General features: G+C 71.9%; 52 protein-coding genes (1 of these 52 running past the window's edge). 40 read left to right on the top strand and 12 right to left on the bottom strand.

Features of this window, described 5'->3' with window-relative positions; translation table 11 throughout:
- The 3 genes from NQO67_RS40075 to NQO67_RS40065 all read left to right on the top strand — a co-directional run.
- Nucleotides 1-595, top strand: the 3' portion of a protein-coding gene (locus NQO67_RS40075; RefSeq protein ID WP_255955481.1) for a lysophospholipid acyltransferase family protein. It extends 299 nt beyond the left edge of the window; only the last 595 of its 894 coding nucleotides appear in the window; its start codon lies off the left edge, out of view; its stop codon occupies nt 593-595.
- A gap of 26 nt (nt 596-621) precedes the next feature.
- Nucleotides 622-1653 carry an NAD(P)H-dependent glycerol-3-phosphate dehydrogenase gene (locus NQO67_RS40070; protein ID WP_255955480.1) on the top strand — a complete coding sequence of 344 codons (1032 nt, stop codon included), beginning with the start codon at nt 622-624 and terminating at the stop codon, nt 1651-1653.
- A 365-nt stretch (nt 1654-2018) separates the two neighbouring features.
- Nucleotides 2019-3170, top strand: coding sequence for a D-alanine--D-alanine ligase family protein (locus NQO67_RS40065; protein WP_255955479.1), 1152 nt, complete (start codon nt 2019-2021; stop codon nt 3168-3170).
- A gap of 65 nt (nt 3171-3235) precedes the next feature.
- Here NQO67_RS40065 and NQO67_RS40060 read toward each other — a convergent pair whose 3' ends face one another.
- Entirely contained in the window at nt 3236-3739 is a 504-nt protein-coding gene (locus NQO67_RS40060; RefSeq protein ID WP_374119283.1) for a DUF3515 domain-containing protein, read from the bottom strand.
- A gap of 20 nt (nt 3740-3759) precedes the next feature.
- A complete protein-coding gene (locus tag NQO67_RS40055) occupies nt 3760-3993 on the bottom strand; it encodes an Lrp/AsnC family transcriptional regulator (protein WP_255955478.1) in 234 nt (77 codons plus the stop codon).
- Nucleotides 3994-4289: 296 nt separating this feature from the next.
- Here NQO67_RS40055 and NQO67_RS40050 point away from each other — a divergent pair, with 296 nt between their 5' ends.
- Together NQO67_RS40050 and thiD are read left to right on the top strand one after the other, a co-directional pair.
- Nucleotides 4290-5252, top strand: coding sequence for a thiamine-phosphate kinase (locus NQO67_RS40050; protein WP_255955477.1), 963 nt, complete (start codon nt 4290-4292; stop codon nt 5250-5252).
- 208 nt (nt 5253-5460) lie between these two features.
- Nucleotides 5461-6285 (top strand): bifunctional hydroxymethylpyrimidine kinase/phosphomethylpyrimidine kinase, encoded by an 825-nt coding sequence (gene thiD, locus NQO67_RS40045; protein WP_255955476.1) that lies wholly within the window; start codon nt 5461-5463, stop codon nt 6283-6285.
- Between the two features lie 162 nt (nt 6286-6447).
- Here the strand turns inward: thiD and rpmB are convergent, their stop codons facing one another.
- Entirely contained in the window at nt 6448-6633 is a 186-nt protein-coding gene (gene rpmB, locus NQO67_RS40040) for a 50S ribosomal protein L28 (protein WP_189937345.1), read from the bottom strand.
- Nucleotides 6634-7210: 577 nt separating this feature from the next.
- On the opposite strand from rpmB, the gene fakA reads away from it, so the two are divergent.
- The 9 genes from fakA (at nt 7211) to NQO67_RS39995 (ending at nt 17213) form a co-directional block, all read left to right on the top strand.
- Nucleotides 7211-9010 (top strand): DAK2 domain-containing protein, encoded by a 1800-nt coding sequence (gene fakA / locus NQO67_RS40035; RefSeq protein WP_255955474.1) that lies wholly within the window; start codon nt 7211-7213, stop codon nt 9008-9010.
- A gap of 76 nt (nt 9011-9086) precedes the next feature.
- Entirely contained in the window at nt 9087-11384 is a 2298-nt protein-coding gene (gene recG, locus NQO67_RS40030; RefSeq protein WP_255955473.1) for an ATP-dependent DNA helicase RecG, read from the top strand.
- A 208-nt stretch (nt 11385-11592) separates the two neighbouring features.
- Complete coding sequence (gene rsmD, locus NQO67_RS40025) at nt 11593-12177, top strand: 16S rRNA (guanine(966)-N(2))-methyltransferase RsmD (protein WP_255955472.1); 585 nt, start codon at nt 11593-11595, stop codon at nt 12175-12177.
- Between the two features lie 26 nt (nt 12178-12203).
- Nucleotides 12204-12683 carry a pantetheine-phosphate adenylyltransferase gene (coaD, locus tag NQO67_RS40020; RefSeq protein ID WP_255955497.1) on the top strand — a complete coding sequence of 160 codons (480 nt, stop codon included), beginning with the start codon at nt 12204-12206 and terminating at the stop codon, nt 12681-12683.
- A 189-nt stretch (nt 12684-12872) separates the two neighbouring features.
- Nucleotides 12873-14093 carry a F0F1 ATP synthase subunit B gene (locus NQO67_RS40015; RefSeq protein WP_255955471.1) on the top strand — a complete coding sequence of 407 codons (1221 nt, stop codon included), beginning with the start codon at nt 12873-12875 and terminating at the stop codon, nt 14091-14093.
- Nucleotides 14094-14376: 283 nt separating this feature from the next.
- On the top strand, nt 14377-15069 hold the full coding sequence (locus tag NQO67_RS40010; RefSeq protein ID WP_255955496.1) for a YceD family protein: 693 nt from the start codon (nt 14377-14379) through the stop codon (nt 15067-15069).
- A 2-nt stretch (nt 15070-15071) separates the two neighbouring features.
- Complete coding sequence (gene rpmF / locus NQO67_RS40005) at nt 15072-15245, top strand: 50S ribosomal protein L32 (RefSeq protein ID WP_255955470.1); 174 nt, start codon at nt 15072-15074, stop codon at nt 15243-15245.
- A gap of 19 nt (nt 15246-15264) precedes the next feature.
- A complete protein-coding gene (gene rnc / locus NQO67_RS40000; protein ID WP_255955468.1) occupies nt 15265-16110 on the top strand; it encodes a ribonuclease III in 846 nt (281 codons plus the stop codon).
- 80 nt (nt 16111-16190) lie between these two features.
- Nucleotides 16191-17213 carry an Fpg/Nei family DNA glycosylase gene (locus tag NQO67_RS39995; protein WP_255955467.1) on the top strand — a complete coding sequence of 341 codons (1023 nt, stop codon included), beginning with the start codon at nt 16191-16193 and terminating at the stop codon, nt 17211-17213.
- A gap of 31 nt (nt 17214-17244) precedes the next feature.
- Here NQO67_RS39995 and NQO67_RS39990 read toward each other — a convergent pair whose 3' ends face one another.
- Nucleotides 17245-18186 carry a CAP domain-containing protein gene (locus NQO67_RS39990; RefSeq protein WP_255955466.1) on the bottom strand — a complete coding sequence of 314 codons (942 nt, stop codon included), beginning with the start codon at nt 18184-18186 and terminating at the stop codon, nt 17245-17247.
- A 172-nt stretch (nt 18187-18358) separates the two neighbouring features.
- Here NQO67_RS39990 and NQO67_RS39985 point away from each other — a divergent pair, with 172 nt between their 5' ends.
- The 5 genes from NQO67_RS39985 to ftsY all read left to right on the top strand — a co-directional run bounded on the left by NQO67_RS39985 (nt 18359) and on the right by ftsY (nt 26606).
- A complete protein-coding gene (locus NQO67_RS39985; protein WP_255955464.1) occupies nt 18359-18640 on the top strand; it encodes an acylphosphatase in 282 nt (93 codons plus the stop codon).
- A 393-nt stretch (nt 18641-19033) separates the two neighbouring features.
- Nucleotides 19034-19243, top strand: a complete 210-nt coding sequence (locus tag NQO67_RS39980; RefSeq protein ID WP_255955463.1) for a hypothetical protein — start codon at nt 19034-19036, stop codon at nt 19241-19243.
- A gap of 381 nt (nt 19244-19624) precedes the next feature.
- Nucleotides 19625-23182 (top strand): chromosome segregation protein SMC, encoded by a 3558-nt coding sequence (gene smc, locus NQO67_RS39975; protein ID WP_255955462.1) that lies wholly within the window; start codon nt 19625-19627, stop codon nt 23180-23182.
- Between the two features lie 387 nt (nt 23183-23569).
- On the top strand, nt 23570-24985 hold the full coding sequence (locus tag NQO67_RS39970) for a sugar porter family MFS transporter (protein ID WP_255955461.1): 1416 nt from the start codon (nt 23570-23572) through the stop codon (nt 24983-24985).
- A 415-nt stretch (nt 24986-25400) separates the two neighbouring features.
- On the top strand, nt 25401-26606 hold the full coding sequence (gene ftsY / locus NQO67_RS39965) for a signal recognition particle-docking protein FtsY (RefSeq protein ID WP_255955460.1): 1206 nt from the start codon (nt 25401-25403) through the stop codon (nt 26604-26606).
- Nucleotides 26607-26763: 157 nt separating this feature from the next.
- On the opposite strand, the gene NQO67_RS39960 is transcribed toward ftsY, so the two are convergent.
- Nucleotides 26764-27423 (bottom strand): bifunctional DNA primase/polymerase, encoded by a 660-nt coding sequence (locus NQO67_RS39960; protein ID WP_255955459.1) that lies wholly within the window; start codon nt 27421-27423, stop codon nt 26764-26766.
- Nucleotides 27424-28004: 581 nt separating this feature from the next.
- Between NQO67_RS39960 and nsdA the strand changes: the two genes are divergently transcribed.
- From nsdA to ffh, 5 genes are all read left to right on the top strand, one after another.
- A complete protein-coding gene (nsdA, locus tag NQO67_RS39955) occupies nt 28005-29540 on the top strand; it encodes a transcriptional repressor NsdA (RefSeq protein WP_255955458.1) in 1536 nt (511 codons plus the stop codon).
- 427 nt (nt 29541-29967) lie between these two features.
- Complete coding sequence (locus NQO67_RS39950; RefSeq protein WP_255955457.1) at nt 29968-31317, top strand: ammonium transporter; 1350 nt, start codon at nt 29968-29970, stop codon at nt 31315-31317.
- The gene (locus tag NQO67_RS39945) at nt 31314-31652 is read left to right on the top strand and encodes a P-II family nitrogen regulator (RefSeq protein WP_255955455.1); all 339 of its coding nucleotides are present in this window, start codon (nt 31314-31316) and stop codon (nt 31650-31652) included. The genes NQO67_RS39950 and NQO67_RS39945 overlap by 4 nt, the downstream gene beginning before the upstream one ends.
- A gap of 235 nt (nt 31653-31887) precedes the next feature.
- Nucleotides 31888-34746: a [protein-PII] uridylyltransferase gene (locus NQO67_RS39940; protein WP_255955454.1), complete on the top strand. Its 2859-nt coding sequence runs from the start codon at nt 31888-31890 to the stop codon at nt 34744-34746.
- A gap of 186 nt (nt 34747-34932) precedes the next feature.
- Nucleotides 34933-36477 carry a signal recognition particle protein gene (gene ffh, locus NQO67_RS39935; protein ID WP_255955452.1) on the top strand — a complete coding sequence of 515 codons (1545 nt, stop codon included), beginning with the start codon at nt 34933-34935 and terminating at the stop codon, nt 36475-36477.
- Nucleotides 36478-36618: 141 nt separating this feature from the next.
- On the opposite strand, the gene NQO67_RS39930 is transcribed toward ffh, so the two are convergent.
- The 6 genes from NQO67_RS39930 to NQO67_RS39905 form a co-directional block, all read right to left on the bottom strand.
- Entirely contained in the window at nt 36619-37827 is a 1209-nt protein-coding gene (locus NQO67_RS39930; RefSeq protein ID WP_255955451.1) for an alanine racemase, read from the bottom strand.
- Between the two features lie 6 nt (nt 37828-37833).
- A complete protein-coding gene (locus NQO67_RS39925; protein WP_255955450.1) occupies nt 37834-39087 on the bottom strand; it encodes an aminotransferase class V-fold PLP-dependent enzyme in 1254 nt (417 codons plus the stop codon).
- On the bottom strand, nt 39084-40103 hold the full coding sequence (locus NQO67_RS39920) for a phosphotriesterase family protein (protein ID WP_255955449.1): 1020 nt from the start codon (nt 40101-40103) through the stop codon (nt 39084-39086). Before NQO67_RS39920 ends, NQO67_RS39925 begins: the two co-directional genes overlap by 4 nt.
- Before the next feature lie 10 nt (nt 40104-40113).
- Nucleotides 40114-41514, bottom strand: coding sequence for a YhfT family protein (locus NQO67_RS39915; RefSeq protein WP_255955447.1), 1401 nt, complete (start codon nt 41512-41514; stop codon nt 40114-40116).
- A gap of 194 nt (nt 41515-41708) precedes the next feature.
- Entirely contained in the window at nt 41709-42065 is a 357-nt protein-coding gene (locus NQO67_RS39910) for a DUF2620 domain-containing protein (protein ID WP_255955446.1), read from the bottom strand.
- A gap of 163 nt (nt 42066-42228) precedes the next feature.
- Nucleotides 42229-42639, bottom strand: coding sequence for a PRD domain-containing protein (locus NQO67_RS39905; RefSeq protein WP_255955445.1), 411 nt, complete (start codon nt 42637-42639; stop codon nt 42229-42231).
- 551 nt (nt 42640-43190) lie between these two features.
- Here NQO67_RS39905 and NQO67_RS39900 point away from each other — a divergent pair.
- The 16 genes from NQO67_RS39900 (at nt 43191) to whiG (ending at nt 56720) form a co-directional block, all read left to right on the top strand.
- Nucleotides 43191-43787 (top strand): hypothetical protein, encoded by a 597-nt coding sequence (locus NQO67_RS39900; protein ID WP_255955444.1) that lies wholly within the window; start codon nt 43191-43193, stop codon nt 43785-43787.
- Nucleotides 43788-44100: 313 nt separating this feature from the next.
- Nucleotides 44101-44529 (top strand): 30S ribosomal protein S16, encoded by a 429-nt coding sequence (gene rpsP, locus NQO67_RS39895; protein WP_255955443.1) that lies wholly within the window; start codon nt 44101-44103, stop codon nt 44527-44529.
- A gap of 2 nt (nt 44530-44531) precedes the next feature.
- Entirely contained in the window at nt 44532-44771 is a 240-nt protein-coding gene (locus NQO67_RS39890; RefSeq protein WP_030361979.1) for an RNA-binding protein, read from the top strand.
- 428 nt (nt 44772-45199) lie between these two features.
- Nucleotides 45200-45802 (top strand): ribosome maturation factor RimM, encoded by a 603-nt coding sequence (gene rimM, locus NQO67_RS39885; RefSeq protein ID WP_255955442.1) that lies wholly within the window; start codon nt 45200-45202, stop codon nt 45800-45802.
- The gene (trmD, locus tag NQO67_RS39880; RefSeq protein WP_255955441.1) at nt 45802-46617 is read left to right on the top strand and encodes a tRNA (guanosine(37)-N1)-methyltransferase TrmD; all 816 of its coding nucleotides are present in this window, start codon (nt 45802-45804) and stop codon (nt 46615-46617) included. Before rimM ends, trmD begins: the two co-directional genes overlap by 1 nt.
- A 256-nt stretch (nt 46618-46873) precedes the next feature.
- Nucleotides 46874-47224 (top strand): 50S ribosomal protein L19, encoded by a 351-nt coding sequence (gene rplS / locus NQO67_RS39875; RefSeq protein ID WP_255955440.1) that lies wholly within the window; start codon nt 46874-46876, stop codon nt 47222-47224.
- A gap of 46 nt (nt 47225-47270) precedes the next feature.
- Nucleotides 47271-48074 carry a signal peptidase I gene (gene lepB / locus NQO67_RS39870; RefSeq protein ID WP_255955439.1) on the top strand — a complete coding sequence of 268 codons (804 nt, stop codon included), beginning with the start codon at nt 47271-47273 and terminating at the stop codon, nt 48072-48074.
- Complete coding sequence (gene lepB / locus NQO67_RS39865; protein ID WP_374119281.1) at nt 48067-49209, top strand: signal peptidase I; 1143 nt, start codon at nt 48067-48069, stop codon at nt 49207-49209. Before lepB (NQO67_RS39870) ends, lepB (NQO67_RS39865) begins: the two co-directional genes overlap by 8 nt.
- A gap of 34 nt (nt 49210-49243) precedes the next feature.
- Nucleotides 49244-50098 carry a signal peptidase I gene (lepB, locus tag NQO67_RS39860; protein ID WP_255955436.1) on the top strand — a complete coding sequence of 285 codons (855 nt, stop codon included), beginning with the start codon at nt 49244-49246 and terminating at the stop codon, nt 50096-50098.
- An 83-nt stretch (nt 50099-50181) separates the two neighbouring features.
- On the top strand, nt 50182-50934 hold the full coding sequence (gene lepB, locus NQO67_RS39855; RefSeq protein ID WP_255955435.1) for a signal peptidase I: 753 nt from the start codon (nt 50182-50184) through the stop codon (nt 50932-50934).
- 199 nt (nt 50935-51133) lie between these two features.
- The gene (locus NQO67_RS39850) at nt 51134-51601 is read left to right on the top strand and encodes an NUDIX hydrolase (protein WP_255955433.1); all 468 of its coding nucleotides are present in this window, start codon (nt 51134-51136) and stop codon (nt 51599-51601) included.
- 56 nt (nt 51602-51657) lie between these two features.
- Nucleotides 51658-51966, top strand: coding sequence for a DUF2469 domain-containing protein (locus tag NQO67_RS39845; RefSeq protein WP_003965949.1), 309 nt, complete (start codon nt 51658-51660; stop codon nt 51964-51966).
- A 536-nt stretch (nt 51967-52502) separates the two neighbouring features.
- Nucleotides 52503-52826 carry a YraN family protein gene (locus NQO67_RS39840; RefSeq protein ID WP_255955495.1) on the top strand — a complete coding sequence of 108 codons (324 nt, stop codon included), beginning with the start codon at nt 52503-52505 and terminating at the stop codon, nt 52824-52826.
- The gene (locus tag NQO67_RS39835; RefSeq protein ID WP_255955432.1) at nt 52826-54439 is read left to right on the top strand and encodes a YifB family Mg chelatase-like AAA ATPase; all 1614 of its coding nucleotides are present in this window, start codon (nt 52826-52828) and stop codon (nt 54437-54439) included. The genes NQO67_RS39840 and NQO67_RS39835 overlap by 1 nt, the downstream gene beginning before the upstream one ends.
- The gene (gene dprA / locus NQO67_RS39830) at nt 54436-55590 is read left to right on the top strand and encodes a DNA-processing protein DprA (RefSeq protein WP_255955431.1); all 1155 of its coding nucleotides are present in this window, start codon (nt 54436-54438) and stop codon (nt 55588-55590) included. The genes NQO67_RS39835 and dprA overlap by 4 nt, the downstream gene beginning before the upstream one ends.
- A gap of 293 nt (nt 55591-55883) precedes the next feature.
- On the top strand, nt 55884-56720 hold the full coding sequence (gene whiG / locus NQO67_RS39825) for an RNA polymerase sigma factor WhiG (protein ID WP_255955430.1): 837 nt from the start codon (nt 55884-55886) through the stop codon (nt 56718-56720).
- A 475-nt stretch (nt 56721-57195) separates the two neighbouring features.
- On the opposite strand, the gene NQO67_RS39820 is transcribed toward whiG, so the two are convergent.
- A partial coding sequence (locus tag NQO67_RS39820; RefSeq protein ID WP_255955429.1) for a murein hydrolase activator EnvC family protein occupies nt 57196-57671 on the bottom strand: 476 nt, incomplete at its 5' end.

Raw genomic sequence — 57671 nt, 5'->3', positions numbered from 1 at the left:
GCTCAGCGCCTTCCGGGCGGCGATCGACGCCGTGGAGCGCGGCGAGTGCGTCGCGTTCTACCCCGAGGGCACCCTCACCCGGGACCCCGACCTTTGGCCGATGACCGGCAAGACCGGCGCCGCCCGGGTCGCCCTGGAGACCCGCTGCCCGGTCATCCCCGTCGCCCAGTGGGGTGCCAACCTGCTGCTGGCGCCGTACGCCAAGAAGCCGAGCCTGCTGCCCCGCAAGACCCACCACGTGCTCGCCGGGCCTCCGGTGGACCTGTCGCGCTTCTACGGCAGGGAGCTCACCCCCGAGCTGCTGAAGGAAGTCACCGAGGTCCTCATGGACGCCGTGACGGCCCAGCTCGAAGTGCTGCGCGGCGAGCCGGCACCCAAGGTCCGCTTCGACCCCCGCAAGGTGCGCATCGAGCAACGCCGCAGGTCCGCACGCGAGCGTGAGCTCGCCGACGGTGCACGTGCCGAGGACGCACCGGCCAAGACCGCCGGGGACGCCACCGAAGCGGCTGCCGCGGCCGACGGGACCACCGAGGGCGCCGCCGGCACCGTGGGGTCGTCCAGCGGAGAGGGCCGCGAAGCGGAGGCCGGCAAGTGACGCCTGCCGCCGCTTCCTCAGGATCCGTGCCCGAGGGGTCGCCGCCCGGCGCGCGCCCCGTCAAGGCGGCCGTCTTCGGCACCGGCTCATGGGGCACCGCCTTCGCGGTCGTGCTCGCCGACGCCGGATGCGAGGTGACCCTGTGGGCCCGGCGCCCCGAGGCCGCCGACGCCGTCAACTCCACTCGCAGCAACCCGGACTACCTGCCGGGTGTCGAACTCCCCGAACGTGTCCGTGCCACCAGCGATCCGGCCGAGGCCGCCGCCGGTGCCGACCTCGCGGTGCTCGCCATTCCCGCGCAGACGCTGCGCGGCAACCTCGCGGCCTGGGCCCCACTGCTCGCACCCGACACCGTGCTGGTCTCCCTGATGAAGGGCGTCGAGCTGGGCTCCGCGATGCGGATGAGCGAGGTCATCCAGGACGTCGCGAAGGTCGGCGAGGAACGCATAGCGGTCGTGACGGGTCCCAACCTGGCCCGGGAGATCGCCGCCCGGATGCCCGCCGCCGCGGTGGTCGCCTGCCGGGACGAGGCGGTGGCCCGCCGTCTCCAGGCCGCCTGCCACACGCCGTACTTCCGCCCGTACACCAACACCGACGTGGTCGGCTGCGAACTGGGCGGTGCGGTGAAGAACGTCATCGGGCTCGCTGTCGGCATCGCGGACGGCATGGGGCTCGGTGACAACGCCAAGGGTTCGCTCATCACGCGCGGGCTGGCCGAGACCACCCGGCTGGGCCTGGCGATGGGCGCCGATCCCATGACGTTCTCCGGACTCGCCGGACTCGGCGACCTGGTGGCCACCTGCTCTTCGCCGCTGTCCCGCAACCACACCTTCGGTACGAACCTGGGCAAGGGGATGACCTTGCAGGAGACCATCGCGGTCACCCGGCAGACCGCGGAGGGCGTCAAGTCCTGTGAGTCGGTGCTCGATCTGGCGCGCCGGCACGGGGTCGACATGCCCATCACCGAGACGGTCGTCGGCATCGTCCACGAGGGCAAGCCGCCGGCCGTGGCCCTCAAGGAACTGATGTCGCGCAGCGCCAAGCCCGAACGGCGGTAGTGGGTGCCGCTCTGCGGGCGCGCGGGGCGCCGTCCGGGGGGCGCGCCCCCGGAACCCCCCTGTCGCCCTTCGGGCTCGTCCTCAAGCGCCGGACGGGCTGTTTTTGGCGGGCTTGTTCTTGAGTGCGGGCCGGCTGGTGTGGCGGGCTCGTCCTCAAGCGCCGGACGGGCTGTTTTTGGCTGGCCTCGTCCTCGAACTCCCTCAGTGCCTTGAGGGTCTGGGAGGTACCCCCGGACGGGCTGTGCGCGGCGGGGGGCCTTGAGGTTCCGTCGTGGCCTGGGGGCGGCGATGTGCGGGCCGGGGCTTGTGAAAAGGGATCGTGGTGCGCTGACGGCGGGCTTACCAGCAGGTAGTCTCATCGCGATATGAGCAGCGAGAACCCCTCCCAGAAGCCCGAGGCCCGCAAGCCCCGCGTTGCCGTGGTGTTCGGCGGGCGCAGTTCCGAGCATGGCATCTCGGTGGTCACCGCCGGTGCCGTGCTGCGGGCGATCGACCGTGCCAAGTACGACGTCCTGCCCATCGGCATCACGACGGACGGCCGCTGGGCGCTGACCGCCGACGAGCCCGAGCGGATGGCCATCACCGAGCGCCGCACGCCGAGCGTTGCGGAGCTGGCCGAGTCCACCGAGGGTGGCGTGCTGCTGTCGGTCGACCCGGGCAACCGCGAGGTCGTCTACAGCGAGCCGGGTGCCGTGCCCAAGGCGCTCGGCGAGGTCGACGTCGTCTTCCCGGTGCTGCACGGCCCGTACGGCGAGGACGGCACCTTGCAGGGCCTGCTCGAACTCTCCGGCACGCCGTACGTCGGCTCGGGCGTGCTGGCCTCGGCGGTCGGCCAGGACAAGGAGTACATGAAGCGGATGTTCACCTCGTTCGGGCTGCCGGTCGGCCCGTACCTGGTGATCCGGCCGCGGGAGTGGGAGCACGACGAGGCCGCGGCACGCAAGCGGATCGTGGACTTCGCGGGGGAGCACGGCTGGCCGTTGTTCATCAAGCCGGCGCGGGCCGGCTCCTCGATGGGCATCACCAAGGTCGGCTCGTTCGAGGGGCTCGACGAGGCGCTCTCCGAGGCACGCCGGCACGACCCGAAGATCCTGGTGGAGTCGTTGCTCAGGGGCCGCGAGATCGAGTGCGGGGTGCTGGAGTTCGAGGACGGCCCGCGGGCCAGCCTGCCCGCCGAGATCCCGCCGGCCGCCGCGCACGACTTCTACGACTTCGAGGCCAAGTACATCGACGCCGCCCCCGGCATCGTGCCCGCCCCGCTCACCCCCGAGCAGACCGCCGAGGTGCAGCGGCTCGCGGTGGCCGCCTTCGAGGCCGCCTCCTGCGAGGGCCTGGTGCGGGCCGACCTGTTCCTCACCGAGGACGGCGGGTTCGTGCTGAACGAGATCAACACCATGCCCGGCTTCACCCCGATCTCCATGTATCCGCGCATGTGGCAGGAGAGCGGCGTCAGCTACCCCGAGCTGGTGGACCGCCTGATCCAGGCGGCGCTGAGGCGGTCCACGGGGCTGCGGTAGCGGGTTCTCCCGTGGGTCTCCCGTGCGGTGCGTCTTCCGTGCGGTGGGTCTCCCGTGCGGTGCGTTCAGCCGGCGATGCCGTGCGGGATCGTCTTCTGCACGGCCGGCGCGAGGTCGATGATCGGGTTCAGGCCACGTGCGGTCCGCTGCTCGGGGATGATCACCTCCACGTACGCCTTGCGCAGGGTGGTGGTGAGGCGGTAGGAGCCGTCGTCGTTCTTTTCCTCGATCCAGTCGACGCCGTTCACCTCCACGGAGCGCTCCTTGGGGTCGTCCATCTGCGCCGGGCGGGGCACACCGCAGCGCAGTATGATCGCCGGATCGCCCCAGCCGGCGGTGAGCGCGGACTGTGGTGTCGGATCGACGCGGCTCAGGTCGTCCACGCGCCGCGGAAGCTGTCGGTCGAGATGACGGCAGAAAGTCGCCGTACTCGCATCCGGAGAGGGAACCGCCGCCGACGCCGCCTCGTCCGTTGAGGTGCACCCTGCGGCGGCGAACGCGACGAGCAGGGCGAAGACGGACGGCACGGCGGCGCGGCGGCGCCGGAGTCGGTGTCGGAAGAAGCGCACCGGCCAAGCTTAGACAGGGGCTACAGATGGACGACCGGGCAGGTGAGGGTACGGGTGATGCCGTCCACCTGCTGGATCTTGGCGACCACGATACGACCCAGTTCATCGACGCTGTCGGCCTGCGCACGCACGATCACGTCATAGGGACCCGTCACGTCCTCGGCCTGGATCACGCCGGGGACCTTGCCGACGGTGTCGGCGACGGCCGAAGCCTTGCCGACATCCGTCTGGATCAGGATGTACGCCTGTACCACGGAACCTCCAGGGCGGCCACGAGGATCATGGGGAAGAAAGGGACGCCACGTTATCGCGTCGCCGCTCGTCAGGGGGAGACCCATAGACACGGTGGCGCATATGGGGCTTCGCTCCGGCCGTTCGAGGCCAACGGGCCACGGGCCGACCCCTGGACGGCGATCGGATCGGTGCGTGGCGGATTCCGGCACGCACCGTACGTGTGCCGGCGCCCGGTCTCGGCGGTACCCCGGTTCACGAGCGGTGACGGCCACGGGCAGAATTGCAGTCAGACCGGCGCGGAAGGGGCAACACCACAATGAAGGGAAGCGTGGGCGAGTTGGGCGAGTTCGGGCTCATCAGAGAGCTCACCGCTCGGCTCACCACCACCCCGGCGGTCCGGATCGGGCCGGGCGACGACGCCGCGGTGGTGGCCGCGCCCGACCGCAGGGTCGTGGCGAGCACCGACGTCCTGCTGGAGGGGCGGCACTTCCGTCGTGACTGGTCCACGGCCTACGACGTGGGCCGCAAGGCCGCGGCGCAGAACCTGGCGGACATCGCCGCGATGGGCGCGGTCCCGACCGCGCTGCTGCTCGGCCTCGTCGTACCCGCCGAGCTCAACGCCGGCTGGCCCACCGAGATGATGGACGGGCTGCGTGACGAATGCCAGGTCGCGGGCGCCGCGGTGGTCGGCGGGGACGTCGTGCGCGGCGACACCATCACCGTCGCCATCACTGCCCTGGGCGACCTGCGGGGCCACGAGCCGGTCACCCGCGCCGGTGCACAGCCCGGTGACGTGGTCGCCGTGACCGGCTGGCTCGGCTGGTCGGCGGCCGGGCACGCGGTGCTCTCCCGCGGATTCCGCTCGCCGCGCGCCTTCGTCGAGGCGCACCGCAGGCCGGAGCCGCCGTACCACGCGGGCCCCGCCGCGGCGGGACTCGGCGCGAACGCGATGACCGACGTCAGCGACGGCCTGGTGGCCGACCTCGGGCACATCGCGACGGCCAGCAAGGTCCGCATCGACATCCGCTCCGGCGCCCTCGACATTCCCTCGCAGATGAACGACATCGGGCAGGCCGTCGGCGTGGACCCGCTGCACTGGGTGCTCACCGGGGGAGAGGACCACGCGATCGTGGCCACCTTCCCGCCGGACGTCAAACTCCCGGCCCGCTGGAAGGTGATCGGCGAGGTGCTGAACCCGTCCGCGCTGCCCCAGGTGACCGTCGACGGCGCACCGTGGAGCAAGACGGGCTGGGACCACTTCGCGGACATCGAGAACTGACCCCGGTGCGTGGCGCGGGTCGTGCCTCGTTCCGCACGTGGTTCCTGGTGTGCGGTCCGTTCCGGGTAGGGCAGGCCGTTCCGGGTAGGGGCCGCCTGTGTGGGGTTGATCGGTGCGGTCGGCCGGGGCCGGTGCGGCAGGGCGGGCGGATTGCGCCGTGACATCCCGGGCAGGTGGACGTGACATCCCAGGTAGGTGAAGAGGCGACATGACCGTTCCCGCACGTGTGCTGACCGTGGCCGGTTCCGACTCCGGGGGCGGTGCGGGCATTCAGGCCGACCTGAAGACGATGCTGGCGCTCGGGACGCACGGCATGAGCGTGATCGCCGCCGTCACCGCGCAGAACTCCCTGGGCGTGCAGGACGCCTGGGAGCTTCCCGTGGAGGCCGTGCGGGCCCAGTACCGCAGCGTCGTGGACGACATCGGCGTCCAGGCGGTCAAGACGGGCATGCTCTCCTCCGCACCGCTGGTGGAGACCGTCGCCGAACTGCTCGCCGGCACCGACGCCCCCGTGGTCGTCGACCCGGTCGGCGTCTCCAAGCACGGCGACGCGCTGCTCGCGGAGTCCGCGCTCGATGCCGTACGCACCAAGCTGCTGCCCACCGCGACGGTCGCCACGCCGAACCTCGACGAGGTGGCCCAACTCACCGGTGTGCACGTCGACTCGTCCGAGGCGATGCGGCGCGCCGCCACCGCCCTGCTCGAACTCGGACCGCGCTGGGCGCTGATCAAGGGCGGGCACCTGGAGCCCGGCAGCGCTACCGACGCCGGCGCGGACCAGGCCGTGGACCTGCTCACCGACGGCGGCGACGAGTACTGGCTGCGCGCGCCCCGGTACGACAACCGCCACACGCACGGCACCGGCTGCACGCTCGCCGCGGCGATAGCGTCACGCCTCGCACAGGGAGACGCGGTGCCCGTGGCGGTGGCCGCGGCCAAGGAGTACGTGACCGGCGCGATCGCGGGAGGGTTCGCCCTCGGCGGCGGCATCGGCCCGGTCGACCACGGGTGGCGTTGGCGGGAGCACTCCTGAGACGGCGGTCTGAGACGCCTTGCACGACGCAGCAGCAGCGGGCATACGAAAGCCGGCCCACCCGGAGGATGGACCGGCTCTGCGCAACCAGCAAGGAGGCCGCGCGCCATGGGTTCCGGCTCGCCACGGGCGGACTGCCCGTCGGGAGCGCCGGAGATTACGTCAGCGCGAGACCTTGCCGGCCTTGATGCACGAGGTGCAAACGTTGAGCCGCTTCGGCGTCCCGCCGACCACGGCACGCACGCGCTGGATGTTGGGGTTCCAGCGACGAGGCGTACGGCGGTGCGAGTGGGAAATGCTGTTGCCGAAGCCCGGCCCCTTGCCGCAGACGTCGCAGTTGGCAGCCACGGGTCACTCCAAAGACTTCAGATGCACGTACGGTGGATCCCGGCATGCCGGGATCAGAGATCGAGTGGCGTTGCCAGGGGACATGGCCCGGTGGCTACCGGGCACAACCATGGCAGCATACAACGCCTGCTTGCGTGCCACGAAACCGTCCGCGGGAGTCGGCCCTGCCCGCGGCCCGGTGCAGGGGGGCGCGAGCCGGCGCGCACCCTATCGCCGGGGCAGGCCCGCTGCCGCGCCTTCGCCCCTTCGGCCCGCCGGCGCACCGTCGGGGTCTACGCTGCTCACCCAGTTCCCCCGGTCCCCGGTTCCGCCGGTCCGTCCGGTCTGTGCGGTCCGTACGGTCCGTACGGACCGGAAGCGCCTCCACGGCACCCGCCAGGCATCCCAGCGCTTCAGGGCGTCTCAAGGCGTCTCAAGGCGTCTCAAGCGTTTCCAAGGGGCCCGGAGGCACCCGACGGGACTCGGTCCCCCGCGCGTATGAGCCAAGGGATCGCCGGGTCCCAAGGGCCTGCCGGGAACGTGTCCCCCCATCCGGGAGCTCAAGGAGGCGAGTCCGACGCAGTCGCCGCAGCAGCCCATGGAGCCGGAGCAGTCGGGGCGACCGCCGCAGGGCACGGCGGCGGGCAGGAGACCGGTCCTCGACGCGGCCGCGGTGCGCACCTGGTGCGCGCTGGCCCTCGACGCGCTGGGCCGGGCCCGCGAGGACATCGACGCGATCAACGTCTATCCGGTCGCGGACGGCGACACGGGCACCAATCTCTATCTGACGTTGGAGTCGGCGGCCGGAGCCGTCGACGCCTCCTTCGCCGGACTCGCCCCCGGGCTGCCCACCCTCGCGGAGGCCACCCGCGCGATGGCGCACGGCGCGCTCATCGGCGCGCGCGGCAATTCGGGCACCATCCTGGCGCAGCTGCTGCGCGGCCTCGCCCAGGTGCTGGCCGCGGAGGGGGACGCGGCCGGGCCAGGCGTCGTGGATGGCGTGGGCGGTGCCGGTGGCGCGGATGGACGGGCGCTGCGGACGGCGCTCCGGCGGGCGGCCGAATCGGCCTACGAGGCGGTGGCGCACCCGGTGGAGGGCACCGTCCTGACCGTGGCGAGCGCGGCCGCCACGGCGGCGGAAGACACGGGGGACGACGAGTGCGGCGCGGTGGCGCGTGCGGCCTATCAGGGGGCGTGCGAGGCCCTGGAGGCCACTCCCGGGCAGCTTGCGGTGCTGGACAGAGAGGGTGTCGTCGACGCGGGCGGGCAGGGCCTGGTGGTGCTCCTCGCGGCGCTCGCCGAGACCCTCACCGGCGAGGCCCTGACCAAGGCGGCGCGTGGACGATCCCTGGGAGCCCGGACCGCGCGCCCCGAGCCTCCCGCGCACCCGATCGCGTCACCCACCACGCCGGACGGCGAGCAGCCCGACAAGGACGCCGGCTGCGCCGACACCGACATGGCAGCCGATGGCCCCGCCTACGAGGTGATCTACCTCCTGGAGGCCGGGGAGGCCGCCGTGGACCGGCTGAGGGCCCGGCTCGACGGACTCGGTGACTCGCTCGTCGTGGGCGGCGGCGACGGGTTGTGGAGCATCCACGTGCACGTCGACGACGCGGGCGCCGCGGTTGAAGCGGGCGTGGAGGCCGGGCGACCGCACCGGATCCGCATCACCCACTTCGGGGCGGGCAGCGCCCACGCCGCGCCGGCCGGCACGGCGGGCCGCCCGCACGAGCGTGCGCAGCGTGCCGTGGTGGCGGTGGTGCCCGGCGAAGGACTGGGCGCGCTGTGCGCCGCCGCGGGCGCCACGACGCTGCTCGCCCGCCCCGGGGAGCCGCCCGCAAGCGGTGAGCTGGCGGCCGCGATCCGGCGGGCCCACGCGCACGAGGTCGTGCTGCTGCTGAACGACGACACGCTGCGGCACGCCGCGGCCGCCGCTGCGGAACAGGTCCGCACGGCCGGGATACGCGTCGCCGTGATCCCCACCCGGGCCGCGGTGCAGGGCCTCGCCGCGCTGGCCGTGCACGCCCCGGACCGGCGGTTCGACGAGGACGTGGTGACCATGACCACGGCCGCCGGCGCCACGCGCCACGCCGAGCTGACCGTCGCCGAGCGCCGGTCGTGGACCTCGGCGGGCATCTGCCAGGCCGGCGACGTGCTCGGTCTGATCGACGGCGACGTGGCCGTGATCGGCTCCGACCCGGCGGCGGCCGGTGCCGCCGTGCTGGACCGGATGCTGTCCGCCGGTGGCGAGCTGGTCACCCTCATCACCTCGGACACGACCCCCGACGCGCTGGTGCCGCACCTGGAAGACCATGTGCGCCGGTCCCACCTCGCCGTGGACACGGTGACCTACGCAGGCGGTCAGCGGGTGCCGCTGCTGCTCATCGGCGTGGAGTAGGAGTGCGGCGGCCGGTGACCGGTCGGTGTGCCGTGCCGTCGGCCCGATTGTCGGTGGTGTGGTGTGCAATGGATGCGTGCCCTCGCTGGATGAACCCCTGAAGAAGGTGATCGGCCCCGCCACCGCCAAGGTGATGGCCGAGCACCTCGACCTGCACACCGTCGGTGACCTGCTGCACCACTACCCCCGACGTTATGCGGAGCGCGGTGAGCTCACCCGGCTCGCCGAACTCCCGCTGGACGAGCACGTGACGGTGGTCGCCCAGGTCGAGAGCGCCCGCGTGCTGTCCTTCCGGTCCGGCAGCGGCCAGCGCCTCGAGGTCACCATCACGGACGGCAGCGGCCGGCTCCAGCTGGTCTTCTTCGGCCGGGGCGTGCACAAGCCCCACAAGGACCTGTTGCCCGGCACCCGTGCGATGTTCGCCGGCAAGGTCTCCGTCTTCAACCACAAGCTCCAGCTCGCCCACCCCGCCTACCAGCTGCTGCGCGGCACCGGTGACGACGCCGTCGACACCGTCGAGTCCTGGGCCGGCGCCCTGATCCCGATCTACCCGGCCACCGCGAAGCTGGAGTCCTGGAAGATCGCCAAGGCGGTGGACGCCGTGCTGCCCAGCGCGCAGGACGCGAGCGATCCGCTGCCGCCCGCGCTGCGCGAGGGCCGCGGCCTCGCCCCGCTCCCGGAGGCGCTGGTGAAGATCCACCGGCCGGGCACCAAGGCGGACGTCGCCGACGCCCGCGCCCGGCTCAAGTGGGACGAGGCCTTCGTCCTCCAGATCGCCCTGGCCCGCCGGCGGTACACGGACACCCAGCTGCCCGCCGTGCCCCGCACCACCCGGCCGGACGGCCTGCTCGCCGCGTTCGACGCCCGGCTGCCCTTCACGCTCACCGACGGCCAGCAGTGCGTCACCCGCGAGATCTTCGACGACCTCGCCACCGACCACCCCATGCACCGCCTGCTCCAGGGCGAGGTCGGCTCCGGCAAGACGATGGTGGCGCTGCGCGCCATGCTCGCCGTGGTCGACGCGGGCGGTCAGGCCGCGATGCTGGCGCCCACCGAGGTGCTGGCCCAGCAGCACCACCGGTCCATCACGGAGATGATGGGGGAGCTGGCCGAAGGGGGGATGCTCGGCGGGGCCGAGCAAGGGACCAAGGTGGTGCTGCTGACCGGTTCCATGGGCGCGGCCGCCCGCCGCCACGCGCTGCTCGACCTGGCGACCGGCGAGGCCGGCATCGTCATCGGCACCCATGCGCTCATCGAGGACAAGGTGCAGTTCCACGACCTGGGCCTGGTCGTCGTCGACGAGCAGCACCGTTTCGGCGTGGAGCAGCGGGACGCGCTGCGCAGCAAGGGGAAGCAACCTCCGCACCTGCTGGTCATGACGGCCACCCCCATCCCGCGCACGGTCGCCATGACCGTCTTCGGTGACCTCGAGACCTCCGTGCTCGACCAGTTGCCGGCCGGTCGTTCACCCATCGCCAGCCATGTCGTACCGGCGCAGGACAAGCCGCACTTCCTCCAGCGGGCCTGGGAGCGGGTGCGCGAGGAGGTGGCGGGCGGCCACCAGGCGTACGTGGTCTGCCCCCGCATCGGCGACGAGGAGGACCAGCAGGCCACCGGCGGTAAGGGCCGCAAGGCCGGCGCGAAGAAACCGGCGCCGGGCGCCGGGCGCACGAAGACCACCGACGCGACCGGGCCAGGCGAGCCCCCGCAGGACGACCTCTTCGACGACGAGGAGGCCGCGGCCACCGCCTCCGACAAGCGCCCCCCGCTCGCCGTGCTGGAGGTCGCCGAGCAGCTGGCCAAGGGCCCGTTGAGCAGCCTCCGGGTGGCCGCCCTGCACGGCCGCATGGCGCCCGACGACAAGGACGCCGTGATGCGGCGCTTCGCCGCCGGCGAGATCGACGTCCTGGTCGCCACCACCGTCATCGAAGTCGGCGTGAACGTCCCCAACGCCACGGCGATGGTCATCATGGACGCCGACCGCTTCGGCGTCTCCCAGCTGCACCAGCTGCGCGGCCGGGTCGGCCGAGGAGCGGCGCCCGGCCTCTGCCTGCTGGTCACCGACCTGCCCGAAGCGAGCGCCGCCCGCACCCGGCTCGACGCGGTCGCGGCCACCCTCGACGGCTTCGAGCTGTCCCGCATCGACCTGGAACAGCGCCGCGAGGGCGATGTGCTCGGCCAGGCACAGTCCGGTGTGCGCTCGTCCCTGCGGGTGCTCGCCGTCATCGACGACGAGGAGATCATCGCGCAGGCCCGCGAAGAGGCCGCCGCCGTGGTGGCCGCCGACCCCGACCTCTCCGAGCTGCCCGCCCTGCGTACCGCGCTCGACGCACTCCTCGACACCGAGCGCGAGCGCTACCTGGACAAGGGCTGACCCGCACCGCCTCCCGAGCGGTACCCGCACGCCGTCCGACGGCCCCTTCCGGACCCACCGGAAGGCCCACCGCCGACCTGCGCCCCGGTCCGGCGCCCGCGTTGCCTCCGGCGCCCCGTTGACCTCGCAGGCCGCCGGACGACCGCGTACCCGAAACTGACACACTGAGGGTGTCGACTGGACCCGATCAGAACGGACGACGACCGACATGACCCGCGTGATCGGCGGTACGGCCGGCGGCCGTCGGCTGGCCGTACCGCCAGGCCAGGGCACCCGGCCCACCTCGGACCGGGCGCGTGAGGGGTTGTTCTCCACCTGGGAAGCGCTGCTCGGCACCCTCGACGGCGCCCGGGTCGCCGACCTGTACGCCGGATCGGGCGCCGTCGGCCTCGAAGCGCTGTCCCGGGGCGCCGCCCACGCCCTGCTCGTCGAGTCCGACGCGCGCGCGGCCCGCACCCTGCGGGAGAACGTCCGCGCCCTCGGCCTGCCCGGCGCCGACGTACGCGCCATGAAGGCGGAGGCCGCCGTCGCCGGCACGGCCCCCGACGAGCCGTACGACGTCGCCTTCCTCGACCCGCCCTACGCCGTCCCCGACGACGATCTTCGAGAGATCCTGATCACACTCCGGACCCGGGACTGGCTCACCGCCGACGCCCTCGTCACCGTGGAACGCAGCACCAGAGGCGGGGAGTTCCGGTGGCCCGACGGTTTTGCGGCCACCCGCGCCCGGCGATACGGCGAGGGCACGTTTTGGTACGGTCGCGCCGCCGCTACGCGTCACCACGCATCATGACCGGAACGGAGAGCGAGGAACCTCAGTTGCGCCGCGCCGTCTGTCCGGGGTCCTACGACCCCATCACCAATGGCCACCTCGACATCATCGGCAGAGCCTCCAAGCTGTACGACGAGGTGTACGTCACGGTGATGATCAACAAATCCAAGAAGGGCCTGTTCACCGTCGACGAGCGGATCGACCTGATCCGCCAGGTCACCTCCGAGTTCGGCAACGTGCGGGTGGAGTCCTTCCACGGCCTGCTGGTCGACTACTGCAAGCAGCGTGACATCCCCGCGATCGTCAAGGGCCTGCGCGCGGTCAGCGACTTCGACTACGAGCTTCAGATGGCCCAGATGAACAACGGCCTCACGGGCGTCGAGACCCTCTTCGTGCCCACCAATCCCACCTACAGCTTCCTGTCCTCCTCGCTGGTGAAGGAGGTGGCCGCCTGGGGCGGCGACGTCTCCCACCTGCTGCCCGACGCGGTCTTCGACGCCCTCAGCCGGCGGCTGCGCGAGCAGTGACCGGGCACTCGGTCCACTGACGGTGCCTCAGGCGGTGTCGGACGGCGGCCGGCTGGCCGTAGAGTCGTTCTCCGTCAGTGTCAGTTCGCAGTTTCCGCGCCCGTAGGGAGGGCCGGCCGATCCGTCGGCACCGGCAACCGCCCCCTCCCCGGGCACAGGCACCCCTTCAGAGCACAGAGAGTGGCGAGCATGGACGTGCAGAAGAAGCTCGATGACATCGTCTCGGCGGTCGAAGGCGCCCGGTCCATGCCCATGTCGGCCTCGTGCGTGGTCAACCGTGCGGACCTGCTGGCCCTGCTGGAACAGGTACGTGAGGCGCTACCCGGCTCCCTCGCGCAGGCCCAGGAGCTGCTCGGCGGCAGCGAGCAGGTCGTCGAGCAGGCCCGCCAGGAGGCCGAACGGATCATCGAGACGGCGCACGCCGAGCGCGGCTCCATGATCTCCGAGATGGAGATCGTGCACCGCTCCCAGGCCGAAGCCGACAAGATCCTCGCCGAGGCCCGCCAGGAGGCCGAGGAGATCAAGGCCGAGGCCGACGACTACGTCGACTCCAAGCTCGCCAACTTCGAGGTGGTCCTCACCAAGACCCTCGGCTCCGTGGGCCGCGGCCGCGAGAAGCTCCTCGGCACCGGCTCGGGCATCGACCAGAACGGCTACGAGGACCCCGACTACACCGAGGCCCCCGAACGCAGCCAGGACCCCGAAACCCTGCGGGAGCGGGCCGACGCGTACGTGGACGTCAAGCTCGGCGCCTTCGAGGCGGTGCTCGCCAAGACCCTGGAGGCGGTCGGCCGCGGCCGCCAGAAGCTGCACGGCCGAGTGGCCACCGACGAGCTGGGCACCCTCGCCGACGGCGAGTCCGGCCAGCACACCAGCGACGCCGACTACCTGGCCGAGCTCGCCGACCCCGCCACCCGGCAGCAGCCGGTCGACCCGACCGCCGTGCCGCGCATCCCGCAGCAGGCCGTGGCCCCGCCGCCCCCGCCCACCGAGCAGCCGGCCGCCGCTGCCGCCGCGCCGCTGTACGCCGTGCCGGACCCCGACCCGGCGGCCTACGGCGTCCAGGACCCCTACGGCTACCAGCAGGACCCGTACCAGCAGGACGTCTATGCCTATCAACAGCAGGCGGCCTACGCCCAGCAGCAGGACCCGTACCAGCAGGACGGCTACGGCCAGCAGGACCCGTACGCCACCGCGAACGGCTTCCCCGCCGCGCTCGACCCGTCCAGCACGGGCGGCGTCCCCGTCCAGCAGGGCTACGACCCGGCCCAGACGTCCGCCGCCGGCTACGGGGCGTTGCAGGGACAGGGCCAGCCCGCGCTGGACGAGACCAGCTTCTTCGACACCGGCATGATCAGCGCGGAGCAACTCCGCCAGTACGAACAGCAGCGGTACGAGCAGGGCCGCTGAGGCCCGGAACCAGGGCCGCGCAAGAGCGCCGGCGACGCCCCGGACGTCAAGCGGCACCGTCGCACGCCGAGTCCCGGTTTGGGGCGGGGGTGAGGGGTCCAGTATCCTGACCTTTCGGTCGCGCGTACGCCCGCGCTCCGGGCCACCCGCTCACCGGGCCCACCGCCCGGACCCCTCATTCAGGGGATGCCTCACGTCTTGGACGGCGTGGGGGAGGGCGGCCGCCGACTCACCCACCGTCTCCCCACCGCACCGACCCTGAGATCCGAAAGCAGGAAGCGCCCTGAACGCCCGCCTCGACCACCGCAACCCCCTCGTGTTCGACACGCACGAGCTGGGTCGGCGTCCCGGTGCCATGCAGCGCGTGGCCCGTACCGTGGAGGCGCCCGGCGGAGACCGGCAATCCACCGCCTTCGGAGTCAAGGACGTCGTCGCCGTGCCACCGGGCGCCCCCGTGGAGCTCGACCTGCGGTTGGAATCGGTCCTGGAGGGCGTGCTCGTCACGGGTACCGCCCGGTCCACGGCCGAAGGGGAGTGCGTAAGGTGTCTGGAGCCGCTCGCGCTCACGCTCGAAGCGGACTTCCAGGAGATGTTCTCCTACCCCGAGGTCGACGACCGGGGTCGCGTGGTCACTCCCCCACGGTCTCAACGACGTGGGAGGGACCCCCATCCCGAAGAGGCCGCCGACAGCGAGGAGGGCGAGGACATGCTCTTCGTCGAGGACGGCCTCATCGACCTCGAACCCGTGCTGCGTGACGCGGTGGTGCTCACCCTGCCGATGCAGCCGGTGTGCCGGGAGGACTGCCCCGGCCTGTGCCCCGACTGCGGGGCGCGGCTGGCGGACGACCCGGACCACCACCACAAGGACGCCGTCGACATCCGTTGGGCGGCATTGCAGGAACTCGCCGAGACCGATCAGGACGGCGAGACGGACGTGCCCCGCACCCGCGGGGATGACAATTCACAGGAGAAGTAGCCGTGGCTGTTCCGAAGCGGAAGATGTCGCGCAGCAACACGCGCCACCGCCGGTCGCAGTGGAAGGCTGCGGTCCCCGTTCTGGTGGCGTGCGAGCGCTGCCACGAGCCCAAGCTTCAGCACATCGCGTGCCCGTCGTGCGGCACCTACAACAAGCGTCAGGTTCTAGAGGTCTGAACGGCCGGTGAGGGGCACGATGCCAGACGCCAGGAAGAACAAGCCCCGCGGGGGTGGTCCGGCGGACAACACGGCCTCGTCCCACACGCTTCTGGAAGGGCGGCTCGGGTATCACCTGGAGTCCGCCCTTCTGGTGCGTGCGCTGACCCACCGCTCCTACGCATACGAGAACGGCGGTCTGCCGACCAACGAGCGTCTTGAGTTCCTCGGGGACTCGGTGCTCGGCCTGGTCGTCACGGACACGCTGTACCGCATCCACCCCGACCTGCCCGAAGGCCAGCTGGCCAAGCTGCGGGCCGCGGTGGTGAACTCGCGTGCGCTGGCTGAGGTGGGCCGGGGACTGGACCTCGGATCCTTCATCCGGCTCGGCCGGGGCGAGGAAGGCACCGGAGGGCGGGACAAGGCCTCGATCCTCGCCGACACCCTTGAAGCGGTGATCGGCGCGGTCTATCTCGACCAGGGCCTCGACGCGGCCGGCGAACTGGTACACCGCCTGTTCGACCCGCTGATCGAGAAGTCCTCGAACCTGGGCGCGGGCCTGGACTGGAAGACCAGCCTCCAGGAGCTCACCGCGACCGAAGGCCTCGGTGTGCCCGAGTACCTGGTCTCGGAGACCGGTCCGGACCACGAGAAGACCTTCACTGCTGCCGCCCGCGTCGGAGGCGTCTCGTACGGCACCGGCACCGGCCGCAGCAAGAAGGAAGCGGAGCAGCAGGCGGCGGAGTCCGCCTGGCGCGCCATCCGCGCCGCCGCGGACGCCCGCGGCAAGCCGGCGCCGCCCCCGGAGGAAGCGGTGCCGGACGTCGACGCCGGAGAGGATCCCGCAGCGCCCGGGGTCCCGCCGGCGGACCCGACGCCGGCCTGATCCGGCGGACGCCGTTCGCGTGCGCGCCTCGTCGGGGCGCGCACGACGGCGCCGGTGTGCCCCTTCGGAGGAGGAAGAGGATGCCAGAGCTCCCCGAGGTCGAGGTGGTACGCCGCGGCCTGGAGCGGTGGGTCGCGCACCGCACCGTCGCCGACGCCGAAGTCCTCCACCCGCGTGCCATCCGCCGCCATCTCCCGGGCGCCGACGACTTCACGCACCGCCTCGAGGGACATCGCATCGGCACACCGATGCGGCGCGGCAAGTACCTGTGGCTGCCCCTGGAGGACTCACCGTTCGCCGTCCTGGCACACCTCGGCATGAGCGGCCAGCTCCTGGTCAAGTCCCACGACGTGCCGGACGAGAAGCACCTGCGCATCCGGATCCGCTTCACCGACACCGAAACCCCGTACATCCCGGCGGCCGGCGAGACCCCGAGCGCCGCATCCGGCACCGAAGCCCGGGACGGCGCCTCCGTCTCCGCGCCCCCCGGCGCCGCATCCCCGCTCCAGGCCCCGACCGCCACGGCCGCCACCACCGCCGGCACCGAACTGCGCTTCGTCGACCAGCGCACCTTCGGAGGACTCTCGCTGCACGAGACCACCCCGGACGGGCTGCCCGACGTGATCGCCCACATCGCCCGCGACCCGCTGGATCCGCTCTTCGACGACGACGCCTTCCACCGGGCGCTGCGCGGCAGGCGCAGCACCATCAAGCGGGCGCTGCTCGACCAGTCGCTGATCAGCGGGGTCGGCAACATCTACGCCGACGAGGCGCTGTGGCGCTCCCGGCTGCACTTCGAGCGGCCCACCGAAACCTTCACCCGACCCCGTACGGCCGAGCTCCTCGGCCACGTCCGGGACGTCATGAACGCCGCGCTCGACGTCGGCGGCACCAGCTTCGACAGCCTCTACGTCCATGTGAACGGGGAGTCCGGCTACTTCGACCGATCGCTCGACGCCTACGGCCGGGAGGCCGAGCCGTGCCGGCGCTGTGCCACGCCGATGCGCCGCAGCCCCTGGATGAACCGCTCCAGCTACTTCTGCCCGCGCTGCCAGCGCCCGCCGCGACCCCGCCGCCCGGCGGTCCGCCCCCTGCTGCCGTGACCGGCGACGGGCCCGCACGGCCCGTTCCGCATCAGAATCCGAAGTCCTGGGTCCACCATGGGCCGCCGGTGCCGAAGTGGACGCCTATGCCGATGGTCTTGTAGTCGCAGTTGAGGATGTTGGCCCGGTGCCCCGGACTGTCCATCCAGGAGTCCATGACCGCCTCGGCGTCGGCCTGCCCGCGGGCTATGTTCTCGCCGCCCAGATTGGTGATGCCGGCCTTCGCCGCCCGGTCCCACGGGCTGCGGCCCTCCGGGTCGGTGTGGTCGAAGAACCCTTCGTCGGCCATCTGCTTGCTGAAGGCCGAGGCAAGGTCGGCCAGCGCTTCGTCCGTGCTGAGGGCCGAGCAGCCGGCCTTGTCGCGCTCCTGGTTGACGAGCCTCAGCACCTCGGCCGCTGCGGCGCTCTCCGGTGTCCCGGGCGCCGAGCTGCTGGGGTCGGCGGTCGGGGTGTGGGAGGGCGTCTTGGTCACCGAGTTCTTCGAGCCCGTCGGCGCCGGCTTCGCCGTCCTGGAGGCGTGCGGGGCGGTATGCGAGGCCGAACCGCCGGACGACGGGTGCGCGGAGCGCGAGCCGGCCGTGGGGCTCGGCGCCTGCCGGGTGGCGCGGTCCGGATGGGCCGTGGAGGTGTGGGCCGGTCCTTCGGTGCCGCCCTGGGTCCGAAGACCCGAGGGGGTCCCCGCGGAACGCACCCGATCGGAACCGCCGTCCCCGCCGAGCGAGAACGAGTCGCCGCCCGGCAACACACCCGAGGTCACCGCGACGACCCCCACGGCGACGGCGGCGGACACGCCCAGCAGGCCGGTCCGTACCGCGACGGACCGCCGTCTGCGGTGCCGGTGCCCACCCCGGTGGGGGCGCTCCAGGGGCACCTCCCAGGTGTCGTCCGTACCGTGGGAGTAATAAGGGTCGGTGCCTGCGGTGGTGCGGCCCTCGGCGGCGTCCGGGGCGGTGGTGCGTCGGTGGCGTCCCATGTCCTGGCCCTCCTGATCCCGCGGCGGTCGGTCGTGCGCGGATGGCCGCGCCCTCCTCGGACAGCACACAAAAATTTCACTCGAACGAGTGAGGTGTGACGGATCGGGACGGTACCCCATACCGAAGGGTGCCGGTGTGCTTCCGCCGGGATCGGGCGGTTAGCGTGCAGCCATGAACGACGATGTGCGGCTCGTCGCGTGGGTGCGCGGACGCGTCCAAGGAGTGGGTTTCCGCTGGTACACGCGGGCCAAAGCGCTGGAGCTCGGCGGGCTGAGTGGCTTTGCTCTCAATGCGTCCGACGGACGGGTCCAGGTGGTCGCCGAAGGCCCCCGCGGGAACTGCGAGCGGCTGCTGGAGTGGCTGCACAGTGGCGACACGCCCGGACGTGTCGAGGGTGTGACGGAGATGTGGGACACACCCCGCGGCGGTTACACGGGTTTCGAGACGCGCTGACCGGGCCGGTGCGGCGTCCGCGTCGAGCCGGCCAGGAACCCCCTGCGGGCCCTGCCGGGCCAGGGAAAGGGCCTGGTGGCTGCGGAAGAAAACGCTTGCCCGAGCGGCCCTGGGGGCGGCAGGATGTCCGCGTCGCCCCCGCGCCCCGGAGCGATGGCCGCGCCGTAGCCATGACGGCCGCGTGCCGCCCGGGTGCCGCTGCGCCGGGGCTTGATCGTGTTGACCGTCAAACTTTTTGGTGAGACTCTGGAAGCCCCGCGCACCTTAGCCGTTTGCCAGTCAGACGGCAGCACAATCGAAGAAAGCCTTAAGCCGCGGGTGCGAAAAAATCCCTCACGACCCACCACGACCCACACCGTACGGTCGGTCACTCATTGTGGAGGACCATCCATCATGGCAAAGGCGCTTCTCGGTTACGTCGGCGGCTCCGACCCTCGACTCCTCGCCGAGATGCGACGGCTCCAGCAGCGTGTCCAGGACCTGGAATCCGAGCTCGTACGCATTCAGGCTGAAAACGACGCGCTGTCGGCTGCCGCTTCTCGCGAAGGCGACTCGCTCCTGGAGAGCATCGACGTATCCAAGGCAGAGCCTGCGCTCACCTGACCCGCTCCGCTCTGCTCACCACGGGTCTGCCTGCCCTCGGGTCTGGCCCGAACTGCAAGGGACGCCTCGGCGTCCCTTCATTTTTTACCCGTGCTCATCCTTGAGTCCTTGAGCCATCGAGCCCTTCGGGGCCCCGCCGGGCCCTGTGCTGCGAGCTCGACGCCTCCTCGCGCCGTGGTCTGCTCCGCCGGACTTCTTGCCGCTCACCCGGGCTTCCCCCTGCCCGGCACTGCCGGTCCTCGCATCCCCGGGCGAAGTGATCGCGTCACCGCGGCCCGTATCTGTTCCGCTTCCTTCAAGGTGTGATGTGCCCTGCACGTTCCCGGGTGAAACCGCGAGTTCACCTGGTGGGTGCCGAGGCGGCAGGTAAAGTCGGGCGGCGTGCACCTCAAGGCCCTGACCCTGCGCGGTTTCAAATCGTTCGCGTCCGCCACGACGCTGCGGTTCGAACCGGGCATCACCTGCGTCGTCGGACCCAACGGCTCCGGCAAGTCCAACGTCGTGGACGCGCTGTCCTGGGTGATGGGCGAACAGGGCGCCAAGTCGCTGCGCGGCGGCAAGATGGAGGACGTCATCTTCGCCGGCACCACCGGCCGTCCCCCGCTCGGCCGCGCCGAGGTCTCCCTGACCATCGACAACACCGACGGCGCGCTGCCCATCGAGTACGCCGAAGTCACCATCACGCGGATCATGTTCCGCAACGGCGGCAGCGAGTACCAGATCAACGGGGACACCTGCCGCCTCCTGGACATCCAGGAGCTGCTCTCCGACTCCGGCATCGGCCGCGAGATGCACGTCATCGTCGGACAGGGACAGCTCGACTCGGTACTGCACGCCGACCCGATGGGGCGCCGCGCCTTCATCGAGGAGGCCGCAGGCGTCCTCAAGCACCGCAAACGCAAAGAGAAGGCGCTACGCAAACTGGACGCGATGCAGGCCAACCTGGCCCGCGTCCAGGACCTCACCGACGAACTGCGCCGCCAGCTCAAACCGCTGGGCCGGCAGGCCGCCGTGGCCCGCCGCGCCGCCGTCATCCAGGCCGACCTGCGCGATGCTCGTCTGCGGCTGCTCGCCGACGACCTCGTACGCCTGCGTACCGCGCTCCAGACCGAGGTCGCCGACGAGGCGGCCCTGAAGGAGCGCAAGGAGGCCACCGAGGCGGAACTCAAGGCGGCGCTCGGCAGGGAGGCCGATCTGGAGGACGAGGTGCGCCGGCTCAGCCCCCGGCTGCAACGCGCCCAGCAGACCTGGTACGAGCTCTCCCAGCTCGCCGAGCGGGTGCGCGGCACCATCTCGCTCGCCGACGCCCGGGTGAAGAGCGCCACCTCCCAGCCGCCCGAGGAGCGCCGCGGTCGCGACCCCGAGGACATGGAGCGCGAGGCAGCCCGCGTCCGTGAGCAGGAAGCAGAGCTGGAAGCCGCACTGGAGGCGGCGCAGACCGCGCTCGAAGACACCATCGCGCACCGCTCCGAACTGGAGCGCGAACTGGCCCTGGAAGAACGCCGCCTGAAGGACGTCGCCCGTGCCATCGCCGACCGGCGTGAGGGGCTCGCCCGGTTGAACGGGCAGGCGGGCGCCGCACGGTCCCGTGCCGCCGCAGCGCAGGCCGAGATCGACCGGCTGGCCGCCGCCCGCGACGAGGCGCAGGAGCGTGCCACCGCAGCCCAGGAGGAGTACGAGCAGCTCAAGGCCGAGGTCGACGGCCTGGACGCGGGCGACGAGGAAATGGCCGCGCAGCACGAGGTGGCCAAGCAGGAACTCGCCGAGGCGGAACGCGCAGCGAGCGCCGCCCGGGAAGCGGTCACGTCCGCCGAACGGCAGCGGGCTGCGGTGTCCGCGCGCCACGAGGCGCTCGCCCTGGGCCTGCGCCGCAAGGACGGCACCGGCGCACTGCTGGCCGCCCGGGACCGGCTGACCGGACTCCTCGGCCCCGCCGCCGAGCTGCTGACGGTGACCCCGGGTTACGAGGTGCCGGTGGCCGCCGCATTCGGGGCCGCCGCTGACGCCGTCGTCGTCGACACGCCGGGAGCGGCGGCCGAGGCCATCCGGCTGCTGCGCAAGCAGGACGCGGGCCGGGCCGCGCTGCTGCTCGCGGGGGAGGACACCGCCCCGGGCGCCCCGGTTGCGGCGGACGGACCGCGCCCGGTGGCCGATCTGGTGCGGGGGCCCGTGGAGCTGATGGGTGCCGTGCGGCGGCTGCTGCACGGCATCGTCGTCGTGCCGACCCTGGAGGAGGCCGAGGACCTCGTCTACGCCCGTCCGGGGCTGACCGCCGTCACCTCCGAAGGCGATCTGCTCGGCTCGCACTTCGCGCACGGCGGCTCAGCGGGTGCGCCCAGCCTGCTGGAAGTGCAGGCATCGGTGGACGAGGCCGCCGCCGAGCTGGACGAACTGGCGATCCGCTGCGATCAGCTGACCGAGGCGCAGCGCACCGCGGGTGAGCAGCGCAGGCAGTGCCAGGCCCGGCTGGAGGAACTGACGGAGCAGCGGCGCGCGGCGGATCGCGAGAAGTCGTCCGTCGCCCAGCAGCTCGGGCGGCTCGCCGGGCAGGCCCGGGGTGCCGTGGGCGAGGCGGAACGCGCGTCGGCCGCGGCCGAGCGGGCGCAGGAAGCCCTGGAGCGTGCCACCTTCGAGGCCGAGGAACTGGCCGAGCGGCTCGCCGTCGCCGAGGAGAGCGCCGGGCAGGACGAGGAGCCGGACACCGCGTTGCGCGACCGGTTGGCCGCCGACGGCGCCAACGCCCGGCAGACCGAGATGGAGGCCCGGCTCCAGGTCCGTACCCATGAGGAGCGCGTCAAGGGCCTGGCCGGGCGGGCCGACTCGCTGGACCGTGCCGCCCGCGCCGAGCGCGAGGCCCGGGCCCGTGCCGAGCAGCGCCGGGTCCGGCTGCACCACGAGGCCACCGTCGCCCGTGCCGTGGCCGACGGCGCCCGGCAACTGCTCGCCCATGTGGAGGTCTCCGTGCGGCGCGCCGACGAGGAGCGCACCGCCGCCGAGCACGCCAAGGCCGAGCGCGAGAAGGAACTGACCGCTGCGCGCGCCCAGGGACGCGACCTGAAGGCGGAATTGGACAAGCTGACGGATTCAGTTCACCGCGGCGAGGTACTCGGTGCCGAGAAGCGGCTGCGGATCGAGCAGCTGGAGTCCAAGGCGCTGGAGGAACTGGGTGTCGAACCCGCAGGTCTGGTCGCCGAGTACGGCCCTGACCAACTCGTGCCGCCCTCGCCCCCCGCCGAGGGTGAGGAACTCCCCGAGGACCCGGAGCACCCGCGCAACCGTCCCACGCCGTTCGTGAGGGCCCAGCAGGAGAAGCGACTCAAGGCAGCCGAGCGTGCCTACCAGCAGCTGGGGAAGGTGAACCCGCTGGCGCTTGAGGAGTTCGCGGCCCTGGAGGAACGCCACAAGTTCCTCAGCGAGCAGCTGGAGGACCTGAAGAAGACCCGCGCCGACCTGCTGCAAGTCGTCAAGGAGGTCGACGAACGGGTCGAGCAGGTCTTCACGGAGGCATACCGGGACACCGCACGGGAGTTCGAAGGGGTCTTCTCGCGGCTCTTCCCCGGCGGTGATGGTCGGCTGATCCTGACCGATCCCGAGAACATGCTCACCACCGGCGTGGACGTGGAGGCCCGGCCTCCGGGCAAGAAGGTCAAGCGGCTCTCCCTGCTCTCCGGCGGCGAGCGGTCGCTGACCGCGGTGGCCCTGCTGGTGTCGATCTTCAAGGCGCGCCCCAGCCCGTTCTACGTGATGGACGAGGTCGAGGCCGCGCTCGACGACACCAACCTCCAGCGGCTGATCCGGATCATGCAGGAGCTGCAAGAAGCCTCGCAGCTGATCGTGATCACCCACCAGAAGCGCACCATGGAGGTCGCGGACGCGCTCTACGGCGTCTCCATGCAGGGCGACGGAGTCTCCAAGGTCATCAGCCAGCGCCTGCGGTGATCAGCCCGGCGTTCGTGGAGATGGTGGTCGGCCCGGCGGCCGCGTGAACGGCGGTCAGTCCCGCGCTTGTGCAGACGGTGTGACGTCTGCGGTGCGCGCTGTGGGGTGTGCGGTGCTTGGGACGCGTTGCTCGCCGACGGCGGGTCCGGGGCTGCCTCGACAGGGCCCCTCCGCCGAGAGGTGGTCACCTTTCGTTCATTGTCTGAACACATAACCTCTTTGCGTGACTAAAAAATCTCAGTCGCCGCCTATTGACTTCGATTCTTGAAGGAATAGTCTCGGCAACGTTGTTTTTACGTTCATGTGATGGGCGTGTGCTGAGGGCGCTACAGCGCCGGGCGCGCGCCCCTCTCACGGCAGTGTTGCCGTCCGCCCAAGGAGTACCCAGTGACCAGCACAGCGGCCATGCCGTCCGGGGCCAGGGAGGCTCATCCCGAGCACCTGGGCCGAGTCGTCTTCATTGCGGCAGCCGCCGCGATGGGCGGCTTTCTTTTTGGCTACGACAGCTCCGTCATCAATGGCGCGGTCGAGGCCATCCGTGATCGCTACGACATCGGCCCGGCCGCTCTTGCGCAGGTCATCGCCATCGCGCTGATCGGCTGCGCGATCGGCGCCGCAACCGCTGGACGGATCGCCGACCGGATCGGCCGGATCCGCTGCATGCAGATCGCCGCGGTCCTGTTCACGATCAGCGCCGTGGGCTCGGCACTGCCGTTCGCTCTGTGGGACCTCGCCTTCTGGCGGATCGTCGGTGGCTTCGCCATCGGCATGGCCTCCGTGATCGGCCCGGCCTACATCGCCGAGGTCTCCCCGACCGCGTACCGCGGGCGACTCGCCTCCTTCCAGCAGGCCGCGATCGTGGTCGGCATCGCGCTGTCCCAGCTGGTCAACTACGGGCTGCTGCGGGCGGCCGACGGCAACCAGCGCGGTGCGCTGCTGGGCCTGGAGGCCTGGCAGGTCATGCTGGGCGTCATGGTCATCCCGGCCATCGTGTACGGCCTGCTGTCCTTCGCCATTCCCGAGTCGCCGCGCTACCTGCTCACCTCGGGCCGGCGGGCCGAGGCCCGCGAGGTGCTGAGCCAGATCGAGGGTCACGGCATCGACCTCGACGTCCGGCTCACCGAGATCGAGCACGCCATGCACCGTGAGCGCAAGTCCACCTTCAAGGACCTGCTCGGTGGCCGCGGCTACTTCAAGCCGATCGTGTGGATCGGCATCGGGCTCTCCGTCTTCCAGCAGTTCGTCGGCATCAACGTGGCGTTCTACTACTCGTCGACGCTGTGGCAGTCGGTCGGCGTCAACCCGACGGAGTCGTTCTTCTACTCCTTCACCACGTCGATGATCAACATCGTCGGCACCGTGATCGCGATGATCTTCGTCGACCGGGTCGGCCGCAAGCCGCTGGCGCTGATCGGATCCGTGGGCATGGCCATCGGCCTCGCCCTGGAGGCCTGGGCCTTCTCCTCGCCCCTGGTGGACGGCAGGCTGCCGGCCACGCAAGGGTGGGTCGCCCTGATCGCGGCGCACTTCTTCGTGCTGTTCTTCGCGCTCTCCTGGGGCGTGGTCGTGTGGGTCTTCCTCGGCGAGATGTTCCCGAACCGGATCCGTGCCGCCGCGCTCGGTGTGGCCGCCTCGGCCCAGTGGATCGCCAACTGGGCGATCACCGCGAGCTTCCCGTCGCTGTCCGAATGGAACCTCTCCGTCACCTACGTGATCTACACGGTCTTCGCCGCGCTCTCGATCCCCTTCGTGCTCAAGTTCGTGAAGGAGACCAAGGGCAAGGCGTTGGAGGAGATGGGCTGACCGTCCAGTCCCCGCCACCGCCCGCTCCTCGTACCACCCGCCGCCCCGGCCGGCCCGACCCCGCGCCGGGGCGGTGGCGTGCCCGGAGCGGTCGGACGCACGTCACGTAGGGACACCGCGGTGTTCGGCGCCGCTCGACGCGCTGCGCACCGCCGGCAGCCCCGAACGCGCACGTGACGAGCCGGCCCGCCGGGGCGACCGGCTGCACCAGCGCAGCCCGCGCCGCCTCGGCGCGTCGCCCGCCCTGCACCGCTGCGTGCGTACGTGCGGCAGGCGCCCCGGGGGCCGCGGGCCAGCCCGGGGGAGTCATGGCGTGGTGACGCACCGCGTGTCCCGCGTCGCTTCGGGTGTCCGCGGGCGCCCCGGTGGCGCCCCGGGTCGTCAGCGGTCCGCATACCTGATACTGGGGGGCGTTATGGAAATCGTCATCCTTGCTGTAGTCATCGCCGTGGTCGTGATCGGCGCGCTCGGCGGGCTCGTGATCGGCAGCCGCAAGAAGAAGCGGCAGGAGCCCCCGGAGGCCGCGGCGCCCACCGCCCCCACCGAAACCCCCGACATCACCGCCCCTCCGACCGCGCCCCAGGCCGGCGAGGAGCCGGGCGGCGAAGCACGCCCGTCCGGCGGTGCCACCGTCGCCGGGCCCGAGCCGGCCGCACCGGTCATCACGGAACCGGCCCCGCCCGCGATCGAGGTGCCCGAACCCACCGCGGGCCGCCTGGTGCGCCTGCGGGCCCGGCTGTCCCGTTCCCAGAACGCGCTCGGTCAGGGCCTGCTCAGCCTGCTCTCCCGTGAGCACCTGGACGAGGACACCTGGGAAGAGGTCGAGGACATCCTCCTGACCGCCGACGTCGGTGTCGCTCCCACCCAGGAGCTGGTCGAGCGGCTGCGCTCGCGTGTGAAGGTGCTCGGCACCCGCACCCCCGCCGAGCTGCGGCAACTGCTGCGCGAGGAGCTGCTCACCCTCGTCGGCACCGACCTGGACCGCACCGTGCACACCGAGTCCGGCCTGGACACCCCCGGCATCGTGCTGGTCGTCGGGGTGAACGGCACCGGCAAGACCACCACCACGGGCAAGCTGGCGCGGGTGCTGGTCGCGGACGGCAAGTCCGTCGTGCTGGGCGCCGCCGACACCTTCCGCGCCGCCGCCGCCGACCAGCTCCAGACCTGGGGCGAGCGGGTGGGCGCGCGTACCGTGCGCGGACCTGAGGCGGGCGACCCGGCGTCGGTCGCCTTCGACTCAGTGAAGCAGGGCACCGAGGCAGGCGCCGACGTCGTCCTCATCGACACCGCCGGCCGGCTGCACACCAAGACCGGCCTGATGGACGAGCTCGGCAAGGTCAAGCGTGTCGTGGAGAAGCACGCCCCGCTGGACGAGATCCTGCTCGTCCTGGACGCCACCACCGGTCAGAACGGTCTGGTGCAGGCGCGGGTGTTCGCCGAGGTCGTCGACATCACCGGCATCGTGCTCACCAAGCTCGACGGCACGGCCAAGGGCGGCATCGTCGTCTCCGTGCAGCGCGAGCTGGGTGTGCCGGTCAAGCTCGTGGGCCTGGGCGAGGGCCCGGACGACCTGGCGCCCTTCGAGCCGGAGGCGTTCGTGGACGCCCTCGTCGGGTCCTGAGGCCTCCGTCCGGGACTCTTGGGCGAAGGCGCCGGTGTGTGCCGGCGTGCTGCCGCCGTCGACGAGGCGAAGCGGGGTCCGACCGTTTCGTGGGGCCGCCGTGCCAGGGGCGTCCGGGTGATCCGCGGGCGCCCCTTCGCATGCGTAAGCGCGCTGGTCAGCTCGGTAGGGGCGTCCGATGGGCCATATACGCCAGGGTGCCCAGCAGCAGGCGTGCCTCCGGCGGATGGGCCGCCGAGTCCAGGTCGGGGGCGCGCAGCCAGCGCACCGGACCCCGGCCGCCGCGGTCGAACGGCGGGGCCGTGAGGTGGTCACCGGGGCCCAGCCCGCGCAGGCCGAGGTCGGCGCCGTCCCACCCCATGCGGTACAGCAGCCGGGGCAGCTCGGCCGCGGCACCCGGGGCGACGAAGAACTGTGCACGGCCACCGGGGGTCAGGGCGACCGGGCCGAGCGGCAGTCCCATCCGCTCCAGGCGCACCAGCGCACGCCGCCCCGCGCTCTCCCCGACCTCGATCACGTCGAAGGCCGCTCCGGCGAGCAGTAACGCCGTGGCGCCGGGGAAGCCGCTCCACACCTCATGCACCTCGTCGGGCGCGGCGCCGGCCGGGATGACGGGGGCGAGGTCGAGGGGGTGGGCGCCGGGCGCCGGGCAGTCCGGCCGCCCGCAGGAACAGGACCCGGTGATCGCCCGGGCGCCGGGCAGCACGGCCCAGCCCCACAGCCCGGTGAACTCCGCCACCACGGCGCACTCCCACGTTCGGCCCCGACGGCGTGCCCCGGGGCGCATCTCGCGGATGCCGCCGATCGTGAAGCCCATGCCCCCTCCAACGGGTCCGGCACGCAGGTGGTTACGAGCCGGAATCGATCCGTGACGCTCTGTTTTCACTTGTTTCCTCTGTCCCGGAAGCGAGCCCTCCATGACGACGTCCTGTCACGTGTTGTCGCGTCACGACGGCGTCTTGGCGCGCCGGAGGTGGTCCGCCCGAGCCCGCGCGCCCGGGCGTGCCCCACTCCACCGCTTCCGGCAGGTCGACGTGCCGGGTGTGGTGTGCCGTATGTCAAGTGAATCGTGCAGTGCGCCCCTGGAGTTCATTCGAAGGGGTGGCGAATGGTGGCGTTTCGATAATGCTTTCCGCCGGAGTGGTGACCGCGAGATTACTTTCGGTACACAATCCTGGATACGGTGCGTTCGTGGGTATGCCTCGGGCATAGCAAGGGGCAGCGGGTCGATCGTGCGGAGGTGTCCTGAGCACCCTCCGCCGGCCCTTCGTACGTATGCGGGTACGGCATACGCGGATGCCGTCGCGCGCGGGTGCTCCCCACGCGGGACCGTACGCGCCGGGGCGAGCCGGCGCGCGGTGCGGCATCCTGGTACGGCTCAACACGTGCCGCGGAAACATGGGTTTCGACGCTTGGGGGCGTTTAGTGGTCGGCAGGGGCGAAAGTGCCACGCACGCGGAAAGGCGCCCGAACGAACTCCTCACCTCTTGGTTCGTCCGTAGCGGCTGGTCCAAGGGCGAGCTGGCCCGGCAGGTCAACAGAAGAGCCCGTCAGCTGGGCGCCAACCACATCTCGACCGACACCTCTCGGGTCCGCCGCTGGCTCGACGGTGAGAACCCGCGAGAGCCGATTCCGCGCATCCTCTCCGACCTGTTCTCCGAGCGCTTCGGATGCGTCGTCGCCGTCGAGGACCTCGGCCTGCGCGCCCCCCACAAGCCGGCCTCGGCCTCCGGCGTCGACCTGCCCTGGACCGGCCCCCAGACCGTCGCGTTGATCAGCGAGTTCTCCCGCAGCGACCTGATGCTGGCGCGGCGTGGCTTCCTCGGCAGCTCGCTGGTGCTCGCCGCAGGACCCACCCTCGTCGAGCCGTTGCAGCGCTGGCTGGTGCCCGCCCCGCACGCCGCACGCGCCTGGGACGCGCCCCCGCCCGCCGCCCCCGAGACGGCGGAGCACGCCGTGCCCGCGCAGCGCCGGCCCGTTCGCCTCTCCGCGGCCGAACTGGACCTCCTGGAGTCCACCACGGCCATGTTCCGCACCTGGGACGCCCAGTGCGGTGGCGGCTTACGCCGCAAGGCCGTCGTCGGCCAGCTGCACGAAGTGACCGACCTCCTCCAGGAACCCCAGCCGGAAGCCAAACGCACCCGCCTGTTCAAGGTCGCCGCCGAACTCGCCGAACTCGCCGGCTGGATGAGCTACGACGTCGGCCTCCAGCCCACCGCCCAGAAGTACTTCGTCCTCGCCCTGCACGCGTCCAAAGAGGCCGGCGACAAGTCCCTCGGCGCCTACATCCTCTCCAGCATGAGCCGCCAGATGATCCACCTCGGCCGGCCCGACGACGCCCTGGAACTCGTCCACCTCGCCCAGTACGGCAGCCGCGACTGCGCCGGCCCGCGCACCCAGGCCATGCTGTATGCGATGGAGGGGCGCGCCTACGCCAACATGGGCCAGCCCGGCAAGTGCAAGCGAGCGGTGCGGATGGCCGAGGACACCTTCGACGACATCCTCGACAGCCCCGAACCCGAGCCCGACTGGATCCGCTTCTTCACCGAGGCCGAGCTGCACGGCGAGAACGCCCACTCCTACCGCGACCTGGCCTACGTCGCCGGCCGCAGCCCCACGTACGCCACGCTCGCCGAGCCGGCCATGGCCCGCTCCGTGGAGCTGTTCGCACCCGACCGCGAGCACCGGCGCTCCTACGCCCTCAATCTCATCGGTCTCGCCACCGTCCACCTACTGAAACGAGAGCCCGAGCAGAGCGCGGCCGCCATCCGGCAGGCCCTCGTCGTCGCCAAGAAGGTGCGCTCCGAACGGGTCACCACCCGGATCCGCAAGACCGTGGACAGCGCATCACGCGCCTTCGGAGACGTCCCCGCGGTCGGCGAACTCGCCGAGCAACTGGCCAGCCAGCTCCCCGAGACCGCCCCGGCCGGCTGACCGGCCCACGGTCCCCGAGCGACACCGGCACGGCCCGGCCCACGGCCGTCCGCCACCGTGCCCCAGGGCGCCCGCCATCCGCGACGGGCGCCCTTCTGCTTGGTTGCGACACGATAACGACTGATCGCGGCATCCTCATGCGGTTCACCCACGCGTAACACGTACCGCCCCTTCGTCACCGCGGCGAAACATGGTGCGGCATCGACGGAAACGGCCCTGCGCGACGCTCGGCGCATCACTGGCCCACACCTCACGACTTTCCGCACCGCCGCAAGAGCTCCCCCGCGTGGCCGCAGGCTCCCCCACCGCCTGGCGCACGTGGGCGGGGGACACCTCCCGGTTTCCGTTCAGGGCAGCGGGGAGCGCCCCCTGGGGAGCGCACCGACCAGCCCGCACCCGGGCCGTACCCGACGACGAGGAGACGCCGATGCCTCCAGGCATCACCCTGGCCGCGGACACCCCGCAGCTGTCCGCCGCCAATACAGGGTTCATGCTCATCTGTTCCGCCCTGGTGATGATCATGACACCAGGTCTGGCCTTCTTCTACGGAGGCATGGTCCGCGTCAAGAGCGCGCTCAACATGCTGATGATGAGCTTCATCAGCCTGGGGATCGTCACCATCCTGTGGGTGCTCTACGGCTTCTCCGCCGCGTTCGGCGCCGACCACGGCGGCCTCGTCGGCTGGAGTGGAGACTTCGTCGGGCTCAGCGGGATAGGCCTGACCCAGCTCTGGGACGGCTACACGATCCCCGTCTACGTCTTCGCCGTCTTCCAGCTGATGTTCGCGATCATCACGCCCGCCCTGATCAGCGGCGCCCTCGCGGACCGTGTGAAGTTCACCGCATGGTCCCTGTTCATCGCGCTGTGGGCGACCTTCGTCTACTTCCCCGTCGCCCACTGGGTCTGGGGCGCCGGGGGCTGGGCCTTCGAACTCGGCGTGATCGACTTCGCCGGCGGTACCGCGGTGCACATCAACGCCGGTGCCGCGGCGCTCGGCGTGATCCTCGTCATCGGCAAGCGCGTCGGGTTCAAGAAGGACCCGATGCGCCCGCACAGCCTGCCGCTGGTGATGCTCGGCGCCGGCCTGCTGTGGTTCGGCTGGTTCGGCTTCAACGCCGGCTCCTGGCTCGGCAACGACGACGGCGTGGGCGCCGTGATGTTCGTCAACACCCAGGTCGCCACCGCCGCCGCCATGCTGGCCTGGCTCGGCTACGAGAAGCTCCGGCACGGCGCCTTCACCACCCTCGGTGCCGCGTCCGGCGCCGTCGCCGGCCTCGTCGCCATCACCCCGTCCGGTGGCTGCATCAGCCCGCTCGGGGCGATCGCGGTCGGCGCCATCGCCGGCCTGCTCTGCGCCATGGCCGTCGGCGTCAAGTACAAGTTGGGCTACGACGACTCCCTCGACGTGGTCGGCGTCCACCTCGTCGGCGGTGTCGTCGGCTCCCTGCTGATCGGCTTCTTCGCCACCGGCGGAGTGCAGTCCGACGCCAAGGGCCTCTTCTACGGTGGTGGACTCGGCCAGCTCGGCAAGCAGGCCGCCGCGGTCGCAGCGGTGCTCGTCTACTCCCTCGTCGCCGCCGCCGTCCTCGCCTTCCTCGTCGACAAGGTGATCGGCATGCGGGTCACCGAGGACGACGAGGTGGCCGGCATCGACCAGGCCGAGCACGCCGAGACCGCGTACGACTTCAGCGGTGCGGGCGGCGGCACCTCGCCCCGCACCCCGGCGGCCGCGCCGCCGGTCGTCGCACACGAGAAGGCAAGGAAGGTCGACGCATGAAGCTCATCACCGCAGTCGTCAAGCCGCACCGCCTCGACGAGATCAAGGAAGCCCTCCAGGCCTCCGGCGTGCACGGCCTGACCGTCACCGAGGCCAGCGGTTACGGCCGCCAGCGCGGCCACACCGAGGTGTACCGCGGTGCGGAGTACACCGTCGACCTGGTCCCCAAGATCCGTATCGAGGTGCTGGTGGAGGACGACGACGCCGAGCACGTCACCGACGTGATCGTGAAGGCGGCCAGAACCGGCAAGATCGGCGACGGCAAGGTCTGGGCCGTCCCCGTCGATGGCGCCGTACGCGTGCGCACCGGGGAGCGCGGACCCGACGCGCTCTGAGCCCTTCCGGCCGCCGGCGTGCAGGAGGCCGGCGGCCGGAGGCATGCGGGCGGCCGGGGCCGGTGGCTAGATGCGGACACCGACCACCGGCCGCCCCATCACCACCGACCGCCGACCGCTGACCGCTGACACCGGGCCACGTGCTCGACGGGCGGCGCAGGCGGGCAGCCGGATGTCACCGGGGGACAGGCACGGAAGTCACCGGGGGCAGGCCGGGACGAGGCGTGAGCACCACATGGACAAGCAGGATGAACCGTACGAGCCAGGTGAGCGGGACAACCGGAACGAGCAGGGTGAGCAGGCAGAGCACGACCCACGAGGGCACCTACGAGAGCTGGGGCACGACGTGACCGACACCGGACGCGAGGTGCAGCACACCGGACGCGAACAGCACGGGGCGGCGGAGGCTCCGGAGAACCGGGGGGTTCGAGACGGCCAGGATGCCGGGCGAGCCGTAGATGGCCAGGTGAACCGGGAGGACGGGGCGAGCCAGGAGGCCCGGGAGACCCGGGATCGGCAGGGGTCGGTGGACGGGAAGTGCGCACCGGAGCCGGAGTGCGGGCCCGACGGTTACGCGGGGGCCCGCTTGCGGCTGCTGCGGTCGGACGGGCAGTCCGGGCCGCCACGCCGCAGCGCCCTGTCCGAGCTCACCGACGCCTGGCTGGCCCAGCTGTTCAGCGGGGCGACGGCCCCGGCGCGCGGCGTCAGCCTGGTCGCCGTCGGCGGCTACGGGCGCGGCGAGCTGTCCCCGCGCAGCGACCTCGACCTGCTGCTCCTGCACGACGGCCGCGCCGACCCGGCCACCGTGGCGGCCCTGGCCGACCGCATCTGGTACCCCGTGTGGGACCTCGGCCTCGAACTCGACCACTCCGTGCGCACCCCCGCCCAGGCCCGCAAGACCGCGGCCGGCGACCTCAAGGTCCACCTCGGTCTGCTGGACGCCCGCCACCTCGCCGGCGACCACTCGCTCACCGCCGAAGTGCGCGCGGCCGTCCTGGCCGACTGGCGCAACCAGGCACCCAAGCGCCTCCCCGAACTCCGTGACCTGTGCGCCGAGCGCGCCGAGCGCCACGGCGAGCTGCGCTACCTCCTCGAACCGGACCTCAAGGAAGCCCACGGCGGACTGCGCGACGCCACCGCGCTGCGCGCCGTCGCCGCCTCCTGGCTGGCCGACGCCCCCCGTGAAGGGCTCGCCGACGCCCGCCGCCGCCTCCTCGACGTACGCGACACGCTCCACCTGTGCACCGGACGCGCCACCGACCGGCTCAGCCTCCAGGAACAGGACCAGGTCGCCACCGGCCTCGGCCTCGCCGACGCCGACGCACTGCTGCGGCACGTCTACGAGGCCGCGCGCACCATCGGGTACGCGGGCGACGTCACCTGGCGCGAGGTCAGCCGGGTGCTTCGGGCCCGCTCGGCGCGCCCCCGCCTGCGCGGCATGCTGGCAGGCCGCGGGTTCGGCCGGAACGGCGCCGGCTCGCCCGAGCGCACCCCGCTCGCGGAAGGAGTCGTCGAACACGACGGCGAAGCCGTACTGGCCCGCACCGCACGCCCGGAGCGTGACCCGGTGCTGCCCCTGCGGGCCGCCGCGGCCGCCGCCCAGGCCGGGCTGCCGCTGTCCCTGCACGCCGTGCGCCGGCTCGCCGCCACCACCCGGCCGCTGCCCACGCCCTGGCCCGCCGAGGCGCGTGACCAGCTGATCACCCTGCTCGGCGCCGGCCGGCCCACCGTCGACGTGTGGGAGGCGCTGGAGGCGGAAGGGCTGATCACCCGGCTGCTGCCGGACTGGGAACGGGTCAGCTGCCGGCCGCAGCGCAACGCCGTGCACACCTGGACCGTCGACCGGCACCTCGTGGAGACCGCGGTGCGTGCCGCCGCGCTCACCCGCCGCGTCGACCGGCCCGACCTGCTGCTGGTCGCCGCCCTGCTGCACGACATCGGCAAGGGCTGGCCAGGCGACCACTGCGCGTCGGGTGCCGTCATCGCCCGCGACGTGGCCGCCCGGATCGGCTTCGACGCGGCCGACACCGCCGTCCTCGCCACCCTCGTCCAGCACCACCTGCTGCTCGTCGAGACCGCCACCCGGCGTGACCTGGACGATCCGGCGACCGTGGCCGCCGTCACCGACGCGGTCGGCTCCGTCGCCACGCTGGAGCTGCTGCACGCCCTCACCGAGGCGGACGCGCTGGCCACCGGCCCCGCCGCATGGTCGGCCTGGCGGGGACGGCTCGTCGCCGACCTGGTGCGCCGGGCCGCCGCGGTGCTCTCCGGCCGGGCACCGCGCACACCCGAGCCGGCGGCGCCCACCGCCGAGCAGGAACGCCTTGCGATGGACGCGTTCCGCACCGGCGGCCCCGTACTGCGCCTGCGGGCCCAGCCGGAGCAGTCGCAGCAGTCGCAGCAGCCGCGGGAGGCCGATCCCGCCCCCGCGCCCGGCCAGGCCGACCCGAGCGAGGCCGCCCCGAACGCCGCCGGCACGGCCGATCCGGCGCGCACGCCGGAGCCGCTGGGCGTCGAGCTGCTCATCGCGGTCCCCGACCAGCCCGGTGTGCTGCCCACCGTCGCCGGCGTGCTCGCCATGCACCGTCTCGCCGTGCGCACCGCAGAACTGCGCGTGAAGGAGCTGCCCGCCGAGCTGGCCGCGGCATCCGAAGGGCTGCCGTCCGCCGTGCTGCTGCTCGACTGGCGGGTCGCCGCCGAGTACGGCTCGCTCCCGCAGGAGACCCGGCTCCGGGCCGACCTGGTGCGCGCCCTCGACGGCTCCCTCGACATCACCCGCCGCCTCGCCGAGCGGGACGCCGCCTACCCCAAGCGCCGCCACACCGTGGCGCCACCGCCGCGGGTGTCCGTCGCCCCCGCCGGGTCCGCCCGGGCCACCGTCATCGAGGTACGCGCCCAGGACGCGCCGGGGCTGCTCCACCGGGTCGGGCGCGCCCTGGAATCCGCCGGCGTACGGGTCCGCAGTGCCCATGTCTCCACCCTCGGCTCCAACGCCGTGGACGCCTTCTACGTCACAGACCCCGCCGGCAGCCCCCTGCCCGCCGACCGCGCAGCGGAGGTCGCGCAGGCCCTCGAAGCGGTCCTGCGGGGGTGAGGGGCGCACGGGCACACCACCCCGCAAAGCGTCCCGCAGGGTCCGAGGCGGGCCTGCACCGGCCGTGTGAGCTGGGACATCCGGTCCGACCGGGCGGTGCAGCGAACGGGTGACCCCACATCGCGCTCCTCCCGATACCCTGGAGGGCAACCCATCCTGCTCCCGACCCGAGGATTCGCGACCGCCGTGTTCGACACTCTCTCCGATCGCCTCGCAGCGACTTTCAAGAACCTCCGCGGTAAGGGACGCCTCTCTGAGGCAGACATCGACGCCACGGCACGCGAGATCCGGATCGCCCTGCTGGAGGCGGACGTCGCGCTCCCCGTGGTGCGCGCCTTCATCAAGCAGATCAAGGAACGTGCGCTCGGCGTCGAGGTGTCGCAGGCGCTGAATCCCGCCCAGCAGGTCATCAAGATCGTCAACGAGGAGCTCATCACGGTCCTCGGTGGCGAGACCCGCCGCCTGCGCTTCGCCAAGCAGCCACCGACCGTGATCATGCTGGCCGGCCTCCAGGGCTCCGGCAAGACCACCCTCGCGGGCAAGCTCGGCCACTGGCTGAAGGGCCAGGGGCACACCCCGCTGCTGGTCGCCTGTGACCTCCAGCGCCCGAACGCGGTGAACCAGCTCTCGGTCGTCGCGGAGCGCGCCGGCGTGGGCGTCTACGCCCCCGAGCCGGGCAACGGCGTGGGCGACCCCGTGAAGGTCGCCCAGGACTCCATCGACCACGCGAAGACCAAGCAGTACGACATCGTCATCGTCGACACCGCCGGCCGGCTCGGCATCGACGCGGAGCTGATGCAGCAGGCCGCGGACATCCGCGACGCGGTCAGCCCCGACGAGATCCTCTTCGTCGTCGACGCCATGATCGGCCAGGACGCGGTCAACACCGCCGAGGCCTTCCGCGACGGCGTCGGCTTCGACGGCGTGGTCCTGTCCAAGCTGGACGGCGACGCGCGCGGCGGTGCGGCACTGTCCGTCGCGCAGGTCACCGGCCGCCAGATCATGTTCGCGTCCAACGGCGAGAAGCTGGACGACTTCGACGCGTTCCACCCGGACCGCATGGCGTCCCGCATCCTCGGCATGGGCGACGTGCTCACGCTGATCGAGAAGGCCGAGCAGACCTTCTCCCGCGAAGAGGCCGAGCGGGTGGCCAGCAAGCTGGCCAGCTCCAAGGGCAAGGACTTCACGCTCGATGACTTCCTGTCCCAGATGGAGCAGGTCAGGAAGATGGGCAGCCTGAGCAAGCTGATCGGCATGCTCCCCGGCATGGCCCAGATGAAGGACCAGATCCAGAACGTCGACGAGCGCGAGATCGACCGTACGGCGGCGATCATCAAGTCGATGACCCCGGGGGAGCGCAACGACCCGACGATCGTCAACGGCTCCCGGCGCGCCCGTATCGCGCGCGGTTCCGGCGTCGAGGTCGGCGCGGTGAAGAACCTGATCGAGCGGTTCTTCGAGGCCCGCAAGATGATGTCCAAGGTGGCGCAGGGCGGTGGCCTGCCGGGCATGCCGGGAATCCCGGGCATGGGTGGCGGCCCGGGGCGCCAGCGCAAGAAGCAGAAGCCGGCCAAGGGCAAGCAGCGCTCCGGCAACCCGATGAAGCGCAAGCAGCAGGAGCAGGAGGCCGCTCTGCGCCGCGAGCAGGCCGGTGCCTTCGGAGCGGGTGACGACCAGCAGGGCGCGCAGACGTTCGAACTGCCGGACGAGTTCAAGAAGTTCACGGAGTAACCCGGAGCCGCCGGAGTAACCAGAAAAGCCGCTGGAGCAGGCGGCGCAAGACATGAGGACGCGCGACCGGGCCAGCCCGGTCGCGCGTCCTGCTTGTTGCCGGCTTGCCGGCTGGCCGACCTGTCGGTCTGCGCTGCCCCTTCACGCTCCCAGCCGTGCGCCCCGCGCGTCGTAGAGCCCGGTCAGCCGGGGTGTGCCCGCGGCGAGGCCGGCCACTACGGCGACGGTCGAGCGGGTCACGAAGATCTGCGTACGGAAGGCCAGCAGCGCCGTGTCGCCCGCACGTGCCTCGCTCCCGTGCGCCGGCGCATCGAGCAGACGGTAGTAGTCGATGTGCTCGGCCGGCGCGTCCTGCACGGCGAGGCGTACTCCGGTGCGTGGCAGCAGCGCGCTCCTGACCTGCGAACGGGCGTAGAAACCGCCGCCGAAAAGCGCCGGGCGGCCGTCCGCGAGGGTGTGGGCGATCTCGGTCACGTACACGTAGGCGGGCCGTTCCGGCTGGGACAGGTCGTGCGCGTGCAGCGGAGTGGTACCCGTGAGCGCATGGCCCGGCTCGCCGTGCGAGGCGCCGCCGGCGGCCAGCAGCGGGATCGTCGCCACACACGTCGCGCCCGGCGCACTCAGCATCAACGGCGCCCGCATCGGCTGCCCCGCGCGCTCGCGCGCCGCCAGGAGCTCTTTCGCCCGGCATGCCGCGGCGAAGACGGCGGTGGGCTCCGGCGCGCCGGTCGCCGGGTCACACCGCACGCACGGGAACCCGGTGACGCCCGCGATCCGCACCGCCGGCAACCGCTCCACCGCAGCGGCGAACGAATCCAAAGCGGCGAGCGGCACACCGCCCTCCTGGCCGGGGTAGACCACCGCCGCACCGGCCGCATCCGTCCCCGCTGCCGCGTCCACCCGGACCAGCAGGTCCTGGACGAGGCCCAGGCGGAGCGCGGCGGCCGAGACGGCACGGGCCGCCGCCAGGTCGTAGACCGTGACGGCCTCGGGCCGCCAGGCCAACAACCCGGGCAGCGCATGGCGCGGGATCTGCACCAGGTGCCCGAGGTTGCCCGGGCGTACGCCGGCCGCGCGCAACACCCGGGCCTCCGCCGCGTCGATCGCCGCGAACGACGGCAGGTGCCGGGCGATCGCCCCGATCAGCTCGGGGTTGCGGCCGAGGTGCTTGACCACGCACCACAGGGCCACACCGTGCTCCCGCCCCGCGGCGGCCAGCAGGCCGGCGTTGGCCGCCACGGTGTCGAGATCGACGACATAGGTGTCAGGCGGGATCGCGCCACGGCGGTGCAGGTCGTACGCGACGTCGGCGAGGGGCCGGTTGCGGCGCAGCAGGGCGTCCAGGAACACGGTCGGTCAGGCCTCACCTTCGTCGAGTGCGGCGGAGGGTCCGTCGAATCCGGCGCCCGCACCGGTCGCCTCGCCGGTGCGGGTAGCGCCGGTCGCGCCGGTTCCGTCGCCCCCGCGAGGCCCGGCGGGCCCATCAGGCGTGTCGACGTCGGTGGCGCCGAGCGCGTCGAGGGCCCGGCGCAGGATGGTCACGACGAGGTCGGCGCCCGCCCGCATCGGGTTGATGCGGACCGTGTGGTCGGCCAACCCCGGGGCGTCGGCGAGGGCCGAACTGGACATCCGGTAGAACAGCGGCGCGATCTCGTAACGGGATGCGGAGCCGACCGGGTAGGGCGCGGCGCCGAACCGTGCGGCGACGGCGGGCAGCTGCCGTGCCACCGGCGCGCGCAGCCGTACCAGCACGCAGCGGTCCTGCACGTTGGCGATGCGCACCTCGGCGACCCCGGCCACCTCGCCGGCCGACAGCCGCTCGGCCACTTCCGTGACGACCGCGGACTGCACCGCCCACAGGACCGGCACGTGGGTGAGGGCGCGCAGGGCGTCCAGCGCCTGAGGGCCCTGGACCTGGCCACCGCCCGAGTAGTTGTCCGCGCGGACCCGCGCGATGACATCACGCGTCCCCACCACCGCACCCACCCCCTCGGGACCGTGCAGCTTGAACAGCGAGAAGCAGGACGCCTCGGCGCCGAGCTGCACGCCGCACGCGGGAGCGCGCAAGACCGCGTAGTTGTCGTCGACGACGGTGCGCACCCCGGCAGCGCGGCAGGCCGCGAGCACCTCGCCGAGGTCGTAGGAGTCGGCGAGCCGCTGTCGGGCGTGCTGCACGTACGCCCAACGGAAGCGGCCTGACGCGAGCGCCGCACGCAGCTCGGCCGCGGAGTTGAAGTCCGCTTCGGCCGGGCGGGCACCGAGGCCGCGCAGGGTCACGCCGGTCGTGCGGTAGACGGGCGCGCGATGGATGAGCAGCGGTTCGCCGTCGGACAGGACCGCGGTGAGCGCCGCCCGGATCGCCCCGGTGCCGGCGCCCTGGACCAGCGCGGCGTCCTCGGCGCCGAAGAAGTCCGCCAGCACCGCCTCCGCCTGCGCCGTGCTCCGCGGCCGGCCGAGTTCGGGCAGCACGCCGACGTCCGGCGCGAACAGCTCCTGGCCCTCGAAGTGCGCGGCAACGCACTCCAGCAGGCGGAACTGGGCGGCGATCGCGTCGGGCACCGACACCGTGGCCAGGGGCGCGGTGCGGGGCAGGCCGTGGCCGCCGGTCATATCGGGTCCTCGTCGGTTCCGGGACGGGCGGGCCGGCCGACCCGGCGTCCGAGGTCGACGTGGGCGCCGGTCAGGAAGCGCAACGGATTGCGGCGCGTCAGCAGGTCGATCAGGTCGTCGTCGGCACCGGCCGCCCGCAGCGCCGGCAGGAACGAGCGGAACAGATGCCCGTACCCCTGCCCGCCCCGCACACGCAGATAGCCGTGCCGCGAGATGTCGCAGCTCAGCAGGGCACGGTCGGCGTGCCCTGCCTCCAGCAGCGCGAGCAGCAGCCGAAGCCGCCGGGCATCGCTCTGGTAGCGGTGCTTGCCGACGGTGTCGAACGCGACGTAGGCGCCGCTCGCCGCCAGTTCTCGGTGCACCACCGGATCGTCCAGCAGGTCCTGGTGGCCGATGCTGATGCGGTGCGGCGCCAGGCCCTCGCCGGTGAGCAGGTCGAGCTGGGCGAGCCCGCCACGGCCGAGCTGCGCATGGGTGGCGACGGACAGCCCGCGCGCGACGGCCGCCCGTGCGGCGGCGCGCAGCGCCCGGCTCTCGGTGCCGGTGGGCACCTCGCCGTGACTGCCGATCTCGCCGAGCACCCCGGGCCGGACCTCGGTGCCGTCGAGGCCGTGGTCGATCTCGTCGAGGAGTACGGCAGTCAGCTCGTCGACCGCTCGTATCCGCAGGTCAGCAGGGTGGAACGGCTCGTAGTACCAGCCCGTCGCGGCCATCACGGGAACCTTCGCACGGCGCGCGATGCGTTCCAGCGCGCGGGCGGCGCGCCCCATGCCGTGGCACGTCAGCTCCACGACTAGGCCAAGACCGACGGTGCCGTGCAGCTCGGCGAGCTCCGCGGCGACGGCGGCGCCGTGCAGGTCGGCGTCGAGCACGGCGGCCCCGTCGCCCACCCGGTCCAGGTCCAGCACCAGATGCTCGTGGGCCAGGACGGGGCCCTGCACCGCGGTCGCGTTCAGGGGGCCGGTGACGGTGCGCAGGGTGGGCGGCGACGGCCGGAGCGGAGGATGCGGCGGCATGTGTCCCCCGTCAGCTCTTGACGGGGGTGAACAGATGGAGCCAGTGGAGCACGTTGAGGAGTACGCCGCCGGCCAGTACGGCCGCCGGTGCCGCCGCCATCCGCACCACCGGCCGGCCCATCGTCTCGTTGCACAGGTAGAGCCCGCCGACGATGAGGATGCCGAGCCCGCCGCCCATGGCGTTGGCCGCCAGCAGGGAGCCGAAGAGGATCGCCAGGTGCAGGGTGTCGGTGATGGCGCCGCGCAGGTGCTGTGAGGAGTCGCGCACGCTCGGCAGCCTGCCGAGCAGCCGCCCGATGGACGACAGCGCCAGGATCTCCACCGCGAACACGGCGGCCCCCGCGAGCGCGGCCAGGACCGGGTTCGGCAGCAGATAGCCGATCGGGTAGACGAACGTGAAGCCCACGATGCCGTAGGCGCCGGACGCCAGGGCCGTCGTCGCGATCAGCGGCAGAAACCCGAACGCACGGTAGAAGTCGACCTGTGCCGCCTCGGAGTAGTGCCCCTTGGCTATGAGGAAGCTGGTCGCCTCGCCGCCGCCGAAGACATGCAGTTGCGCCAGCACGCACACCCCCGCGCCCAGCAGCATGAACAGCGGCCACTGGCGCCGCAGCCGGGTCGCGTTGGCGCTGAAGAGCGAGGCCATGGGGTCGTCGTCCGCGGCGGCCGGCGCGGCGGCGGGGGAGTCGTCCGAGTCGGCGGGGTCGAGCGATCCGGCCGCCCCGGCCGCGGCGGACGGATCGGCAGCGGCAGGAGCCGTCCGGCGGGCCGCGAGGTCCTTGGTGACCGCGAGAGTGATCAACAGCAGCACTCCGGCGGCCATGGCCAGCGCCCCCGGGAACGTCTTCGGCCACACCTTCATCGTCAGCAGCACCAACGCCAGCTCCACGGCCGCCGCCGCACCGCCCCAACGCCGCCCGAACTGCTTGCTGATCGCCAGCACCGGAAAGAGCGTGAACAGGTACAGGATGGGCGTCGACATCTGCTGCATCGCCGTGAGGAAGTCCACCGGCAGCCGATGCGCCGCATCGTTGGCGCCGCTCAGGCCGAAGACCACCAGGGCGCCCCAGGCACCGCCGAGCAGCGGTGCCAGCCATTTCCTGGGCGCGAGAATCCCCAGCACATCGGTCGGCAGGAACAACAGCCACGGATTGAGGACACCGCTCGACAACGCCATCGGCGCACCGAGGCCGAAGACGAACCCGGCGGAGAGCCCGAACGAGACCGCGGTCGTCTCGCCGCGCCGCGCGCGACCCTGGACGAAGTCCAGCATGAACGGGCGCACCCCGTCATTGAAGACGGCCAGCGCCAGATGCGAGACGAACGCGGTCAGCGCGCACAGCACGATCACCGTCAGCTGCTCGGACAGGGAGAAGCCGAGCGTGGCGTGCGCGGCGAGGGGTCTGCTCATGAGAACACTCCTTCAGACTGCCGTTGCGTGCTGCCGTTGCGTGCTGCCGGGTGTGCTTCGGAGGTGTTTCAGCCGTGCGGGCGATGGTGCACCTGGGCGCACCGGGGGGCGCACCAGGCGGTACGAGTACGTACGAGCAGGGGTACGGAGGGGTACGAGGCCGGGGCGTCCGCCCGCCTCGGCCGGTGCCGAGCTCAGCCGTGCGCGGCGATCGCGCGGGCCAACGCCGGGGTGACCGCGTCCATCTGGTCCAGGCTGAAGCCGAAGATCCGCTTGCCGTCCGCCAGCAGCGCGCCGATCTCGTCGTCCGTGGGCACGGTGCGGCCGAAGGTGTGGCAGGCGGCACGACCCATCAGCCCGACCAGCACCCCCAGGGACGCGCCCGCGCCGGTGTGGCAGGTGCCCAGGTAGTAGTCGGCCCGGCCGGCGCGCAACTGCATCGCGGCGTCCATGTCGTCCGACAGCACGACGGTGACGCCGTCGAGCCGCAGCTCCTCGACGGCCGCCGCCACCTCGGCACGGCCGACACCACCGGTGAGGATCTTCGTCATACCCGCCCCTCCCACGTCCCGGGCTCCGTCCGCCGGCCCGCCGCCCATGCCGCTTCCGGCCGGCCGGCCGCAGCTGTTCCACCTGCGCTGCCTTGATCTACTCCCGTGCGACTCCCCGAGCAAGACCCTGACCGTGCCCGATCAAGACCTCTGTGGTGACGGCTCATGGCACCGGCGGCCGGCTGCCGTCCTGCCGGGCGTCGGGCGCGCTGCGCAGGCCCAGTACGGCGAGGTGCATGCCCAGGAACGCGACCTCCGACGCGGGGAGCGCGGCCCCGAGTTCCCGCTCCGCCCGCACCGCGATGCGGCCGGCGCGCTCGACCGCGTCCGGATGCTCCGCGAGTTCGTCGGCGATCTGTCCGTCGGCTTTCGTCCCGGAGATCGCTTCGCCGTCCAGGAGCCTGGTGAGCGCCATCATCAGATGGCTGGTCAGCATGCCGGACGTCTCCTCGGTGACCGTCCGGCCCTCGGCGGCCAGCGCGGTCAACTCCGCCGCCACGAAGTCCGCCACCTCGGGCCGCACCTGCCCGCCGGCACGGAAGAGTTCGATCCGCAGCGCCAGCCGCTCGTCCATGACAGCCCCACCCTCCGCTCACGCGCCGCTATCGGCACCGCCAGGGCGAACGGTGGTCCCCAAGGAGCCGCCCGGGCGCCGTAGGCCAGGGAACCCGTATCCCCGGCCGCCGTCCAGAGGGCGTGCACACCTACTGCCGACCGACCGGGCGCACGGCGGCACGGCGCAGTACCAGCGCCAAAGGCGGGGAGGGGGCAGTTCCGGATGCCCCGAGGGCGCCCGGTAGGGTCGTCGGCGCGGGCCGCGCCCCACCGTGAGCCCCGTACGAGGATGTCGCCGTGCGACGTCTGTGCCGGTACGCGGAGTAACCGGTTCACGCCGATGACGGCCGTACGGCAGCGCGAGCACCGAACATCCCGACGAGCGGCTTTACCTACGCCTTGTGGTGTACGTCTCACTACGTACGCTCTTACGGTGAGCTGAGCGACATATCCGCAGATCAGAGCGCCCGTCCGCCTCGCAGTGCATCACAGGTGACTGACTGGTACGTGCAAATTATTTGGGATGGCCCGGAATCGGAACACAGAGCCACCCCGGATCGTTCTTATTACGTGAGCACGACACCACCTGTACTGGCCGCAGAGCTGGCAGGGGCATGGGCCGAGATTCAGCGGTACCACCCCGAGCTGCCAGACCTAGCCGCGCCCGAATCGTTGATCGGAGAATCGTCGTCCGCGTGTGGCGCCGAGCTCTCCTTCGAGCGACTGCTTCATGAGGCAGTCCATGGCATCGCCGCCGCCCGCGGAGTGCGTGACACTTCGCGGGCCGGTCGGTATCACAACCGAAGGTTCCTCACCATCGCCGAAGAGCTCGGCCTCGACCATCCGGACGAGCCGCACCCGAGCAGCGGCTTCTCGCTGGTCACCCTGAGGTCGGAGACCAGAAGGCGCTACCGCCCCACCATGGAGCGCCTGAACCGCGCACTCAAGGCGCACTCCGTCGCCACCGAGCGTGACTCGTCGGTCAGCTTCCGCGGACCCGCGGGCCGGCACGGCTCGTCCGGCGGCGGCGTCCGAGTCAAGGCCGTATGCGACTGCGGGCGCAACGTCCGCGTGGTCCCGTCCGTGCTGGAGCAGGCCCCCATCGTCTGCGGCGGCTGCGGCAAGCCCTTCCAGATCCCAGAGGTGGTCGGCGCCGGGGCGCGCTGACGGGGTACCCCTCGGGAGGCGCGGCGGCAGGGCCTGCGTCCGCCCGCGGTACCGGCGCGGGCAGCGCCCACCGACCAGGGCGCTGCCCCGGGCTGTCATGCGTCATGGGCGGCCGGCCCTACCCTGCCCCTTCGTGGGGCGGGCGTGGTGCGGCGGCCTCAGCGGCGTGTGGCACAATGGGCGGCTGTACTCGACAGTCGCATAGGACCCCTCTCTCCTCCGGCTGACGCGTCCATCGGGCCACTCGGGTACCGCAGCCCCACGCGGCCATCCCGCAGTGCCCCACCACGTCAAACCAGGAGATTCCACTCCCGTGGCAGTCAAGATCAAGCTGAAGCGTCTGGGCAAGATCCGTTCGCCTCACTACCGCATCGTCGTCGCCGACTCCCGTACCCGCCGTGACGGCCGGGCCATCGAGGAGATCGGCCTCTACCACCCCGTGCAGAACCCGTCGCGCATCGAGGTGGACGCCGACCGCGTGGCGTACTGGCTCTCCGTGGGCGCCCAGCCCACCGAGCCCGTCCTCGCCATCCTGAAGAAGACCGGCGACTGGCAGAAGTTCAAGGGTGAGCCCGCTCCCGCGCCGCTGTTGCAGCCCGCGGAGAAGTCCGTCAAGCCCGCCTTCGAGTCCCTCGGCGGTGAGGACGAGGCCAAGGGCGACGCCATCACCCAGAAGAAGAAGGCCGACAAGAAGGCGGACGAGACTGAGGCGGCGTCCGACGCCGCACAGGCCGAGGCCTGAGCATGCTCGAGGAGGCTCTTGAGCACCTCGTGAAAGGCATCGTCGACAACCCCGACGACGTACAGGTGGCCTCCCGCAACCTGCGCCGCGGGCGCGTCCTGGAGGTCCGGGTGCACCCCGACGACCTCGGCAAGGTGATCGGCCGCAACGGCCGCACCGCACGCGCACTGCGTACGGTCGTGGGCGCGATCGGCGGTCGCGGTGTCCGTGTCGACCTCGTCGACGTGGACCAGGTTCACTGAGGCCTGCCGCACCACAGCATGACCGGCACGGGCCGGGGAGTACCGGGACACGCGACCGCACCGCGCAACCGGACTCCCCGGCCCGCAGCCGTCCTCGCCCCTCGCCCCGCCCGTCCTTGCCCGGCCCGGCGAGCCGACACCATCCGTTACCGGTTACCGGCTACCGGCTCGCGCACCCCACCGTCAGCGGCCCCGGCCCGTGGCAGCGTGCGAAAACCGCTCCGTGTCAGGGGCCGGGAAGGCGCCGGCAGCCAGGGCACCACGCCCGCGGCCGGCCGAGCCTCGGCCGGTACCGCCAGCCGGCGGACCGCTCCGGCGGGCGTCCGCCCGTCGCGCCTGACGTCGCCCGCCGCCGCGCAGGCCACCCCGCACCGGCACCATGGTGACGTGCCCCCGAGCCGTGACCACACGACAGGAGAACCCCACTCGTGCAGCTTGTAGTCGCCCGGATCGGCCGCGCCCACGGCATCAAGGGCGAGGTCACCGTCGAGGTGCGCACCGACGAGCCGGAACTCAGGCTGGCACCCGGTGCGACGCTCCAGACCGACCCGCCCGGCACGGGCCCGCTCACCATCGAGTCCGGACGGGTGCACAGCGGCCGCCTGCTGCTGCGCTTCACGGGCGTCCACGACCGGAACGCCGCCGAAGCACTGCGCAACACGCTGCTGATCACCGACGTCGACCCGGACGAGACCCCCGAAGAGCCCGACGAGTACTACGACCACCAGCTCGTCGACCTCGACGTGGTGACCCGGGACGGCATCGCCGTCGGCCGCATCGCCGAGATCTCGCACCTGCCGTCGCAGGACCTGTTCATCGTCCGGCGACCCGACGGCGGTGAAGTGATGATCCCGTTCGTCGAGGAGATCGTCACCGAGATCGACCTCGCCGAACAGCGTGCGGTCATCGACCCCCCACCGGGCCTGATCGACGATCGCGCGATCCTCGCCACCGGCGACGACACCGCCGCCACCGGCGGGGACACCGCATCCTCCCACGACGGTGCGCAGGCCGCGGAGGACGAGACCTGATGCGGATCGACGTCGTCACGATCTTCCCCGAATACCTCGACCCGCTGAACGTCTCCCTGGTCGGCAAGGCGCGCGCGCGAGGCCTCCTCGACGTGCACGTGCACGACCTGCGCGGCTGGGCGCACGACCGGCACAACACCGTCGACGACACCCCCTACGGTGGCGGCCCGGGCATGGTCATGAAGACCGAGCCCTGGGGCGAGGCCCTGGACGAGGTCCTGGCCGGCGGCTACGAGGCCGGCGCGTGCCAACCCGTCCTCGTGGTGCCCACGCCCAGCGGGCGCCCCTTCACCCAGCAGCTCGCCGTCGAGCTCTCCGAGCGGCCGTGGCTGATCTTCACCCCCGCACGCTACGAGGGCATCGACCGCCGGGTCATGGACGAGTACGCCACCCGGCTGCGCGTCCAGGAGGTCTCCATCGGCGACTACGTGCTCGCGGGCGGGGAGGCACCGGTCCTGGTCGTCGTGGAAGCCGTCGCCCGCCTGCTGCCCGGGGTGCTCGGCAACGTCGAGTCCCACCGCGACGACTCCTTCGCGCCGGGCGCCATGGCGAGCCTGCTGGAAGGGCCCGTCTACACCAAACCGCCCGAGTGGCGCGGCCGCACCGTTCCGGACGTGCTGCTCAGCGGGCACCACGGCCGGGTCGCGCGCTGGCGCAGGGACGAGGCACTGCGCCGCACGGTGGACCACCGGCCCGACCTGATAGCACGCTGCGACCCCGCCGCCTTCGACCGCAAGGACCGCGAGCTGCTCGCCGTCCTGGGCTGGCAACCCGGACCCGACGGACGGTACGAGAAGGCTCCCGAGGGACGGTGAGGGCCCCATAGGGCCCTGAGCGGGCCCTATGGGGCCGACGCTCCGGGGGAGGCCGAGCGGACGACGTCACCCGGCCACGGAGCGGTCGCGATTTGGGCAGAGCCGGGCGCCATGGAAGAATGGCCTGCTGTTGCACATCGTCCGGCGTGCGCCCCTGCCACAGGGGGACACGACGCCCGCCGCGGCGGTACAGCACCCACCATCTCATCGATTTTCCGCCGATGACCTGTGGCATTGGCGAAGAAAGCAGACGATCATGTCTCACCTGCTGGACTCCGTCGACAGCGCGTCGCTGCGCACCGACCACCCGGCCTTCCGCCCCGGCGACACCGTCAACGTCCACGTGCGCGTCATCGAGGGCAACCGCTCCCGTGTGCAGCAGTTCAAGGGCGTGGTGATCCGCCGCCAGGGCGACGGCGTCCGTGAGACCTTCACGGTCCGCAAGGTCTCCTTCTCCGTGGGCGTCGAGCGCACCTTCCCGGTGCACACCCCGATCGTCGAGAAGATCGAGCTCGTCACGCGCGGTGACGTCCGCCGCGCCAAGCTGTACTACCTGCGCGACCTGCGCGGCAAGGCGGCGAAGATCAAGGAGAAGCGCGACAACTGAGCGCGCGTCACCGTCCTCGTGGATGGCCGGATAGCATCTGGCCCCGATGGACATCCGGACACAGCACGCGGAGCGCGACCGCTCCCTCACCGAACCCTCGGGCGACGAGGACGGGAAGGAACGGTCGCGCTCTGCGCGTATGTCGGCAGCAGCCTCGCAGCCGTGGTCACGGGCCGGTGCCTGGTGGGCCCGGCGCCTCAAAAGCGGCCCGGGGCGGCTGCCCGGCGGGCGCCTGACGGTGGTGCTGCTGGTGTGTGCGGTGCTCGTCCCGCTGGTCGGCCGATTCGTGTTGCAGCCCGTCGAGATCCCCAGCGGCTCGATGGAGCCCGGACTATGGCCGGGTGATCGTGTACTCGTCAACAGGGTGGCGTACCGTTTCGGGGCGAGCCCGCAGCGCGGGGATGTCGTCGTCTTCGACGGAACCGGATACTTCGGCGAGGGCGACTACATCAAGCGCGTCGTGGGAGTGGGGGGAGACCACGTGGTGTGCTGCGACAGCCAGGGGAGGATCGAGGTGAACGGCGCCCCGGTGTCCGAGAACCGCTATCTCTACCCGGGGGACACCGCCTCCCGGGCACCCTTCGACGTGTCCGTGCCCCAGGGCAGGCTCTTCCTGCTCGGTGACCACCGTGCCACCTCGCGGGACTCCCGTGACCTGCTGGGCGCGCCCGGCGGCGGCATGCTCCCGGTGGACGCCGTGATCGGCAAGGCCGAGTGGGTTGCCTGGCCGGCGGGCCGCTGGCACACGGTCGCGCAGGGCGGCACCCAAGGGCGGGGCGGCGTCGCGCGCCCGGGCGGTGCGGTGCGTGCCGGGCGTACGGCGGCGCCATCGGGCGGCTCCCGTGGGTAGCCGGGGGCGCACCACGCGCCGGCACGGACGCGGCGTGTCGCCCGTTGCCGAGACGGCCCAGGGGCGCCCCGGGCGGGCCGAGCGACGCCGGCTGGCCCAGAAGATCAAGCGCCGCAGACGAAGCTCGGCCATACGGGAGATACCCCTCCTCATCGGCGTGGCCGTCATCATCGCCCTGATCCTGAAGACGTTCCTCGTCCAGGCGTTCGTCATCCCGTCGGGGTCCATGGAAGACACCATCCGCATCGGCGACCGGGTGCTGGTGGACAAGCTCACCCCCTGGTTCGGGGCGCAGCCGCACCGTGGCGACGTGGTCGTCTTCGAAGACCCCAACCACTGGCTGGAAAAGGAGCAGGGCCACAAGAAGTCCGACCCGGTCGTCATCAAGCAGGTCAAGGAGGTGCTGACCTTCATCGGCCTGCTGCCCTCCGACGACGACCGCGACCTGATCAAGCGCGTCGTCGGGGTGGGTGGCGACGTCGTCAAGTGCTGTGACATGGACGGACGGGTCAGCGTCAACGGCAAGGCCCTCAACGAGCCGTACATCCAGCCCGGCAACAAGCCGTCGGAATTCGACTTCAAGGTGACCGTGCCCCCGGGGCGCCTGTTCGTGCTGGGCGACCACCGGGCGAACTCGGCCGATTCCCGCTACCACCGCACCGAGGCCTACAGCGGCACCGTCTCCGTCGACCAGGTGGTGGGCCGGGCACGCGTCATAGCGTGGCCCATCGGCCATTGGAGCAGCCTGGAGGAGCCCGACGCCTATGCCTCGGTGCCCGACGCGCCGGGCGGATTGACCTCAGCCACAGGAACGTCGCATAGGGTGGCCCCCGCGGATTCAGCTGGAATGATCCCGCTCCCGACCCCTGCGGAACTCCCGCTCGTTATGGGAGTGGTGGGCCTGCACCGAATCCGGGACAGGCGTCGGCACGGAGTGAGGAGTGGATGTGGGGGATGTGGCGGTCGGCGCACGGTCCGGATCCGAAGGGCCCGAGGAACCCCAGCAGAGCCCCGGTGGACCAGCGTATGCCCAGGGCTCGCAGGGCACGCGTCCGTACGGCTCCGATGGAGTGGGCTCCTACGGCGCCGCAGGGCAGCCCCCGGGCCCGCAGCACGGGGCCGCGGGCGCATCTGATGCTCCCGATGCCTCAGGGGAGGAAGCGGACGGCATGACGTCTGACCCGGAGGACGGGGAGGGCCGCCGCCGCTCGGGTTCGCACGCCCGCCAGAAGCCCGCCAAACCGCGCTCCTTCTGGAAGGAGCTGCCGCTGCTGGTGGGCATCGCGCTCGTCCTCGCGCTGCTGATCAAGACATTCCTGGTCCAGGCGTTCTCGATCCCGTCGGCCTCCATGGAGAACACCCTCCAGATCGGTGACCGGGTCCTGGTGGACAAGCTCACGCCCTGGTTCGGTTCGGAGCCGGAGCGTGGCGAGGTCGTCGTCTTCCACGACCCCGACAACTGGCTCATGGGCGAGCCCACGCCCAGCCAGAACGCGGTGCAGAAGGGGCTCAGCTGGGTCGGCCTGATGCCGTCCGCCAACGAGAAGGACCTGATCAAGAGGGTGATCGGCGTCGCCGGCGACACCGTCGAGTGCCAGGGCACCGGCCCCTTGAAGGTCAACGGCAAGACGCTGGGTGACTCGTACATCTACACGGGTAACACGCCGTGCAGCTCCGACAACCAGGGCGGGCAGTTCAAGGTCACGGTGCCGAAGGGCAAAATCTGGGTCATGGGAGACCACCGGCAGAACTCCCTGGACTCCCGCTACCACCAGCACGACAAGAACCACGGCTTCGTGCCCGTCAGCAATGTCGTCGGTCGCGCCTTCGTGGTCGCCTGGCCACCCACCCGCTGGTCCACCCTGCCGGTGCCCGACACGTTCGACCAGCCCGGTATCAACGCCGCGACCGCCGTGGTACCCGACGCGCTGGGCCTCGCGGGAGCGGTGCCCCTGGTGATCTGGCGCAGGCGGCGCACGGTTGCACGGAACACCAGGGTTTCTGACCCGAGTACCGCCGGGTAGGGTGCCGTCCCAGGTCAGCGATCTTCCACGGCCGTAAGTCGGCTCGTGGGATCGATTCTCCGGCAACCGGGTGGAGCACGTCGATGAGCGGGACACGTCGTACCGATGAGAGGAACGGACGACTGGGCGGAGTGCTGTCAGGCCTTGCCGTGGCCCTCGGCTGTCTGCTGTTCCTGGGCGGCTTCATCTGGGGCGCCTTCGTCTACCAGCCCTACACGGTGCCCACCGGGTCCATGACCCCGACGATCGACGCCGGTGACCGGGTGCTCGCGCAGCGCATCGACGGCACCGAGGTGCACCGTGGTGACGTGGTCGTCTTCAAGGATGCGAGCTGGGGTGACCTGCCGCTGGTCAAGCGGGTCGTCGCGATCGGCGGCGACCGGGTGGCCTGCTGCACCGACGGCAAGCTCACCGTGAACGGCAAGAAGATCGACGAGCCCTACCTGGCCTCCGGACAGCCCGCCTCCCTGAACGGCATCCCGTCCACCACCGTCCCCAAGGGCAGGCTCTTCGTCCTCGGTGACGAGCGCAAGGGTTCGCTGGACTCCAGCGTCCACCTCCAGGACGCCGGCAACGGTGCCGTGCCGCGCAGCACGGTCGCGGCCAGGGTCGACGCCGTGGCCTGGCCACTGCGCGGCATGCTCGACCGGCCCAGCAGCTTCTCTTCACTGCCCGGCGGCGTCTCCCAGCCCGGCCCGATCGCCTACGTGGTGGGCATGGTGGTGGTGGGCGCCGTGCTGATCTTCGGCGGCGCCGCCTGGGGCCCGATCACCGGCCGCCGGCGACGCGGCGCCAGCGGCAGCCGCGACCGCGGGGAGCTCGCCGGTGTCAGCTGACACGCCTCCGCTGAGCGATGCCGCATCCGGTACCGCTGCTTCTGACGCAGCCGCTTCCGAGGCGGCCGTTTCTGAGGCGGCCGTTTCTGAAGCTGCCGTTTCCGATGAGGGCACTCTCGGTGCGGGCCGCCGCCGGGCCGCCGCCGGGAGTGGCGCAGGCGAGAGCGGTGCCGCCACGGTCGGTGGCCGACTCAGGAAGGTGGCGCGGGTCGTACTGCTCGATCCCCAGGACCGCATCCTGCTGCTGCACGGCCACGAGCCGGACGATCCGTCCGATGACTGGTGGTTCACCCCGGGCGGTGGCCTGGAAGGGGACGAGACACGAGAGCAGGCCGCCCTGCGCGAGCTCGCCGAGGAGACCGGGATCACCGACGTCGAACTGGGCCCGGTGCTGTGGCGGCGGGTGTGCTCCTTCCCCTTCGCCGGCCGGCGCTGGGACCAGGACGAGTGGTACTACCTCGCCCGAACGACCCAGACCGTGATCCACGCCACCGGCCTCACCGGCCTGGAGCAGCGCAGTGTCGCCGGAGCGCGCTGGTGGACGTGCCGGGAACTGACCGAGGCACATGAGACGGTGTATCCGACCAGACTCGCCGAGCTGCTGCGCAGGCTGCTCGACGAAGGCCCCCCGGACAGCCCCCAGATCCTCGACACCGAAATCGTCTGAGGGTTCGTAACGGCTGACGCACAATGAGGGGACGCACGGCTGAAGGGGAACATGCCATGAGCGCCGAGGACCTCGAAAAGTACGAGACCGAGATGGAGCTGAAGCTCTACCGGGAGTACCGCGATGTCGTCGGTCTGTTCAAATACGTGATCGAGACCGAGCGACGCTTCTACCTGACGAATGACTACGAGATGCAGGTGCACTCGGTCCAGGGAGAGGTGTTCTTCGAGGTCTCCATGGCCGACGCCTGGGTGTGGGACATGTACCGGCCGGCCCGCTTCGTCAAACAGGTGAGAGTACTCACGTTCAAGGACGTGAACATCGAGGAGCTGAACAAGAGCGACCTCGAACTGCCGGGAGGCTGATCCGCGGGCCAGCCGGACGGACACGCGAGTGTGAGGCACCCCGTACACCACGGAGACGGTGGCCCGCCGGCGTCCGGTCCGACCTGGGAATTACCACTCCCGGGTGATGGAGTTTTCCACATTGCACGGTCTGTCCACCAAGATCAACAAGGTGGCGGCGGATGCGCGACGGTTGGCGCCGAGGAGGTGCCGACATGGACGCAGAGCAGACGGCACGGCAGCCGGGACGGCAGACCCCGGACCAGCCGACACGGCAGACCGGCCGGAGGACGGCGCGACGGACCCCGGCGCAGAGGGCGACGAGCGGGGCAGGCACGAAGGCCCCACCCGGCACCGGGCCGGCGGGCACGAGAACCCCGGACACCGGCAGGACAGCCACGGCGGCCCCAAAGCCACCCGCTGCCGACTCAGAGCCACCCCTCGCCGACTCAGGGCCACCCACGGCCGCGTCAGACACCGACCAGACACGCCGGAAGCGACCCACCAGGCCGCCACGCACGGGCGCACGCGGCGCGCTCGGCCGGTACGGAGAAGGACTGGCCGCCCGCCGCCTGACCGAAGCCGGCATGACCATCCTGGAGCGCAACTGGCGCGCGGGGCGCACCGGAGAGATCGACATCGTCGCCCAGGACGGCGACACCCTGGTGATCTGCGAGGTAAAGACCCGCAGGGCCGGCAGTTTCGAGCACCCCATGGCCGCCATCACCCCGGCCAAGGCAGAGCGCTTACGCCGCCTCGCCGAACGATGGCTCCAAGCACACGGCTCGGCACCACCCGGCGGCGTACGCATCGACCTCGTCGGCATCATCGTCCCCGACCGCGGCGCACCCGAGGCCGAGCACGCCCGGGGGGTGGCCTGATGGGCTTCGCACGCACCTGCTCGGTGGCCCTCGTCGGCGTCGAGGGAGTCGTCGTCGAGGTCCAGGCCGACCTGGAACCCGGAGTCGCCGCCTTCACCCTGGTCGGCCTGCCGGACAAGAGCCTCACGGAAAGTCGCGACCGCGTACGGGCCGCAGTCGTCAACGCCGGCGCTGAATGGCCCCAGAAGAAGCTCACCGTCGGCCTCAGCCCCGCATCCGTCCCCAAAGCGGGCAGCGGGTTCGACCTCGCCGTGGCCTGCGCCGTGCTCGGCGCCGCCGAGCGGATCGACCCCCGGATCCTGGCCGACATCGTCATGATCGGCGAACTGGGCCTCGACGGCCGAGCCCGACCCGTCCGCGGTGTCCTGCCCGCCGTGCTCGCCGCCGCCGACGCCGGATACCACCAGGTGGTGGTCCCCGAGAGCGCAGCAGCCGAGGCCTCCCTCGTGCCCGGAGTCTCCGTCCTCGGCGTACGCAGCCTGCGCCAGCTCATCGCAGTCCTCACAGACGAGCCGGTGCCCGAGGAAGACGAAATCGCGGAACCAACCCGGCCCGACCCCTTCCTCACCGGCCTCGCCGTCCCCGGCGCCGGCCTGGGCACCGGCAGCACCACCGCCCGAGACCAGCCCCCCGACCTCGCCGACGTCGCGGGACAGCACCTGGCACGCGCGGCCCTGGAAGTAGCCGCAGCCGGGCGCCACCACGTCCTCTTCAAGGGCCCGCCCGGCGCCGGCAAGACAATGCTCGCCGAACGCCTCACCGGGCTGCTGCCCCCACTCACCCCCAAGGAGGCCCTGGAAGTCACCGCCGTCCACTCCGTCGCAGGCACCCTGGCCCCAGGACAGCCCCTGGTCAACCGGCCGCCCTACTGCGCACCCCACCACTCCGCCACCATGGCCTCCCTGGTCGGCGGCGGAACGGGACTCCCCAGACCGGGCGCCGTGTCCCTGGCCCACCACGGCGTGCTCTTCATGGACGAGGCCGCAGAGTTCTCCGCCAAAGCCCTGGACGCCCTACGGCAACCCCTGGAATCCGGCCATGTGGTCGTCGCCAGGGCCGCCGGCATGATGCGCCTGCCCGCCCGGTTCCTCATGGCCCTCGCGGCCAACCCCTGCCCCTGCGGGCGGTACGGCGCCGCCGACGGCGGCTGCGAATGCCGCGCCTCCTCCATCCGCCGATACCGCGCTCGTCTCTCGGGACCCCTCATGGACCGCGTCGACCTCAGAGTCACCGTGGAACCCGTCACCCGCTCCGAACTCCTACGGCTGCACACCGGCGCGGAACCCAGCGCCGTCGTCGCCGAGCGAGTGAGAGCCGCCCGCGAGCGAGCCGCGGCCCGCTACGCCGACACCCCCTGGACCACCAACAGCGAAGTACCCGGCCATGAGCTGCGCACCCGCTGGCAGGTCGCGCCAGGAGCCCTCGGGCGGGCCGAGGAGGATCTCGAGCGTGGCCTCCTCACGGCCCGCGGCCTGGACCGCGTACTACGCGTCGCCTGGACCGTCGCCGATCTGGCCGGCCGCGACCGACCCGAAGCCGCCGACGTCGACTGGGCCCTGGAACTGCGCACCGGCGTCCGCCGCGGCACCGTCCTCGGAAGCCCCACGCCATGACAGGGGCCGGCGAGGACGAGCGTCTCGCGCGCGCCTGGCTCACCCGCGTCATCGAACCAGGCGACCAGACCGGCGGCCGCTGGCTGCGCGAACTGGGCCCCGTCGCCCTCACCCGGCGCCTCGGCGGCGAAGGAGACCCACTCCCCGGTGTGCGTCCCGCTCGCTGGGCCGGCCTGCGGTCCAGGGCGACCCACGCACGTCCGGAAGAGGACCTGGCCACAGCGCACGCTGCCGGGGTGCGATTCATCTGCCCCGGCGACCTGGAATGGCCCGCCCAGCTCGACGACCTAGGCGACGCCCGGCCCATCGGTCTGTGGGTGCGCGGGACACCCTCACTACGCATGTGGGCGTTGCGCTCGGTCGCGGTCGTCGGAGCCAGGGCCTGCACCGAGTACGGCGCCCACACGGCAGCCGTACTCGGCGCAGAGCTGGCCGAACGCGGCTGGGTCGTCGTCTCGGGCGGCGCCTACGGCGTCGACGGAGCCGCCCACCGGGGCGCCCTCGGCGCACGCGGCGCCACCATCGCCGTACTCGCCTGCGGGGTCGACCGGCCCTATCCCCGCGGCCACCACGAGTTGATCAACCGTATCGCGGAACAAGGACTGGTCATCGGAGAGTTGCCACCCGGCGACCACCCCACGCCAAGCAGGTTCGTGCTGCGCAACCGTTTGATCGCCGCACTCACCCGCGGCACCGTGGTCGTCGAGGCGGCGCACCGCAGCGGAGCCCTGTCCACCGCGCGCAGCGCCCAGCGGCTCGGCCGCCACACCATGGGCGTACCGGGCCCCGTCACCAGCGCGCTCTCCGCCGGGGTGCACGAACTGCTCCGCGGCGAAGCCGTGCTCGTCACGGACGCGGCGGAAATCGGCGAGCTGGTCGGCGACATGGGGGAGCTGGCCCCACCGCGCCACGGCGCCTTCCGGCCGCGCGACCTGCTGGCCCCCGCCACCGCAGCCGTGCTGGCAGCGTTACCCGCCCGCGGCGTCACCACGCTCCCGGACCTCGCCCGCTCCGCCGGGACCAGCCCGGACGACGCCGTCGCCCGACTGTACGAACTCCGCTCCCTGGGGTTCGTCGAACGACATGGCGACGGCTGGCAGTTGACACGCCAGAAAGATCACTCGTCCAAGTCGTCACACGATGACCCATGACCCGTCGGACCGGCCCGTCCGATGATCTCCGACACCCTTGCCAGATCGTGCAGTTGGCGCCCCTCAGGCGGTCGCCCACCCCCGTGCGGCACCCCCGATGGGCGCCCAGCGGAACGTATCTGCGCACAGGCGATCCCCTGGACTTCGCACATCGCGACGCTACAGTCACGCTACGCTCACAAGGATTCCGGTACAGGGCCCTCATCTCCACACCGAACGTCCGGAATCGGACCGGCGGCCTGCCCGGTCCCCTTGAGTCCACGGCAGAACGGCAGAACGGCACAAGGCGACGAATGCCCCAGCACACCTCCGGGTCTGACCGGGCGGCCATTCCCCCCGCCGCCCGCGGCAGCGAGCGGCCACCCGGCCCCTCGACGCTCGACGAGCTGTGGCGTTCGTACAAGGACACGGGAGACGAACGGCTGCGCGAGCAGCTCATCCTGCACTACTCGCCGCTGGTCAAGTACGTCGCCGGCCGGGTGAGCGTCGGACTGCCCTCCAATGTCGAACAGGCGGACTTCGTCTCCTCCGGAGTGTTCGGGCTCATCGACGCCATTGAAAAGTTCGACCTCGAACGATCGATCAAGTTCGAGACCTATGCGATCACCCGGATCCGCGGTGCCATGATCGACGAACTGCGCGCGCTGGACTGGATCCCCCGTTCGGTACGGCAGAAGGCCCGCAACGTCGAGCGTGCCTACGCCACCCTGGAGGCCCAGCTACGGCGCACCCCCTCCGAGAGCGAGGTCGCCGGCGAGATGGGCATCGCCGTGGAGGAACTGCACGCCGTCTTCAGCCAGCTGTCCCTCGCCAACGTGGTCGCTCTCGAAGAACTCCTCCACGTGGGCGGTGAGGGCGGCGACCGGCTCAGCCTCATGGACACCCTCGAGGACACGGCGGCGGACAACCCCGTCGAGGTCGCGGAAGACAGGGAACTCCGCAGATTCCTCGCCCGGGCGATCAACACCCTCCCCGAGCGGGAGAAGACCGTCGTCACCCTCTATTACTACGAAGGCCTCACCCTCGCCGAGATCGGCAACGTCCTCGGCGTGACGGAGAGCCGGGTCAGCCAGATCCACAGCAAGTCCGTCCTCCAGCTCAGGGCCAAACTGGCCGCGTTCGGGCGCTGAACAGGGGTCCCTGAAGTTGGGCGCTGAACTTCGGGCCCTGAACTTCGGGCCCTGTATTTCGGGCGCGCTCGGCGCGCTGGGCGCGCTGAACGGGGCGAGGAGGGGGCTCCCGGGTCGGGAGGCCCGGCCTCCCGGTCTCCCGGTCTCTCGGCCTTTCTGGGCAGCGAAGCCGGGCAAGGCGTGGGGGCAGGAATGTGGGGGCTGCCGGCTCGGGTCCTGAGCGCGGCGGCGCAGGCGGGGGAATGTGAGGGCCGCGACTCCAGTTCCGCGCCCGGCTCCGCTCCGGACGGTGCGTCGTACACGCTCCCTGCCCGGACAACACCCGGGGGCCCTGCTCCGGCAATCTGCGCTCAGCCGGGCCCTGGCGGTTTGCGCGCGACCCGGCCCCGCGGATTGCGCTCGCCCCGGCCACGCGGATCGCGCTCAGCCGGGGCCCCGCAGCGACGTCGTCCGGGGGCCTCCGGGTGCAACGGGATCAATCCGTCTGCGGAAGCTCCGGGACGCCGATCACCGGCAGCAGCCGCGACGGGCCCGAGCGCAGCAGCGTCGGCGACAGGAGGGACAGCGGGTCCAAGTAGGTGCTCGCGCGACGCAGGCCCCAGTGCAGACACGGCCCCGTACAGTGGCCCGCTCCGGTTTCCAGGACGCCGACCACCTGGCCGGCCGTGACCCGGTCGCCCCGCTCGACCGTCGGGCGCACCGGTTCGTAGGTCGTGCGCAGTGCAGGGGAGCCCGTACCGTCCAGAGCCACCGAGACCACGCCCTGCCCGGCGACCCGGCCGGCGAAGACCACCGTGCCGGGCGCCACGGCACGTACCGGCGAGCCGGACGACGCCGCCAGGTCAACGCCGCGGTGACCGGGACCGTACGGAGTCGCCGGCGGATTCCAGCCACGCACCACCGTCGGCCGGGCGCCCACCGGCCACACCGTGCCGACCCGCGGCACCGGAG

The organism is Streptomyces odontomachi (genome assembly GCF_024435355.1).
Taxonomy (GTDB): domain Bacteria; phylum Actinomycetota; class Actinomycetes; order Streptomycetales; family Streptomycetaceae; genus Streptomyces; species Streptomyces odontomachi.
Note: the sequence above shows the minus strand (reverse complement) of the source record. Positions and strands in the feature narration are given on the sequence as shown.

Coding starts and splice junctions, on each gene's coding strand:
- NQO67_RS40065 (WP_255955479.1), top strand. CDS start 2,019: ATGAGCAGCGAGAACCCCTCCCAGAAGCCCGAGGCCCGCAAGCCCCGC.
- NQO67_RS40050 (WP_255955477.1), top strand. CDS start 4,290: ATGAAGGGAAGCGTGGGCGAGTTGGGCGAGTTCGGGCTCATCAGAGAG.
- thiD (WP_255955476.1), top strand. CDS start 5,461: ATGACCGTTCCCGCACGTGTGCTGACCGTGGCCGGTTCCGACTCCGGG.
- fakA (WP_255955474.1), top strand. CDS start 7,211: ATGGAGCCGGAGCAGTCGGGGCGACCGCCGCAGGGCACGGCGGCGGGC.
- rsmD (WP_255955472.1), top strand. CDS start 11,593: ATGACCCGCGTGATCGGCGGTACGGCCGGCGGCCGTCGGCTGGCCGTA.
- NQO67_RS40015 (WP_255955471.1), top strand. CDS start 12,873: ATGGACGTGCAGAAGAAGCTCGATGACATCGTCTCGGCGGTCGAAGGC.
- rnc (WP_255955468.1), top strand. CDS start 15,265: ATGCCAGACGCCAGGAAGAACAAGCCCCGCGGGGGTGGTCCGGCGGAC.
- NQO67_RS39995 (WP_255955467.1), top strand. CDS start 16,191: ATGCCAGAGCTCCCCGAGGTCGAGGTGGTACGCCGCGGCCTGGAGCGG.
- NQO67_RS39990 (WP_255955466.1), bottom strand. CDS start 18,186: ATGGGACGCCACCGACGCACCACCGCCCCGGACGCCGCCGAGGGCCGC.
- NQO67_RS39985 (WP_255955464.1), top strand. CDS start 18,359: ATGAACGACGATGTGCGGCTCGTCGCGTGGGTGCGCGGACGCGTCCAA.
- NQO67_RS39980 (WP_255955463.1), top strand. CDS start 19,034: ATGGCAAAGGCGCTTCTCGGTTACGTCGGCGGCTCCGACCCTCGACTC.
- ftsY (WP_255955460.1), top strand. CDS start 25,401: ATGGAAATCGTCATCCTTGCTGTAGTCATCGCCGTGGTCGTGATCGGC.
- NQO67_RS39960 (WP_255955459.1), bottom strand. CDS start 27,423: ATGGGCTTCACGATCGGCGGCATCCGCGAGATGCGCCCCGGGGCACGC.
- nsdA (WP_255955458.1), top strand. CDS start 28,005: ATGGGTTTCGACGCTTGGGGGCGTTTAGTGGTCGGCAGGGGCGAAAGT.
- NQO67_RS39950 (WP_255955457.1), top strand. CDS start 29,968: ATGCCTCCAGGCATCACCCTGGCCGCGGACACCCCGCAGCTGTCCGCC.
- NQO67_RS39945 (WP_255955455.1), top strand. CDS start 31,314: ATGAAGCTCATCACCGCAGTCGTCAAGCCGCACCGCCTCGACGAGATC.
- NQO67_RS39940 (WP_255955454.1), top strand. CDS start 31,888: ATGGACAAGCAGGATGAACCGTACGAGCCAGGTGAGCGGGACAACCGG.
- NQO67_RS39925 (WP_255955450.1), bottom strand. CDS start 39,087: ATGACCGGCGGCCACGGCCTGCCCCGCACCGCGCCCCTGGCCACGGTG.
- NQO67_RS39920 (WP_255955449.1), bottom strand. CDS start 40,103: ATGCCGCCGCATCCTCCGCTCCGGCCGTCGCCGCCCACCCTGCGCACC.
- NQO67_RS39915 (WP_255955447.1), bottom strand. CDS start 41,514: ATGAGCAGACCCCTCGCCGCGCACGCCACGCTCGGCTTCTCCCTGTCC.
- NQO67_RS39910 (WP_255955446.1), bottom strand. CDS start 42,065: ATGACGAAGATCCTCACCGGTGGTGTCGGCCGTGCCGAGGTGGCGGCG.
- NQO67_RS39905 (WP_255955445.1), bottom strand. CDS start 42,639: ATGGACGAGCGGCTGGCGCTGCGGATCGAACTCTTCCGTGCCGGCGGG.
- NQO67_RS39890 (WP_030361979.1), top strand. CDS start 44,532: ATGCTCGAGGAGGCTCTTGAGCACCTCGTGAAAGGCATCGTCGACAAC.
- trmD (WP_255955441.1), top strand. CDS start 45,802: ATGCGGATCGACGTCGTCACGATCTTCCCCGAATACCTCGACCCGCTG.
- rplS (WP_255955440.1), top strand. CDS start 46,874: ATGTCTCACCTGCTGGACTCCGTCGACAGCGCGTCGCTGCGCACCGAC.
- lepB (WP_255955439.1), top strand. CDS start 47,271: ATGGACATCCGGACACAGCACGCGGAGCGCGACCGCTCCCTCACCGAA.
- lepB (WP_255955436.1), top strand. CDS start 49,244: ATGACGTCTGACCCGGAGGACGGGGAGGGCCGCCGCCGCTCGGGTTCG.
- lepB (WP_255955435.1), top strand. CDS start 50,182: ATGAGCGGGACACGTCGTACCGATGAGAGGAACGGACGACTGGGCGGA.
- NQO67_RS39845 (WP_003965949.1), top strand. CDS start 51,658: ATGAGCGCCGAGGACCTCGAAAAGTACGAGACCGAGATGGAGCTGAAG.
- NQO67_RS39835 (WP_255955432.1), top strand. CDS start 52,826: ATGGGCTTCGCACGCACCTGCTCGGTGGCCCTCGTCGGCGTCGAGGGA.
- dprA (WP_255955431.1), top strand. CDS start 54,436: ATGACAGGGGCCGGCGAGGACGAGCGTCTCGCGCGCGCCTGGCTCACC.
- whiG (WP_255955430.1), top strand. CDS start 55,884: ATGCCCCAGCACACCTCCGGGTCTGACCGGGCGGCCATTCCCCCCGCC.